The organism is Mycobacterium sp. 4D054, assembly GCF_052245755.1.
In the GTDB taxonomy this organism is placed as follows: domain Bacteria; phylum Actinomycetota; class Actinomycetes; order Mycobacteriales; family Mycobacteriaceae; genus Mycobacterium.
In genome coordinates this window covers 1-56,512 of record NZ_JBQQCF010000027.1, presented here as the reverse complement: position 1 = coordinate 56,512, position 56,512 = coordinate 1, and the positions used below count along the sequence as shown (strand labels likewise).

Sequence of the window (56,512 nt, the reverse complement as noted above, 5' to 3'; positions counted from 1 at the left end):
TCGAGCGTGTCCGGCTCGGGGTAGGCCCGCTCGTCCCAGTTGGCCGGCGCCAGATCCAGGATGATGCCCTCCCCCGCCCGGATGGTCTCCCCGGCGATCTCGATGTCTTCCGTGGCCACCCGGCGTTGGCCGTTCTGAATGATCGACAGGTAGCGCATCAGCTCTTCGACGGCGTTGGCGATGAATTTCGGGTCGTCGGAATCACGAAGAAGCGCAGCTTGTTTCGGGTTCTCCAACAGCGCGCAGATCCCGATCCCGATCATATTGGCGGTGGTCTCGTGGCCGGCGATGAGCAGACCGGTGCCCAGTTGCGCGGCCTCCTTGACGCTGATCTCGCCGGCGGTGACGCGCTCGGCGAGGTCGGAGACCGCGTCCTCGGCGGGGTTGGCCTGCTTCTCCTCAACGAGGTTGATCAGGTACTGGTGCAGGCTCATCGCACCCTTCTGCATGGCGTCCGCGGCCGCGTAGCGGGCGAGCCCGGCATTGGCGTGCTCCTGAAAGAACTCGTGGTCCTCGTAGGGCACGCCGAGCATGTCGCTGATGACCCGGGTGGGCACCGGGAGCGCGAGCTTGGCGACCATGTCGGCCGGCTGCGGGCCGGCCAGGATCTCGTCGATGCATTCGTTGGTGACGTCCTGAATCACCGGGCGCAGCGCCTCGACCCGCCGGAAAGTGAACGGCTTGGACAGCATCCGGCGGAACCGGGTGTGCTCCTCGGCATCCGAGGTGAACACCGAGCGCGGCCGCTTGTACACCGTGGACAACATGTGCTCGTTCCAGTGCGGGAAGCCCTCCCGCCTGTCGTCCACGCTGACCCTGGAGTCGGCGAACAGCGTGCGCGCCACCTCATGGCCGGTGATCAGCCACGGCGTGGCGCCGTTCCAGATCCGCACGCGGGACAGCGGTTTGGCCTTGTTCATCTCGAGCATCTGCGGCGGCGGCGCGAACGGGCAGCCCGCGGCGCGCTCCATCGGATACTCCGGCACCGCCACCGCTTCCTGCGCAAGCGTCTCTGTCATTTCACTCCTCGATGTGGATGGCCAGGGCGGGGCATGCGGCCGCGGCCTTTCGGGTCTCCTCGGCGTGCTCGGGTCCGGGCTCGGGGATCAGCAGTTCGACCACGCCGTCGTCGTCGCGTTGGTCGAACACGACACCGGCATTGAGCACACACTGGCCCGACGAGACGCACCTGTCCTGGTCGACCGTGACCCTCATGTCAAGACAGCTCCGTGACCGGGGCGTGCCACAGCCCGATGATCGCGTCGATCAGCCCGGTGGCCGCGGCCTGCCAGGTGGGCCGCGCGACGGGCGACCCCTGCGCGAGGAGCCGCTCACGGTCGGCACAGCTGTGCATCAATAGGTTGCGGCCCATGATGTTTCGTTCCACTCGGACGTCGACGGGCAGATCGGGCAGACAGCCGTTGATCCCGTCGAGTACCCGGACCAGCGACGGTGACGACAGCGCGTCCTTGACGATCATGTTGTGGTATGCCGGGTCGGTCATCACCTGCGCGGCGAACCGGGCGTACCAGGTCGGATTGCCCAGTTCGGCAAGGTGATCCGTCAACGGGCAGACAAGCGCGGCCACCCAGTCGCGCATGTCGGTCGAATCCCCGATCTCGGCGACCCGGCGCTCACGCAGCTCCTCGATCGGGCCCCGGTGCTTGTGCTCGATGGCACGCACCAGGTCCGCCTTGGTGCCGAAGTGGTAGCCGACTGCGGCGTTGTTGCCCTGGCCGGCGGCTTCGCTGACCTGCCGGTTGGACACCGCGAACACCCCGTGTTCGGCGTAGAGCCGCTCGGCCGCCTTCAGGATCGCCTCTTGGGTGCTGCTTGCACGGTCGGCCCGCACGGTCCTCGCAGTCGTCACGCTCTCAGTGAACCCGGTCACACCTGCTAAGTCAAGCGACTGATTTAAAGCAATCACCCTGCGGTCTGCCCGGTTGCCGGCTTGCGGACGATCACCTTGCCCGCGACGGTGCCGCCGTCGACCGGCAACACGGTGCCGGTGACGTACCGAGACCGGTCCGTGGCCAGGTACAGTGCGGCCTCGGCGACGTCCTCGGCGCTGCCCTCCCGCTTGAGCGGGCGGTCGTCTCGCATCTGCTGCCGGATTCTGGCCTCGAAGCGTTCCAGCCGTTCCCGGTCCTCGTCAGTGGCCGACGAGGCGAGAATCGGCGTCGGTATGTTGCCGGGCGCCAGGCAGTTCACCCGCACCTCGTAATGCGCGAGCTCGATCGCGGCGCATTTGGTGAAGTGGATGATCGCCGCCTTGGAGGCGCGGTAGGTCGAGACGCCGCCACCGGCCTGGATACCGCCGATCGAGCCGAGGTTGACGATGGATCCGCCGCCTCGGTCGGCCATGTGCCGCGCGGCGTCCCGGGTGCCGGCCATGACGCCGAGCAGGTTCACCCGCATGACCCGGTCGAACTCCTCGAAGTCCTCGTGGAACAGGCCTTTGCGCAGCGGACTGGAGATTCCCGCGTTGTTCACCATCACGTTCAGCCCGCCGAAGGTCTCGACCGCCGCTGCCACGAGCTCGCCGACCTGGGTCTGATCGCCGACATCGGTATGCCGGTACACGGTCTTGGCACCGCGTGAATTCAGCTCGGCGGCAAGCTGTTCCCCGAGATCGTCGCGGACGTCGGCGATCACCACGCCGGCCCCTTCGGCGGCGAACCGTTCGGCGATGCCCCGGCCGATCCCCGATGCGCCGCCGGTGACCACGGCGACCTTGCCCACGAGTTCGTTCATCTGTGCTCCTCCAAGAAGTCCAGCAACAGCTGGTTGACAGCGGCGGGCCGCTCGATCTGCGGGCAGTGTCCGGCGCCGTCGACGACGGCCGAGCGCCCCTCGGTAATCTGCCCGGCGATCTCGGCCGCCCAACCCCGGGGCAGCAGTTTGTCGTCGCCCCCTTCGATCACCAGGGCCGGTACGGCGATGCGGCCGTAGGCGCGCGCACTGCTCGGGGCCGGCGGAGGTTCCAGGCCCGGGCGGCGGAACCGCGCCGCGGCCAATGACTCCCACGCGCCGGGGGCGATGCTCGATTCGTAGCGGCGCCGCACGTATGCCTCGTCGGCGGGGTAGGCAGGATCGGCGAACAACGCGGTCACGATGCGGCGCATGCCCTCGACGGAGGCGTCGTAGTCGTAGAGCGCGCTGACGTGCTCGTTGCGCTGGATCTCGCCACCACCGCAGATCGCGACCAGACTGCGCGCCGGCAGCACCGGTGCGTCCGAGGTGGCGTCGACGAGCAGGTTGATCGCGCCCATCGAATTGCCGACGAAGTGGGCGGCCTGCACACCCATCACGTCGCAGAAGCGCGCGATGTGCCGGATGCGCATGCCCCGGCCGTCGGTGAAGTCGACGACCTTGGCGGAGTCTCCGAAGCCGAGCATGTCCGGGGCCAGCACCCGGTACCGCCCGGCCAGCGCGTCGATGGTGTGCTCCCAGCCGACGGCCGCGCAGGCGCCGAATTCCCCGCCGTGCAGCAGGACGACCGGATCCCCTTGTCCCGCTTCGAGGTAACTTGTGCGCAGGCCGTCGATGAGAACAGTCTTCGATCGGAACGCCATGGTGCTAGGTGACCAATGTCCGGCTGGTCTGCGCGAACGCCAGCACCTGGCTCGCCAGCAGCTCGAGCTGATTGGCCACGGCCCTGCCCTGCTCGGTGTCGGCGAGCTCGCCCGACGGATCCCAGATCGGGTCGGCGGAGTTGATCGCCACACCCAGCGGGGTCGGCCATGCCCGCAGCGCGTGCCCGATGCTGCGCAGCTGGGTGAGCGTGCCCACCGCGGCCTGCCACCCGTAGGCGCAACTGATGCAGCCCCACGGGGTGTTGTCGAGGTAGACGCGGGGGTCCTCCCGCAGATCCTCGATGTAGTCGAGAGCGTTCTTGACCAGCCCGGAGATCGCCCCGTGGTATCCGGGCGAGCCCACCACTACGGCGTCGGCGTCCCGAAGGGTCTTGACCAGTTCGAGGGCTTTGGGTGTGCGCTCCAGCTCGTGCGGAGCGTACATCGGCAGGTCGAGGTCCTCCGCACTGAACAGCCGGGTGCGTCCACCCTGCTGCTCCACCGACGTCAGGCAGTAGCGCAGAGCCCGTTCGGTCGACGAGTTGGCCCGCAGTGTGCCGCCGAGACCCACGATGAACGGTTGATTGATACTGGTCACTTCCCCACTCACTTGATCGCGATCGGACTGACAGGTGCCCCGACGGCGCCGACCACCTTCAGTGGCGGTGCGACGAGCTGGAATTCGTAGCTGCCGTCGGCGGCGCAGTCGGCGGCGATCGGACCGAGGTCCCAGTACTCGCCGAGCATGAGGCCCATGTCGCGCAGGCACAGCATGTGCATCGGCAGGAACGTTCCCGTCACGCCGTTGGCGGGGTCGGGGTCCTCGACCATCAAATTGTCGGCGGCCACAGCTGCCACCTCGCGTTCGTGCAGCCAGGCCGCGCAGGTCCAGTGCAGTCCCGAGCCGGCTTCCCCACCATCCCCGGTCTGGAGGAAGCGCGTCCACCACCCGGTGTGCACCACCACGATGTCGCCAGAGCGGATCTCGACCTGCTGGCGGGCGACGATCTCGTCGAGTTCGTCGGGGGTAATCGGGGTCCCTGGCTCGCAGAACGTGTCCGCGCCGCGATGCGCGACGACGTCGAGGAGTACCCCGCGGGAGGCGATGCCCTTCCTGTCGACTTTCTCGATCCCGAGGTGGAAGGCGCCGAAGCTGGTCACCGAGTCAGCCGGAAATCCGTTGTAGAGCTTGTCCTCGTAGTACACGTGTGACATCGCGTCCCACTGCGTGGCGGCCTGCAGCGGCATCACGATGATGTCGTCGTTGAACCGGAACGGGTTGTCGGCGAAGAACGCGCTCATGTCGGCGGCCACCGCGTTGCGCAGCCATTGAGGCCCGTACTCGACGAGCGTGGAGGCGTCACCCCCGTCGACGGTCATCACGTGAACGGGGTTCTGTCGGAACTTGAACGCGCCCTGAGGTCCCCCGGAGCTGAAGTCGCCACCGAGGGAGATCACCTTGCCCTGCGTGACCAGGCCTGCGGCTTCGGCGACCTTCTCGGCAGTGATGAAGTTGAGGGTACCGAGTTCGTCGTCGTCGCCCCACCGTCCCCAGTTGCGGACCTCGTCGGCCATCCTGCGGAAGTCGCTCATGGTGCCGGTCATCGGGAACTCCCTTGTGCGGACTGCGGATCGGTCATCTGGGCGGTGATGCGCTGGGCGAGGATGCCGCCGTCGGTCCACACCACCTGTCCGGTGAGGTAACCGGCGGCCCGGCTGCCGAGGAACACCAGTGTCGCCGCCTGCTCCTCGGGCGTCGACACCCGCCCCAGCGGGGCGGTGAACGAATCGAGGTATTGCTGACCGTAGGCCGATCGCAATTGATCCAGTATCGGGGTTTCGGTGACCCCCGGTGCGGTGCAGTTGATCCTGATGCCGCGGACGCCGAGATCGACGGCCCGCTGCATCCCGTAGAGGATGATCGCCTCCTTGGATTGGCGGTACCCGCCGTCGGCGAGCGCGTCGGGATGCTCGGCGCACCACCGCAGGCCGTCTTCCACCGATGTGGTGGCGAGAAGACCCGCGGTGGTGGCGGCGTGGTCGAGGTAGCCAGAAGCGGCCAGCGAGGACACGTTGGTGATCGACGCCCCGGCCGGCATCCGATCCACCAGCGCTTCGGTGAACTGGCGCATACCGAGAAAGTTGATCCGCATCACCAGCAGCGGATCCCCGATCCCCGACGACACCCCGGCGACGTTGAACACCGCGTCGACGCCGTCACCCACCGCCGCCGTGGCGGCGTCGACGGAGTCCGGGTCGGCCAGATCGACCGGGATGAAGTCCCCCAGGGCAGACCGGTTTTCCGGCGCACGCAGGTCCAGGCCGGTGACCCGCGCGCCGAGCGAAGCGAGCTGATGCGCCACCTGTGCTCCGATCCCGGAGGCGCATCCGGTTACTACCGCGTGCCTGCCGTCGAAGCGCACCAGCTCGTCAAGCGGGGTCACGATCAGCTCGCAGCTTCCTTCGCGGCCTTGGCGTCCTTCTCGGCCTGTGCAGCCTTGACGCGGCCCTCGTTGATCTCGGCCATCGCCTCGGGAATCTCCCCGGCGGTGAACTTGCCGCCGCGGCCGGTGGGCAGACCGCCGAACGCGTAGGTTTCGTCGAACAGCGGTGCGTCCCAGTGCTGCCGGCGCGCCTCGACCTTCTCGATCACCGGCGCCAAACGCTTGGCTTTGTCCTGCACCGCTTTCGCGTCGCGCTCGATGAACTCGGGCAGGATCTCTTTGCCCATGATCTCGATGGACTCCATCGTGCCCTCGTGGCTGCGCGGGTTGAGCAGCAGGATGATCTCGTCGACGCCGCTGGCCTCGTAACCACGCAGGAATTCGCGGACGGTGTCGGGTGATCCGATCGCGCCGCGGCCCGGCCCGTAGGCCAGCGTGGGATCGTCCTTGACCGCCTTTTCGTAGAGCTCCCACACCCCGGTGCGCCCAGGAGTGTGCATGCCCGTCAGGTAGTAGTGCATGATCCCGAACGAGAAGAACCCGCCGCCGATGCCGAGCCGCTTGAGCGCCTCCTCGTCGGTCTTGGCCACCATCATCGACAGGTCGCCGCCGATCGCGAGCAGGTTGGGATTGATCGCCGGGGTGATCGGCGTGCCCTTCTCCTCGAACTCCTTGTAGTAGCCGTCCACCCGGTCTTTGAGCGCCTCGGGTCCGGTGTAGGCGAAACTCAGTGCACCGATGGCTTTCTGGGCGGCCATCTGCACCGACGACGGCCGTGTGCACGCCACCCAGACGGGCGGGTGCGGCTGCTGCAGCGGCTTCGGGATCACGTTGCGAGCCGGCATTTCGACGTGCTCGCCCTTGAAGCCGGTGAACGGCGCCTCGGTCATACACCGGATCGAGACCTCAAGTGCCTCTTCCCACATCGTGCGCTTGTCGGCCGGGTCGATGTTGAAGCCGCCGAGCTCGGCGACCGACGACCCCTCACCGGTGCCGAACTCCACCCGGCCGTTGGACAGGTGGTCGAGCGTGGCCACCCGTTCGGCGATGCGGGCCGGATGGTTGATGGGCGGCGGCAGGTGCATGACGCCGAAGCCGAGTCGGATGTTCTTGGTGCGCTGGCTCGCCGCGGCCAGGAACATCTCCGGCGCGGTGGAGTGGCAGTACTCCTCCAGGAAGTGGTGCTCGGTGAGCCACACCGTGGAGAAGCCGGCCTTGTCGGCGAGCTCCACCTCGTCGAGACCGTGCTGGATGAGCTGGTGCTCGTCGTCGTCAGACCACGGCCGGGGCAACGGGAACTCGTAGAACAAGGAAATCTTCACTGCTGTTTACCTCCTAGAAGATTCGGGGCTTTCGGGGCTTTGGATGGACAGTGGTTCCTGGTCGGTGGTCGCCGACTCCGCGATGTGGCGCGCCGCGACGTAGCCGAACGTCATGGCGGGCCCGATCGTCGCGCCGGCACCGGCGTAACTGCGGCCCATCACCGCCGCCGACGCATTGCCGACCGCATAGAGCCCCTCGATCACCGTGTCGTCGCCGCGCAGCACGCGGGCGTGCTCGTCGGTGCGCAGCCCACCCGAGGTGCCGAGGTCGCCGAGGATGATCTGGAACGCGTAGTACGGCGGCTTGCCGAGCGGGTGCAGATTCGGGTTGGGCAGCGTCGGGTCGCCGTAATAGTTGTCGTAGGCGCTCTCCCCGCGGTTGAAATCGTCGTCGTGGCCTTGGGCGGCCAACTCGTTGAACCGTTCGGCGGTCCGGCGCAGTTGCGCCGGCGGGACCCCGATCCGGCCGGCGAGTTCCTCCCAGGTGGACCCCGTCTTGACGATGCCGGACTCCAGCCAGGCGGCCGGCACCTTCCGGCCAGTCGGGACGGGAGCGAACGGCACCTTGGGAATCGGCAGGTGCCCGGCGACGACGTACCGGTGGAACGACCGGATGTCGGTGATCAGCCAGCACGGGATGTGCGTGACACCGGAGCGCTCACCGTCGATCATCGCGTGGGCGAAGTCCATGTAGGGCGCGGCTTCGTTGATGAACCGCTCGCCCGCGCCGTTGACCACGAACTGGGATGGCATCATCCGTTCGTTGAGCATGAACTGCAACCGTCCGTCCGGCCAGCAGATCGCCGGGAACCACCACGCTTGGTCAAGCAGATCGGTTGCCGCGCCGAGCTTCTCGCCGGCCCGGATACCGTCACCGGTCGCGGCGGGATTGCCGAAGCTCCAGTCCTTGCCGGGTCCGGCGAGTTCAGCGACCCGGTTCAGCTCGGGCAGATGTTGCCGCCGCCAACCCATGTCGTGGTCGAAGCCGCCGCTGGCCAGGATCACCCCCCGCCGGGCCTGCACCCGCAGCACACGGCCGTCTTTCTCGATGACTGCGCCGATCACCCGCGCATCCGGGCCGTCGGTGTCGGTGATCAGCTCGGTCATCGGCGCGTTCAGCCATAGCGGGATGTCCTGCTGTTTCATCGCGAGCCGCAGCCGCGCCGACAGGGACTGACCGATGGCCGCCATACGTTCCCCGAAGGCTCGGGCCCGGAACATCCGCCAGATCAACTTCAGCAGCACGGCCTTACCGCGCCAGTTCTGCCGGACCTGATAGAACAGCCGCAGGTCCTTGGGCGCGAACCAGATTCCCTTGGGCGCCAGCGCCAACGGGGCGAGCAGGTTATGTTCCTCGTCGCCGAGCACGCGCAGGTCAAGCTCGGGCACGTTGATGGTGCTGCCCAGCGCTGACCCGCCGGGAAGCTCGGGATAGTAGTCGGCGTATCCGGGCTTCCACACGAACTCCAGCCAGGGGCTGAGCTTTTCGAGGAAGTCCATCATCTCGGGCGCGGCGTTCACATAGGTGCGCAGCCGGGCGTCGCTGACCAGACCGCCGGTGATCTCCTTGAGGTAGGTGAACACCCGATCAGGGTCCGGCACGTAGCCCTCGCGGCGCTGCGACGGCGCCCCCGGCACCCAAATGCCGCCGCCCGACAACGCGGTGGAGCCGCCGAACCGCGGCGACTTCTCCACCACCAGGGTGTCCAGGCCGGCTGACTTCGCGGCCAGCGCGGCGGTCATCCCGCCGCCACCGGACCCGATCACCAGGACATCGGTGGCTTGGTCGAATCCTTGGCCCGCAGCAGAACTCATTTTGTGGACACCGCCGTTCGAATCGCGAAACCGGCGATGAGTTCCGGTGCGGCACGGTAGAACCGGTCGCCGGTACCGTATCTGCCCTGCGCGGCCAACGCTGAAAAGGCGGCCACCCAGGTTCTGACCTCGTGAGCAGAGTCACCCGCCTGCTCGGCGATCCAGCCGTAGTCCCAGCCGTCCACCTCGGCGAGCCGGCCGGTGTCGAGCAGGTCCAGGAACGCCGTATCCCAGTCCGGGTTCAGCGGAGCGAGCGCCCCGTGGCCGGCCGCGAATTCGCGGGCTGCCTCGATCACCGCCGACTGGCGGGCCAGCCGCTGCTCGGTGGTCATCGGCACGCCTCTGACGATGCGGTCCAGCGCCGCCGGCGGCGCGGTCGCCAGCGTCGGGACGGGAGGGTCGTGCGACAGTCCGCCCGATCCGATGACCAGCACCCGCTTGCCGAGGCCGGCGAGATGCGCGCCCACGGCGGCCCCGAGCGCACGGACTCGGCGCATCGGTCCCAGCGGGGTCGCCACGGAGTTGACGAACACCGGGATGACGGGTTTGGCGGTGGCGTCGCCGAACAGCTTCTGCAGCGGTTGCACTGTGCCGTGGTCGACGTCCATCGCCGCCGAGATCGCGACGTCGACGTCAGCGTCCAGCACCGCCTGGGCACAGTCGGTGGCCAGATCGGCCGGCACGTTCAACGGACCTTGGTAGGTGCCGTAGTCGCCGACGCCCGCGGCCGCGGTGCCGATACAGAACGGCGGCATCGCGCGGTAGAAGAACCCGTTGTAGTGATCGGGCGAGAACGTGACGACGAGCTCCGGGTCGAAGTCGGCGACGAAATCGCGTGCGGCGCCGATGGCGCCCTCGATGTCGTCAAGGAGTTCCTGTGACGGTCCCGGAAGGTTCAGCAGCGGACTGTGCGACATGCAGCACACGGCCATCTGTGTTTTCGCCATGAGAACCGGACCCTCCTTCCCGGGACGGTGGAACGTTCAGATGCAGCGCGCGGAACAGCTCCGCCGACACCTCCGGCGCACGCTGCGCAATGCACGCGGCCGCGATGCAGCGGTCCGGCCGCAGGAACAGCACCGAGTCGGTCGACACGTCGAACCACTTCTTCAGTGCTCCCCCGCGGTCGCCCACGACCACGACATCGGCGTCGTCGTGGCCGGGCCAGCGCAGCTGGGTCATCGGTCGCGCCTCGACGAACCTCGCGCCCAAGGCTTTCCAACTGTCGAACACCTCGTCCCCGAGCACGGCAGGTAGGTTGTTACTCCAGCACAACACCGCGAAACCGGAACCGAGCACCTCGTCGAGAAGCAGGTTCTGAGCGTCGCGGGTGTCCACGCGTGGCTGGATGAACAAGGTGCCGGTCGGCGAGTTCGGCGACGGCTGTGCGTCGTGGTAGACCGCGCCCTGCAGGTAGCGCGGCATCGGCTTGAACCGCATCTCCAGGATGTAGCGCTTCAGGGTGGGTACCACCGACGCGGCGTGGATCACCTTGTCACGCAGCGCTGCCACCCGGCGGTTGGTCGGGGAGATGACCCGGCCGACCATCGTCGACAGGTCGATCATCGCGCGCGCGTGCTTGCGACGCTCGACGTCGTAGGTGTCGAGCAGCGCGTCGCGGGCCTGCCCGCGGATGACCGCGGCCAGCTTCCATCCCAGGTTCGCCGCGTCGCGGATCCCGCTGTTGTATCCCTGGCCCTGCCACACCGGCATCAGGTGGGCGGCGTCGCCGGCCAGCAGCAACCGACCCTTGCGGAACGACCCGGCGATCCGGGAATGGTGGGTGTAGACCCGGTGCCGGATCATGTCGACCCGTTCCGGATACGGGACACGCTGACCGAGCATGCGCCGGACGAACTCCGGGTCGTCGGCCTGTTCGTTGGTTTCGTGCGGATGGATCATGAACTCGAAGCGCCGGATGCCGTGTGCGATCGAGATGGACACGTAGGGACGGGCCGGATCAGCGCCGACCTCGCTGTTCGGATGGCCGAGCGGGTCGTTGGCGACATCGACCACGAGCCAGCGGGTCGACGACGTCGTGCCGTCGAAGGACACGCCCATCAAGCGGCGGGTGGCGCTGCGACCGCCGTCGCACCCCACCACGTATCGGGCACGCACGGACGCCTGGCCACCAGCGAAGCCGACGGTGACGCCGTCGCTTGTCTCGGAGCAGGTCTGCATGCGGTGTCCGAAGCGGACCTCGACATGGTCGAACCGCTCAAGGCCCTTGAACAACTCGGCGTCGACCATCGGCTGGACGAACCCGTTGCGCTTGGGCCAGCCGAATCGGGCATCCGGAGGCGCCATCTCGGCCAGCAACTTCCGGTCGGCATCGAAGAACCGCAGGATCTGGTTGGGCACCGTGTGCGGCAGCACCTGATCGACCAGACCGATCGACTGGAACGTGCGCAGTGCCTCGTCGTCGAGACCGACACCGCGGGGGTAGTCGATGAGGGTGTCGCGTTCATCGACCACGAGCGTCCGAACACCGTGAAGGCCAAGAATATTCGCCAGGGTCAGACCGGAGGGGCCGGCCCCGACGATGATCACGTCGACGTCGACGTCCGGGGCTGTCACCGGACCCCGCTCATCGCCCGACCCTGCAGGAAGTCCAGGTGTAACCGGTCGAAGGTCTTGGGATCCTCGTACTGCGGCCAGTGACCACAGCCCGGCATCACCTCGAAGCGGGCGCCGGGGATCATCGACGCGATACGCCGGCCCTCCTCGACGTCGGCGGTCGGGTCGTCACTGGTCCAGACCACCAGCGTGGGAGCAGTGATCGCGCCGTACTCGTTGGGGCCGAGCAAATTTCGCGCCCGGATCTCCGGATCCTGCAACGCCATGATGTCACGCATCGCGTTGACGAACCCCGGCTGGCGGTACACCCGCTGCCGGCTGGCCACGATGTCGTCGTAATCCTTGCTCTTGTCGGCCATCAGCCATTTGATCCGCGCCTGAACCGTCTCCCAGGTCGGGTCCTCCGCCGCGGCCATCGACAACGTGAAGATCCGCTTCATCACCTCGGGATCGGCCTGCGAGCCACCTGCGGTGTTGAGCACCAGACGATCCACCCGATCCGGCCGGTCCGCGGCGAAGCGTGCGGCCACCCAGCCTCCCAGCGACTCGCCGCTGATGTGCGCGCGCTGCGCGCCGATCGCATCCAGAAATGCGGCGAGATGCTCGACGTAGTGCGGGATTTCAAGCGGATGGCCGGGCTTGTCGGTGTAGCCGTGGCCGAGCATGTCGATCGACCACGTCGAAAAATGCTCGGCGTGCGCCTCTAAGTTGCGGACGTAGGCCTCGGCATGACCGCCGGAACCGTGCAGGAATACCAGCACGGGCTTGCCCGGATCACCGGCGTGCAGGTAACGGGTGCGGACACCGCCGGCGTCGAGGTACCCCTGAGAGAACGGGACGCCCTGCAGGTCGCTCCATACGCTCTCGAACTCCGCCACCCCTGCACTCCTTCCGTGGAGTCCCTGCCCGAGACCTTGACGGCGAGAATCGAATTCTCGTATTTTGTAAGCACTCTGCTCATTTATCGCACATACACGTGCACTATAGTTAGAGCATCACTCTCACGACAGAGATCTGTCAAGGAAGGTCCGCATGAATCGACCGGCCGGTGATCACCCGCCTGACGCGGGTGCACGCGGGACCGCCACTGCGGGCCCGAGCGCGCCCGGCTCCCAGACGCTGGCCCGTGGGCTCAACGCACTCCAACTGGTGGCGAGTTCACCGACCGGGCTGACCGTCGCGCAGGTCGCCGACGACATCGGCGTGCACCGGACCATCGCCTACCGGCTGCTCAGCACCCTCGCGCAGTACCGGTTCGTCGCCAAAGGAGAAGACGGCCGCTACCGCTCGGCGGCCGCGCTCGCCGTGCTCGGCGCGTCGTTCGACAACAACGTCCGGCAATTGTGCGTGCCCACCCTGCGCGCGCTGGCCGACGAACTCGCCACCACGGTGTCGCTGCTCGTCGCCGAAGGTGACCAGCAGGTCGCCGTCGCGGTCATGGTGCCGACAAACGTCTACTACCAGTTGTCATTTCACGAGGGGAGCCGGTACCCGCTCGACCGCGGCGCCGCCGGGATCGCGCTGCTGGCCAGCATGCCGCCGCGCCCCGGCGAGCGTGACCTGGTACAGCAGACGCGCCAGCAGGGCTGGGTGATCACCCACGGTGAGATCGAGCCCAACACCTACGGCCTGGCCGTCCCGGTACGACGCAGATCCCCGGCGCCGCCCACGTGCATCAACCTGATCTCGCACCGCGAGGACGTCGTCCTCGACGGCCGCGAATCGGTCATCCAAGCGGCCCACGATCTGTCGGCCGTCCTCAGCTGAGCCGGACCGGGCAGCAACCATCGGAAGGAGACAGCGATGACCGACTGGGACCATGAGATCGACGTCGTCGTACTGGGCAGCGGCGGCGCGGGACTGACCGCCGCGCTCACCGCCGTCGTCAACGGCGCCACCGTCGAGGTCTACGAAAAGGCGGCCACCGTCGGCGGAACCACCGCGGTGTCCGGTGGAATCGTGTGGATCCCGGCGCACCACAGGTCCGAAGAGGGCGAGCTGACCGTCGAGGACGCGATGGCGTACCTGCGCGCCCAGTCGCTGGGATACATGGACGAAGAACTGGTCGAGACGTTCGTCCGCACAGGCGCGCCGATGCTCGACTTCGTGGAGTCCCACAGCGATCTCGTCTTCGAGGTGGCCACCGGCTTCCCCGATTACAAGCCCGAGCTGCCGGGCGGCAAACCCGGTGGCGGTCGCTCGCTGAACGCCAAACCGTTCGACCTGTCCCGGCTCGGTGAGTGGAGCACGCGGATCACGTCCTTTCCGGCGGACTTCAGCAACGTCGGCATCGACGCCGAGACCCGCGCGCGCATCCACGCATCCGTCGACAGCGAGTCGGGCGACTACTGCGTCGCCGGCACCGCCTTGATCGCCGGCCTGCTGCGCGGCCTGCTCGACCGCGGCGTCACACCACACACCGAGGCACGCGCCGTGGAGCTGATCGCAGACCCGCTGGGGATCACCGGAGTCCGAGTCCAACAGGGCCACAGCGAGTTCCGCGTGCACGCCCGTCGCGGCGTGATCCTGGGCACCGGTGGATTCGAGTGGGACCGCCGCCTGGTCGAGGCGTATCTGCGGGGCCCGATGCGGGGCGCGGTCTCGCCGCCCCACAACACCGGCGACGGACTACGGATGGCGATGGCGCACGGCGCCGACCTGGCGAACATGGGCGAAGCGTGGTGGGTTCCGATCGTGCAGATCCCCGGCGACACCTTCGAGGGGCATCCGCGCAGCCGCAGCGTCAGGTTGGAGCGCACCCGACCACGCAGCATCATCGTCAACCGGGCGGGCAGGCGCTTCCTCAACGAGGCGGGCGAATACAACTCGATGGCCGGGCCGTTCCACTTTCTCGATCCGAAGCTCGGGTATGCCAACGATCCGGCCTGGATCGTCTTCGACTCCATCCATCTCAAGCACTACGGCTTCCTCGGTGTGGACCCCGACGGACCGGTCCCCGACTGGTTCTGCCAGTCGGCCGATCTCGAGGAGCTCGGCGAGAAGACCGGCATCGACCCCGACGGCCTGGCCGCCACGCTCACCGCCTGGAACACCAACGTCGCCGCCGAGCACGATCCTGAGTTCAACCGCGGCGCAAGCGCTTACGACGGTTACTGGGGCGACACCTCGGCAGCCACCACGGCAGGCCAGACGCTGGGTCCGATCGACACGGCGCCGTATTACGCGGTCCCGGTCTCCGTGGGCGCGATGGGCACCAAGGGCGGGCCCCGCACCGACCGCGACGGGCGGGTGCTGCACGTCAACGGCACCGCCATCACCGGGCTCTACGCCGCAGGCAACGCGATGGCCGGCGCCACCGGAAAGGCCTACGGCGGTGCGGGCGGCACCCTCGGCCCCGCCATGGTGTTCGGCTATCGCACCGGATACACCGCCGCCACCGGCACGTCGGTGTCCTGACAGCGCCACACCGCGCATCGGCTCTCGACTACCCTGGCGGGGTGACGGGCACCGGCATCAGATTCAGCGCGATCGCGCGCACCGCCGCGCAGATCCGGGTGCTCGACGCCGCACTCGCCCGGCTGGAGCCGGCGCTGGAGGCCGCCGAGGCCGAGCAGTCCGCGATCCGCGCCCGCGAACTGTTACTCACCCAGGTCATCGACGAGGCAGTCGAACGTCGACACTGCGCGAACTCCTGCGGTACACCAAGCGGCTGATCGAGCTCCCGGAATAGCTCAGCGCATGGTGTCGGTGACGATGAGTTGCGCTGCCGCCGTGTACGGGTCGGTGCGACCGTCGGCCACCGCGTCAGCGAGTGAGCCCAGTCCCTCGTGCTGACGAAGCAGGCTCTGCGCCAGCGAGAGGATCTGGGCACGCGCCCTGGCTGATCGCCGACCGGGATTGTCGGTGCGGTGGTGGGTTTCGATCACCTCGAGCAGCTCGTCGATCCCACGGCCCTGGGCCGCGATGAGTTTGAGGATCGGCACGTCGGTTTCGGCCCGCAGGTCCCGTACCGTCTGGTCGGCGCCCTCACGGTCGGCCTTGTTCACCGCGACGATGTCGGCAACCTCCAGCAGGCCTGCCTTAGCGGCCTGCACAGCGTCCCCGGCTCCCGGGTTGAGGACCACCACGGTGGGATCGGCCACCGCGGCGATCTCGATCTCGGACTGTCCGACGCCGACGGTCTCCAGAATGACGACATCGAAGTGCAGTGCTGACACGAGCGTGATCGCCGCGGGCACCGCGGCGGCCAGACCCCCGAGGTGCCCCCGGGTGGCCACCGATCGGATCAGCACGTCGGGATCGTTGATGTGGGCCGCCATCCGGATGCGATCACCCAGCAGGGCGCCGCCGCTATACGGCGAGGACGGATCGACGGCCAGCACCGCCACTCGCCTACCGTCGGCCCGATAGGCACCGACGAGCGCGCCGACGGTGGTGGACTTGCCCGCGCCCGGTGGACCGGTGATGCCGACGACACGGGCCGGGCGAACCTCCCCGAGTGCGGCGAGCACGTCATCCCGGCGCGGACTCTCCACGTAGCTGAGCAGCCGGCCGGTGGCGCGCGCTGAACCCCCGCGCGCCGCGGCGATGAGGTCGTCGATCGTCACCCCAGACACCTTACGCAGGCGATTTCTCGCTACGCGAGGGACCGTTCCGCTTCCGAGAATGCTATTCTCCTAAGCTGAGAGTGATAGTTCCAGGGAGGATACGCATGGACATCGCGGGGAACTCGGCACTGGTCGTCGGAGGAGCCGGTGGTCTCGGTGAGGCGACGGTGCGGCGCCTGCACGGAGCGGGCGCGAAGGTGGTCGTCGCCGACCTGGCCGACGACAAGGGCAAACAGCTGGAGTCCGAGCTCGGCGTGCGTTACGTGCGCACCGACGCGACCTCCGAGGAGTCGGTGCTTGCCGCGATCGCCGAAGCTGAAGCTCTCGGGCCGCTGCGCATTTCGGTGGACACCCACGGTGGACCCGCCGGCGGCGGACGGCTCGTCGGCAAAGACGGATCCCCGCTGGGCTTGGACGCTTTCGAGACAACCATCAAGTTCTACCTCACCGCCGTGTTCAACATCATGCGGCTCTCGGCGGCGGCGATCGCCAAGACCGAACCGCTCGACGAGGGTGGACGGGGTGTCATCGTCAACACCGCCTCGGTGGCAGGCTACGAGGGACAGATCGGACAGCTGCCGTATTCGGCGGCCAAGGGCGGGGTGATCGGGATGACGCTGGTCGCTGCTCGCGACCTGTCCCCGTTGGGGATTCGCGTGGTGACGATCGCCCCCGGAACCATCAACACCCCGGCCTACGGCAACGCGGCCGATCAGCTCGAGCAGTACTGGGGACCGCAGGTGCCGTTCCCGAAGCGTATGGGCCGGTCCACCGAATACGCGCAGCTGGCGCAGAGCATCGTCGAGAACGACTACCTCAACGGTGAGGTGATTCGGCTCGACGGGGCACTGCGATTCCCCCCGAAATGACGCGGGAAGTGACCGACGGGTGACGCTGCAGGGAAAGGTCGCGTTCGTCGCGGGCGCGAGCCGCGGCATCGGCGCCACCGTGGCCGCCGCGCTGGCGCGGGCGGGTGCGTCGGTGGCAGTGGCCGCCCGCTCGGAGCAGGAGGGAAAGCTGCCGGGAACAATCGGGTCTGTCGCACAGCGGATTTCGGACGACGGCGGGCGGGCGCTGCCGGTACCGTGCGACGTCACCGACGAGGAGTCCGTCAACACCGCGATCACCGCGACGGTGGTCGAGTTCGGCGGAATCGACATCCTGGTCGCCAATGCCGGCGTGCTGTGGCTCGGGCCCATCGAAACCACCCCGCTGAAACGGTGGCAGCTGTGCCTCGACGTCAACACCACCGGCGTCTTCCTGGTCACCAAGGCGGCCATCCCCCACATCCGGGTGCGCGGCCGGGGTTCGCTCATCGCTGTGACGACCACCGGGGTCGCCATGACCGATCACGGTGCGAACGCCTACTGGGTGTCCAAAGCCGCGGTCGAACGGCTGTATCTCGGCCTGGCGGCCGATCTGAAACCGGACAACATCGCAGTGAACTGCCTGAGTCCGTCACGGGTGGTGCTCACCGAAGGCTGGCAGGCCGGCGGGGCGGGAATGCAGATCCCGCCCGAGATGGTCGAACCGCCCGAGGCCATGGCCGATGCCGCGGTTTTTCTTGCCGGACAGGATGCTTCGGGCATCACCGGCACCATCCAGCGCTCCGAAGAGCTCACCCCGTAGCGCGAGCGGGCAAGCGAGCCTGTCTCCGCCCCAGCCCCTCCGCGCGAGCGGGCGTGTCTGCGCCCGACACGCCGCGTCCTGGACGAACTTCGCGCACGCTCGGACCGCACGATCCGCACGCTTGGTTCGCCCACTTCGCGCGCCGGTTGGCCTACTCGCTCGGTTGGCCTACTCGCTCGTTCGGCTACTCACTCGGTTGGGCTGCGCAATCCGCGCGTGCGATCCCGCGAGCGTGCGCACCATGCCCGGCGAGCGTGCGTGAAATCGGTTCGGAGTGCGGCGTGTTGGCCGCAGACACGCACGCTCGCGGCAGGAAGCGCCTACTTTTTGGCGATCAGGCCGTCGACGATCTTGTTGAAGTCCGTCGTGCCGAACGACACGTACTCGGCCAGGTTGGCGTAATCCAACGACGCCATCACCGACTTCTCCAACTGCATGTTCATCAGCCGCTTGGTCGCCTCGACCGCCTGCTGCGGCAGCTCGATCATCTTGTTTGCGCACGTGATCGCCTCGGCGAGCGGATCCTCCACCACGTGATTGGCCAACCCGAGCTCGACCGCGCGCTGAGCCTTGATCCGCACACCGGTCAGCGCGAACTCCTTGGCCTGCAGCAGGCTGATCTGTGAACCCCACACCAGCGGGCCACCGTCGGCGGCCACCAGTCCGATCGACACGTGCGGATCGGCGAAGAACGCGTTCTCGGCGATGTAAACGACGTCGGACAGCGCCGCCAGGCTGCAGCCCAGCCCGACGGCCGGCCCGTTCACCGCGGCGATCACCGGGATGCGGCAGCGCACCATACCGATCACCAGATCACGACCGTGCTTGATCGTCTTCTGACGCAGGGCTTCGTCGTTGCGCAACTCGTCGAGGTAGTTGAAGTCGCCGCCGGCCGAAAACGCCCGTCCCGCACCGGTGATGACGGCCGCACGCGCACCGGCGTCCTCGTTGAGTTCCTCCCAGATCTTGGCCAGGCCGACGTGCAGGTTGTCGTTGACCGCGTTGAGGTCGTCGGGTCGGTTCAGCGTGATGATGCGCAGGGCGCCGTCGGCCTCGACCTTAATTTCGTCTGGCATGGAATACATCAGCTACCTTCTTTCTTCGCGCCGGCGCTCATCAGCCGGAGGCTCCCAGTCCGAGAATGCGTTGCGCGATGATGTTCTTCTGAATCTGCGATGTGCCTCCCATGACACTTTGCGCCCGGCTGTACATGTAGGCCCCGAACAGTTCCTCGTCGGCGGTGCCGACCGTCGCCAGCGCCGCATGCCCGACCGACTGCTCGGTCCACGTCATCAACAACTTGTCCAGCGACCCCTGCGGGCCGTGGGTGATCCCGTCCAGCTGTTCGGAGAGCCGCCGCCGCACGTGCAGACGCAGCATCTCGGTCTGCACCCACGCCCACAGCAGCTCTTCGTTCGGTTCACCGTCGATCCGAGATGCCATCTGCCGCACCGTCTTTCCATAGCGGGCGGAGAAACCGAGCGTCGACGGCTCGCGCTCGTGGCTGACCACCGTCATCGCCAGCTTCCAGCCCTCGCCGGGTGCGCCGACCATGTTCTCGGCGGGCACCCGGGCGCCGTCGAAGCTCACCTGGCCGAATTCCTTGGTGACGCCGCTGATCATCTTCAGCGGCCGCTGCTCGATTCCGGGCTGGTGCATGCTGACGATGAACGCCGAGATGCCGCGATGTTTCGGCACGTCCTTGTCGGTGCGCGCAAGCACCAGGCACCAGTCGGCGACGTCAGAGTAGCTGGTCCAGATCTTGTGCCCGTGGATGACGTACTCGTCACCGTCCCGAACCGCGGTCGTGGTCAGTGACGCCAAGTCCGACCCCGCACCGGGCTCGGAGAAGCCCTGGCACCAGCGCTCGGTGCCGTTGATCATGCCGGGCAGGAACCGCCGGCGCAGTTCCTCGCTGCCATGGTGGCTCAGGCCGACGACGAGATAGCCGAGGCTGGGCCGCGCCGGGGCGCCGGCCTTGGCGATCTCCTCGTCGACGATCACGTCGTACACCGGCGGCAGATCCTGACCGCCGTACGCCTTCGGCCATGATGTGCCGAAGAAGCCGGCCTGGAACAGGGCCTGATGCCACTCGCCCGCCTTCGCCCAGTACGCGTCGCCGGAGGTCGGAAACCTGCCCTTCTGCTCGGCCAGCCAGGCGCTCAGGCGCTCGCGAAACGCGGCCTCGTCGGGGGAATCACGAAAGTCCAATGGTCAGCTCCTCCAGCTTCGCAGGCCAGGCCTCGGTCGCGGCCAGCACACGGCGCAGATAAACGTGCGCCAGGCATTCCCAGGTGTTGCCGATGCCGCCGTGTACCTGGATCGACGTCTCGCACACCGTCATCGCCGCCCGCGCACAGTAGATCTTCGCGACCCGGGCAGCCTCGATCGCTTCCCGCACCGGCAGTTCGTCGACCGCCCACGCGGCATGCCGGGCCACGCTGATCGATCCCTCGATCAGCGCCAGGCTCTCGGCGAGCAGGTGCGCGACGGCCTGGTAGGAACCGATCGTCGCACCGTACTGCGCGCGCACCTTGGCGTACTCGGTGGCCAGCGCGTGGGTGCCCCGCGCCGCCCCCAGGATGTCGGCAGTGGTCGACGCCAACGCGAGCGCATACCACCGGCCCGCATCGCCGTCGGAGAGGTCGGCCAGCTCGGCCGGCGATTCGACCACGCCCGCAAGGCTTTTCGTCAGATCCACGGTCTGCGGCACGGCCTCGGTGGACGCCACCGGCCGGCCCAGTCGGCGCTGCAGGTCGTCGGCCAGCACCGGCCCGAGGTAGGGCACGTCGACCAGCCCCCGGCCGAACTCCTCGGCCACGATCGCGACCTCGATCGCGGAGGCGCCGTCGGAGCGCAGCGTGCGGAAACCGGTGGCGTCGACGGCCTTCTCCAGCCGCGCGATGCGTCCCGAGTCGTCGAGGTCGGCGACCGACCCCGGCCCGAGATCAGCCGCCACCTCCGCGGCGGCATCACGCAGCTGTTGCTGCTCACTGGTCAGACGGACGTCCACAGAATTCTCCGCTCTTCGCGCGGGCGCTCATCGCCCGCTCCCGTAAAACTCGCCGAAGCACCTTGCCCGAAGGCAGGCGCGGGATCTCGTCCACGACGACCACACGGCTCGGTCGCTTGTAGGAGGCCAGCCGCTCGCCGACCAGGGCCGCGAGCTCGCCGGTGTCCACCGGTCCGCGCGCCGTCACGGCGGCGACGATCGCCTCGCCATCGCCTGCCGGGACCCCGAACACCGCGCAGTCGTCGACGGCCGGATGTCCGTGCAGCACGGCCTCGACCTCCGCGGGCGCGACCTGGAAACCGCGGACCTTGATCATCTCCTTGGCGCGATCGGTGATCCGCAGCCAGCCGTCGGCGTCGAGCGTTCCGACGTCACCGGTGCGATACCAGCCGTCGGTGAACGCGTGGCCGGTCCATTCGTCGGGCAGATAACCGGCCATCGCGGAGTCGGACCGCACCTGGATCTCTCCCTCGGCGTCCGGCCCCAACACCTCCCCCGTCTCCAGCGACACAATCCGGAGATCGACGCCGTCCACCGCGCGGCCAACGGTGTCCAGCCGCGGCTGCTGCAGGTCGTTGCAAGAGATCACCGGCAGCTCACTGGCGCCGTAGGCCGTCACCCACGACACCCCGGTGCGTTGCGTGATGGCGTCGGCGACGCTGCTGGTCACCGGGGTGGCGCACCACATGATGTAGCGCAGCGAGGTCAGATCGTGCTTTTCGAGCTCCGGATGTGCCGACAGGGCCAGCGCGATCGGCGCCACCGCCATCTCGACGGTGATGCGGTCGGATTCGATGTGCCTGAGCATGGCGTCGATGTCGAAGCGGCGGTGCAACCGGATCCAGGCGCCGGTGTCGAGCGCCATCAGGATGTTGAGCAGCCCCAGGATGTGCGAGGGCGGCGTCATGACCTGCATGCGGTCCGCGGATGTCAGCCCCAGGCCGGCCCGCCAGTGCCGCACCGCGACAGCCAGCGACGCACGCGTGTGCCGGACCGCCTTGGGCATGCCCGTGGTCCCGGAGCTGAAGACCAGCACCGCGTCGGCGGCCGGGTCGGGCTCGAGCGCCTCATGTTCCGCCGGGGGGATCTCCTGATCGAGAGGCAGCATCGGCATGGCCTCGGCGAGGACGGGGTGATCACCGACCGCGTGCGTCGGTTCGGTGAGCGACAGCGCGTGGTCGACCTCGGTTCGCTTCCAGGCCGGACTCAGCAGCACCGCAGCCCCGCCGAGACGCCAGATCGCGTGCAGGGCCGCCACGAACTCCGGGCGGTTCGACGACATCAGTGCCACCCGTGATCCAGCGACCACCCCGCGCTGCTGCAACTCCGCGGCCATACCGGCAGCCAGGGCGTCGAGATCGGCGCGCGTGTACTGCCGATCCTCGAAGGCGAGCGCCCAGGGCTCACTCACGTCGCGCGCGCCCCTTCCGACACAGTGTTGGATGATGGTTGCGAGAGGATTACCGCTTGTCCAGGAGAATACTATTCTCCTATTATCAGAATGACAATGTCGAAAGAGGGTTCCATGACCGACCCGCAGACACCCGCAGCGGGGTCCGCCGTCACCGATGCAGGCACCATCACCATCACGTTGGACGGCACCACCGCATCGGTGGCGCACCGGCCCGACGAGACGCTGCTGGAGAGCGCGCGTCGCGCCGGCATGGGACCGCCGTTCTCGTGCGAGGCGGGCAACTGCGGAACCTGCATGGCGTTGCTGACCGACGGGACGGCGACGATGCGGGTCAACGACGCGCTGACCGAGGACGAGGTCGCCGAGGGATACGTCCTGACCTGCCAGGCCGTGCCGGACACCCCCGATGTGAGGGTCAGCTACGACGAGTGAGCCGGCACGGCACGATGCTCGTCGAGCCGGGGCGCCGGCCGGTACTGGGGAGCGTACCCGGCGATGTGGATCGGGCTGCCGACTTGGCGGAACTCGCCCGCGGTGACCACCGCGTGCGGCGTGGCGGCCAGCGCCTCGGGCAGCGTGCGCACCGCGGCGACCGGAATACCCAGCGGCTGCAGGCGCTGTTGCCAGTTCACCGCGGAGTCGGTCTGCAACACCGCCCCTACCAGCTCCAACACCTCGTCGCGGCGAGCCGCGCGTTCGGCCATGGTGGAAAAACCTTCGATTCCCGCCTCGCCCGCAAAGGCCGCCCAGAACGCGTCGTGGGTGATGAACAGTGCCAGGTAGCCATCTGCGGTCGGAAACAATTGCGCCGGAACGTAATACGAGTGTGCCCCGTACGGATACCGTTGCGGCTCCACGCCCTCGTTGAGGTACGCCGCGGCGCGGTAGTTCAGCTGCGAGAGCATCACGTCCTGCAAGGACACGTCGACCTGCCCACCCCGACCGGACACGATCTGGGCGAGCAGCCCCAGCGCTGCGGTCAGACCGGTGGAGTTGTCGGCCGACGAATACCCCGGCAGCGTCGGAGGCCCCTGCGGGTCTCCCGTCATCGCAGCCACCCCGGTTGCCGCCTGGATGACATAGTCGAACGCCGGATCGTCCCCGCCGTCGAGGCCGAAGCCGGTCATCGCGACGCACACGATGCGCTCGTTGAACTCCTTGAGCGCCTCATAGGTCAGCCCCAGCCGCCGGATGGCCGACGGCTTCATGTTCACCAGCAGCGCGTGAGCATCCGCCACCAGCTCGCCCAGACGGGCACGCCCCTCGGCCGATCTCAGGTCGAGGACCACGCTCTGCTTGTTGCGGTTCAGGCTCGCGAAATAGCTGTCGCTGACCTGCCGGGAGATCTCGCCGCCGGGCGGCTCGACCTTGATCACCTCGGCACCCAGGTCGGCGAGCATCATCGTCGCGTACGGTCCGGCCAGCATGACGCCGACCTCGATGATCCGAATGCCGGCCAGCGGCGCGCCGCCTACCGGGCCCGGCGGGCCGGCGCTCATCGCACTACCTCGCTTTTCACGCCGGCGATCATCGCACGCGCTTGGCGAGCTCGCCGATCACCTCGCGGGTGCGGTACTTCGACGCGACCAGCTCGTCGCGGGTCTCCCCGATCGGCAGCAACCGAACCGACAGGTCGGTGACCCCCGCATCGGCGAACTGCTTGAACCGCGCCAGGATCGACTCTTCGTCACCGGCCGCGCACAGATCGCCGACGTTGCGGGCGTCGCCACGATCCAGCAACCGCTGGTAGTTCGGCGAGGTCTCCGCCTCGGCGAGGATCCGGTTGGCCCGCTCCTTGGCGGCGTCGACCTCGGAGTTCGCACAAAGGCACACTGGGATGCCGGCGACGATTCGCGGCGCTGGGCGCCCCGCCTCGGCGGCGGCCTTGATGATCTTCGGCGCGATGTGCTCGCCGATTGCCTTCTCGTCGGCCATCCACAGCACGGTGCCGTCGGCGCGCTCCCCCGCGATCTGCAGCATCACCGGTCCCAGCGCGGCCACCAGCACCGGAAGCGGTTGCTCGGCACCGAGAACCGTCGGATTGTGCACGGTGAACGTGTCGTTCTCGACGTCGACATCACCCGGTCCGGCGAGCGCGGCGCTGAGCACCTCGAGGTAGTCACGGGTGTAGGCGGCCGGCTTGTCGTACGGGAGGCCCAGCATGTCGCGCACGATCCAGTGATGCGACGGCCCGACACCGAGGGCAAGCCGCCCGTTCGCCATCGCATGCACCGAAAGCGCCTGCCGGGCAAGGGCGATCGGATGCTGTGCCTGCAGCGGCACGACAGCGGTGCCGAGTTCGATCCGCGAGGTGTGCGCCGCCATCAGGGCGACCATCGTCAGGCAGTCGAAGTCGTTGGGCACCTGCGGCATCCACGCGGTGTCCAGGCCCGCCGACTCGGCCCACTCGATGTCGGACACCAGCTTGCTGACTTTGCGCGCCATGTCGCCGCGCTCGGCCCCGATCATCACTCCGAGTCTCATTGCCCACCCCCGCTTCGCCCGCCCGGCCTGATTGAACGTGCCTCCTCCGGCGAAAGTGCGCTGAGATCGCGATATCTGCCGAAAGGGCGCTCTGTGCGCACCCTCGCTCCACCCGGCCTCATGTGTGCTCCACTCTCTCCGTCAGCGCCCGCACATCACGCACCAGGTCCTCCAGCGGCGTCCCGGTCGGGAACACCGCGGCGGCGCCGGCGTCGAGGAGTTTCTGGACGTCGCCCTGCGGGATGGTGCCACCGACGACGACGGCGATGTCTGCCGCGTCGGCGGCGCGCAGCGCCTCCACCGTGCGAGCGGTCAGCGCGACGTGGGCTCCCGAGAGGATCGAAAGACCAACCAGCGCAACGTCTTCCTGCAATGCGATGGAAACGATGTCCTCGATGCGCTGCCGGATCCCGGTGTAGATCACCTCGAAGCCCGCATCACGCAGCGTGCGGGCGACGATCTTGGCTCCCCTGTCGTGGCCGTCCAGACCGGGCTTGGCTACCAGCACACGTGTTGACATCAGAACACCACCGGCTGCTGGAACTCGCCCCACACCGACTTCAACGTCGACACCATCTCTCCCACCGTGCAATACGCGTTCGCGCAGTCGATCAGCTTGTGCATCAGGTTGTCGTCGCCTTCTGCGGCCCGGGCCAGCGCCGCGAGCGCCTCCTTGACGGCGACGTCGTCGCGGTCGGCCTTGACCTTCGCCAGCCGCCGCAACTGCTTGTCGCGACCCTCGGCGTCCAGCTCGTAGGTGGCCAGGTCCGGCGGCGGCTCGTCGACGACGAATCGGTTCACCCCGACCACGGGCCGCTCACCCGATTCCACCTCCTGGTGGATCTTGAACGCTTCGTCGGCGATCAAGCCTTGCAGGTAGCCGTCCTCGATGCAGCGGACCATGCCGCCGTGTGTCTCGAGGTCGTGCATGATCTCGACGATCTTCTCCTCGGTGGCGTCGGTGAGGGCCTCGACGAAATAGGAGCCGCCCAACGGGTCGGCCACCTTCGTCACGCCGGTCTCGTACGCCAGGATCTGTTGGGTGCGCAGCGCCAGGGTCGCCGACTCCTCCGAGGGCAGGGCGAACGGCTCGTCCCACGCCGCGGTGAACATCGACTGCACACCGCCGAGCACCGCGGCCATCGCCTCGTAGGCCACGCGCACCAGGTTGTTCTGCGCCTGCGGGGCATACAGCGACGCCCCACCGGCCACACAGCCGAACCGGAACATCGACGCCTTGTCCGTGGTGGCCCCGTAACGCTCCCGCACGATCGTCGCCCATCGCCGGCGCCCGGCGCGGTACTTCGCGATCTCCTCGAAGAAGTCACCGTGGGTGTAGAAGAAGAACGAGATCTGCGGGGCGAACTTGTCGATGGTCATCCGGCCACGCTCGACCACGGTGTCGCAGTAGGTGACGCCGTCGGCGAGGGTGAACGCCATCTCCTGCACCGCGTTGGCGCCGGCATCACGGAAGTGCGCACCGGCCACCGAGATCGCGTTGAACCTCGGCACCTCGGCCGCACAGAATTCGATGGTGTCCGCGATCAATCGCAGGGACGGCTCCGGCGGCCAGATCCAGGTGCCGCGCGAGGCGTACTCCTTGAGGATGTCGTTCTGGATCGTGCCGGTGAGCTTCTCCCGCGGCACACCCTTCTTCTCGGCGGCGGCGACGTAGAACGCCAACAGGATGGCCGCCGTGCCGTTGATCGTGAAGCTCGTGCTGATCTTGTCCAGCGGAATCCCGTCGAACAGGATCTCGGCGTCGGCGAGGGTGTCCACGGCCACGCCGACCCGGCCGACCTCCTCGCCGTACTCCTCGTCGTCGGAGTCGTAACCGCACTGCGTGGGCAGATCCAGCGCCACCGAGAGCCCGGTACCGCCCTGATCGAGCAGGTAGCGGTACCTGCGGTTGGACTCCTCGGCGGTGCCGAAACCGGAGTACTGCCGGAAGGTCCAGGTCTTGCCGCGATACCCGGACGCGAAGTTTCCGCGCGTGAATGGATACTGCCCCGGCGGTGGGGGGTCGGCCGCACGATCGCCCGGTCCGTACACGGGTTCCAGCGGGATCCCCGACGGGGTCGCTACCAGAGGGTGGACTTGGTCACTCATCGATCGATAACGTACTTGCAAAAAATGAGAATGCCAATACCGCCTGAGGGAAAGCCGCACGCCGCAGTGCGTGCCGACCCGCCAAAGACCCGCATCAAACCCGGGAACACGGCGATTATGGGATTCGCCTAAAATGAGAACGACGCTATCGGGCGTTGATGAGGAGGCCCCTTTGTCTGGAGAGTCCAACGCGACCGGCGGGACCGGCGACACCACGTTCGCCGACCGGACCGTCGTGGTCTCGGGCGGCAGTCGCGGAATCGGCCTCGCCATCGCCCTCGCTGCAGCGAGGCGCGGCGCCAACGTCGTGCTGCTGGCCAAGACCGCCGAGCCGCACCCCAAGCTTCCGGGAACCGTGCACACCGCCGTCGCCGACGTCGAAGCTGCGGGCGGCAAGGGTGTCGCGGTGGTCGGTGACGTCCGCAAGGAAGAAGACGTGGCGCGTGCGATCGCGACCGCGGTCGAACGCTTCGGCGGGGTCGACATCGTCGTCAACAACGCCAGTGCGATCGCCACCGAACCGACCGAGGCGCTGTCGGCCAAGAAGTTCGACCTGATGATGGACATCAACGTCCGCGGCACGTTTCTGTTGACGAAGGGCGCGCTGCCCCATCTGCGGAAATCGGCGACCGGCGCGCACGTGCTCACCCTGGCGCCGCCGATGAACATGAACCCGCACTGGCTCGGTGCACACCCGTCCTACACGTTGTCCAAGTACGGCATGACCCTGCTGTCGCTGGGCTGGGCCAGCGAGTACGCAGACAGCGGCATCGGTTTCAGCTGCCTGTGGCCCGAGACCTACATCGCGACCTCGGCGGTGAGCAACCTCGCCGACGGTGATGATCTCGTCAAAGCCTCCCGCAGCCCCGACATCATGGCCGACGCCGCCGTACAGATCCTGTCGCGGCCACCGGCGCAGGTGAACGGGCAGTGCTACATCGACGCCGCTGTCCTGGTCGAGTCCGGTGTCGCCGACCTGTCGCGTTACGGCGGCGGCGACGACCCGATCCTCGACATCTTCGTCGACGGGCGAGCCTCATGAGCATCTCGCTGCTGCTGGAGATGGCCACCGACGCCGACCCGGACCGGACCGCCCTCGTCTCCGACGAACTCCGGCTCACCACCGCCGAACTCAGCACCCTCGCCGACGGCGGCGCCGGGGTGATCGCGGGGTCGGGCGCCCAGCATGTCGCCTACATCGGCACCGGCGGCGCGATGCTGCCGCTGCTGTTGTTCGCCTCGGCCCGCGCCGCGACACCCGTGACGCCGCTGAACTACCGGCTGTCGGCCGATGGGTTGCGTGCGCTGCTCGACCGGCTGCCCGATCCCCTTGTCGTCGTTGACGACGAATACCGCGATGCGGTCGGCGACGGCTATCGGACGATCGGTTCGGCGGAGTTCCTCGCCGGAGCTCGGACCGCGGAACCCGCGGCCGAGTTCGCCGACCCCGACGCCGTCGGTGTCGTGCTGTTCACCTCGGGGACGACGTCGAAGCCGAAGGCTGTCGAACTGACCCACACGAACCTCACGAGCTACATCATGGGGACGGTGGAATTCGCGTCGGCCGAGCCGGACGATGCCGCGCTGATCTGCGTCCCGCCCTACCACATCGCCGGTGTCAGTGCCGCGCTGTCGAATCTGTACGCCGGACGGAAGATGGTGTATCTGAGGCACTTCGACGCCGAGACGTGGGTGCGGCTGGTCGCCGACGAGGGCGTCACCTCCGCGACCGTCGTGCCGACGATGCTCGACCGGATCGTCTCGGTGCTGGAGGCGCGGGGCACCTCGCTGCCGACCCTGCGCACCTTGGCCTACGGCGGATCGAAGGTGCCGTTGCCGTTGGTGCGCAAAGCGTTGTCGTTGCTCCCCGGCGTCGGGTTCGTCAACGCCTACGGTCTGACCGAGACCAGCTCGACCATCGCGGTGCTGACCCCCGACGATCACCGCGAGGCCCTGGCGGCCTCCGACGAGGCGGCCACCCGGCGGCTCGGTTCGGTCGGTCGGCCGGTGCCCGGCATCGAGGTGCAGGTCCGCGCCGACGATGGCACGGTACTGGGACCGAACCAGACCGGCGAACTGTTCGTCCGCGGCGAGCAGGTGTCTGGCAGGTACACCGACATCGGTTCGGTGCTCGACGAGCAGGGCTGGTTCCCCACCAAGGACGTGGCCTACCTCGATGAGGAGGGCTACCTGTTCATCGGTGGCCGGTCCGACGACACGATCATCCGCGGCGGCGAGAACATCGCCCCCGCCGAGATCGAAGACGTGCTCGTGGAGCACCCGCACGTGCGAGACTGTGCCGTGGTCGGTGCCGATGACCCCCAGTGGGGCCAGATCATCGTCGCCGTCGTGGTCGCGGAACCGGGGACCGTACCCGACGTCGAGGACCTGCGTGGCCACGTGCGGGCGCAGTTGCGCGGATCCCGCACCCCCGACCGGGTGGTGTTCCGGGACGAACTGCCCACCAACGCGACCGGCAAGGTGCTGCGCCGCGAACTCGTCGACGAACTGAACCAGGACCCATCGCCGGCACAGCCGGCCGCGACACAAGGAGCCCCTGCATGATCAAGAACGGCACCCGACTGCAGAGCCAGGTCTGCGACACCCAGGTGATCGTGGTCCGCAGCAGCGACAGTCTCGACGACCTGCGCGCCGGCGGCGCCCCGATGGTGCCCGTCGGCGACAGTGTCGACGAGAGTCTGTCGCTGGACGGCGAACTGGCCGACGGCAATCTGATGGGCAAGCGCTACGTCGACGACAGCGGCGCCGAGGTGCTCGTGACGAAAGCCGGCAAGGGCACGCTGAGCATCGGCGCGACCCCGTTGGCGCTCAAGGAGGCCAAGCCGCTACCCGCCAGCGACTGACCAGGGAGCCCGGGCGCGTTCGCGGGTGTCACCGCGACGAGGTCGAGCCATGCCATCGCCGCGTATCTGAAGGCGCGCGACTGATACCTTCGGCGGGTGAGGCCACGCCGCCTGCTCACCAGGTACGCCGCGGGGCTCACGTCGGCATACCTGCTGACCGTCGCCGAGGTCCTCGCGATCGTGGTAGCGCTCGCCGGCCGTCGTGTCATCACCACCGGCAACGTGATCACCTTCTCGGTGGTCGGCCTGATCGGCACCGTCACGGTGGCGCTGGGCGCGGTCCTGATCCTCCGTCCGTCCCTGCGCTGGCTGAGCTCCGGCCGCCGGCCCACGCCCGGCGAGATCCGGACCACGGCCAAGATCATGCGCCGTCAGGCGGTCATCACGTTGGCGCCGTGGCTGCTCACCGCGGCCATCCTGGTACCGCTCAACGTGCACGCACCGGCGACGGTGTTCGTGGTGCTCACCACCGCGCTGTTGTTCGGCGCGATCGCCACCGTCACCACCGGCTTCCTGTTCACGTTGCGGACTCTGCGGCCCCTGCTGGCGGCCGTGCCCGCCGACGCCGAACGGCCGGCCGCGCCGGGCGTGCGGGCCCGCCTGCTGCTGATGTGGCTGGCCTGTACCGCACTGCCCGGCTCGGCCATCGCGGTCCTGCTGATCCTGCAGTCCCAGAACTGGTTGCTCAACGCGTCGTCCCCGATCGAGCTAGCGCTGCTGATACTCGCTCTGGTCGCGGTCGTGCTCGGTCTACGCTCGATGATCCTGGTATCGATGTCCATCTCGGATCCGCTCCACGAGGTGGCCGAGGCGATGGCCGACGTCGAGAAAGGCGAACTCGATCGCAGCATCGACGTGTACGAGTGGTCCGAGATCGGGCGGCTGCAGAGCGGGTTCAACCGCATGGTCGCCGGTCTGCGGGAACGCGACAGGCTGCGCGACCTGTTCGGCCGCCACGTCGGCGAGGAAGTCGCCCGGCGGGCGTTCGAGCAGGCCGGCACCCGCAGCGACACATCCACCGGCGACGAGCGCGAGGTCGCGGTGTTGTTCATCGATCTGGTCGGCAGCACGCAGCTGGCCACCGAGCGCAGCCCCCACGAAGTCGCCGACATCCTCAACGATTTCTTCCAGATCGTCGTCGCCGAGGTCGACGGACGGCACGGTCTGGTCAACAAGTTTCAGGGTGACGCCGCGCTGGCGGTGTTCGGCGCCCCGCTGCGCATCGACGACCCGTGCTCGGCTGCGCTGGCGACCGCCCGCGCGTTGGCCGCTCAGTTGCGGCGACTGGCAGTGGATTTCGGTATCGGCGTGTCGGCGGGACCGGTGTTCGCCGGCAATATCGGGGCCAGGAACCGCTACGAGTACACCGTGGTGGGTGACGCCGTCAACGAGGCCGCCCGGCTGGCCGACCATGCCAAGGAATTCGAGCGCCGAACCCTGTCCTCGGGTGCGGCACTGACCCGCGCGAACGAGTCCGAGCAGGCCCGGTGGGTCCCATGTGGGCAGATCACGCTGCGCGGACGCCGCGACCCGACCGAGATCCACACCCCGGGTGGAGGTTAGGTCCGCCTTCGGAGTGGGAATGCACGCGTATGCGATCTGCCGCGGCTCCGCATCCGACGCGTGCCACCGCCGCGCGCGTCCAGATCCGTAGCGGCGCGCACACCGGGCCGACCAGCGGCCTCGCCGACGGCCATGCGCAGGCCAATCTGGTGGTGCTGCCGCAGGATTCGGCGCTGGATTTCCTGCGTTTCTGTGTGCGCAACCCGGTCCCGTGTCCGCTGCTGGAGGTCACCGACACCGGTTCGCCCCGCCCCGCCGCGGTCGCCGCCGACGCCGACCTCCGGAGCGACGTGCCGCGCTACCGCGTGTTGCGCGACGGTGAGTGCGTCGACGAGCCCACCGATATCAGTGAATACTGGCGCGCCGATCTCGTGGCGTTCCTGCTCGGCTGTTCGTTCACGTTCGAATGGGCAATGGCCTCGGCGGGACTACCGCTGCGTCATCAGCAGCAGCACGTCAACGTCCCGATGTACATCACCGACCGCCCCTGTCGGACCGCCGGTCCTTTCGAGGGGCCGCTGGTGGTCTCGATGCGGCCGATCCCCCGAAACGATGTGCCCCGCACCGTCGACATCACCGCCCGCTTCCCCGCGATGCACGGCGCACCCGTGCACATCGGCGATCCGTCGCGGCTGGGCATCGCCGACCTCGATGCACCGGATTTCGGCGATCCGGTGCGCTTCGACGACGATGACATCCCCGTGTTCTGGGGGTGCGGTGTGACGCCACAGGCCGTCGCCCAACGAGCCCGGTTGCCACTGGCGATCTTTCACGCACCAGGCCACATGTTCATCACCGACCGGACGCACAGCCACTATGACAGTGCCTCGCGCGCGCAGATCACCGATCAGCCAGGAGGACTTTGGTGAACGTCGACCAGTTGACCCCGACCGCTGCGGCCGCCCCCGACGCGATCCGAAAGGCTGTCCGCGGAGCCGCGATCGGCAACACAGTGGAGTGGTTCGACTTCGCGATCTACGGGTTCCTGGCCACCTATATCGCCGAGAAGTTCTTCCCGCCCGGCGACGAGACCGCGGCGCTGCTGAACACCTTCGCGATCTTCGCCGCGGCGTTCTTCATGCGCCCCCTCGGCGGCTTCTTCTTCGGCCCTCTCGGAGACCGGATCGGCCGGCAGAAGGTGCTGGCGCTGGTGATCCTGCTGATGTCGGCATCGACTCTGGCCATCGGTCTGGTGCCCAGCTACGACTCCATCGGGGTTTGGGCGCCGATCCTGTTGCTGGTCCTGCGCTGCCTGCAGGGCTTCTCGGCCGGCGGCGAATACGGCAGCGGCGCCTGCTTTCTGGCCGAGTACGCCCCCGACCGGCACCGCGGGTTCGTGGTGTCGTTCCTGGTGTGGTCGGTCGTCGTCGGCTTCCTGCTCGGCGCGGTCACGGTGACCGGACTGGAGACGCTGCTGTCCGAGCCCGCAATGGAAAGCTACGGTTGGCGGATCCCGTTCCTGATCGCCGGCGCGCTGGGGGCGGTCGGGCTCTACATCCGCCTGCGCCTCGGCGACACCCCGCAGTTCGAGTCGCTGCGTGAGGCCGGCGCGGTGTCGTCGTCGCCGCTGAAGGAAGCGGTGACGACGTCGTGGCGACCGATCCTGCAGATCATCGGCCTGGTGGTGGTCCACAACGTCGGCTTCTATCTCGTATACACCTTCCTGCCAAGCTATTTCACCGAGACACTGGGTTTCAGCAAGACCGACGCATTCTTCTCGATCACCGTCGCGAGCATGGTGGGCATCGTCCTGATCCCCCCGCTCGGAGCGTTGTCGGACCGCATCGGCCGCAAACCTCTTCTGCTGACAGGCTCGATCGGCTTCGCGGTGTTCGCCTATCCGCTGTTCCTGCTCTTGAACACCGGCTCGCTCACCGCGGCCATCGCCGCCCACTCAGCCCTGGCCGCGATCGAGGCGGTCTTCGTGTGCGCGTCGCTGGCGGCGGGCGCCGAACTGTTCGCCACGCGGGTGCGCTCCAGCGGTTACTCGATCGGCTACAACGTGTCGGTGGCGCTGTTCGGCGGCACCGCACCCTATGTCGCGACGTGGCTGGTGTCGCGGACGGGTAACGACCTCGCACCCGCGTACTACGTGATCGGGGCGGCCGTTGTCACGCTGCTGACGGTGCTGACCATGCGCGAGACGGCGCGCAAGCCGCTGCGCAGGCTGGTGTCGCACTGATCGCCAACCCTCGCCTGCCGCGTGGGCGATCTCGCCGCGAGTCTCACCGATCGGCCGGCGCGTACCTCAACATCGTCACGTCATGCTCGGGGTAGTCGCAGAAGACCGGTTTGACCCGCATGCCGATCACGATGTCCGTCGGCTCGACATCGACCAGCTCGGTGGAGAACCGGGGCCCTTCGTCCCACTCCACGATGGCGAGCAACTGAGGCACCGCGTCGACGAAGTGAGGGCCGACGGGGCGGCGGGCCACGGTGAACGAGTACAGCGTGCCCATGCCCGAGATCTCGCGCCACTCAAGGTCGTTCGTTAGCGTCCTGGGGGCGCGCACCCGGGGATAGAAGACGTAGGACTGCGACGACGGCGAGTACTGAATCACCACCCGATGCTCGGCGAGGGCATCCCAGAACGGCGCAGTGGTAGGCGTTTTGACCGGCATCGGCCGTTCGAAGGTCGGTGTGCTCATGGTCAGTCCCCCTCCAGCACGAGTGTGGTCTGTTCGGACAGGATGCCGCCGTTGCCCGAGACGAACGCACGGTGGCAATCAGGCACCTGCGCCTCCCCGGCCCGGCCCATGATCTGGCGGGCCGCGTCGCACACATGGTGCATTCCCCCCGCATTGCCCGCCTGCCCGAACCCGAGCTGACCGCCTGCGGTGTTCAGCGGAAAGTCGCCGCGGAAGGTCAGATCGCGCTGGGAGACGAACTCCATGCCCTTGCCCTTCCCACAGAAGCCGGCATCTTCCAGACTCAGCAACACAGTGATCGTGTAGCAGTCGTAGATCGACACCATGTTCATCTGCTCGCGGGTCAGACCCGACATCGCGAACGCCGTCTCTGCGGCCCGGGCGATCGGCGTCTGCAGCAGATCCGCGGCGTAGGTGGGCGTCTTGTAGGGCACCTGCTCGCCGAAACCCTTGATCCACACCGGCCGGTTCTTCGCGCGGGCGGCGACGTCGGCGCTGGCCACCACCACCGCCGCACCACCCAGGCAGGGCATCACGATCTCGAGCATGTGCAGCGGGTCGGCGATGACCGGGCTGGCGAGCACGTCCTCGATCGTTAGCGGTTTGTCCTTCCAGATGGCCCCTTCGGTGTGGTTTGCGTTGAAGCGTTGGTCCACCACGATCTTGGCCATCGCCCGCTCGTCGTAGCCGTACACCGAGGCATAACGCTGGGCGACCTGGCCGTACGGCCCGTTCTGGCCCAGATTTCCGTACGGGATCTCGAATTCGGCCTGCGGAGAACCGAACTGGTTGCTCGACGCTCCGAAGAACATGGCGTCAACCAGCGGTCGGGGCTTCTTCTCCGATGTCGGTGTCAGGTAACGCGCCGGGATCGCACACAGCACCACATCGCAGATCCCGAGCTCGATCGCCGCGGCGGCGCGCCAGACCATGCCCACCGCACTGGCGCCGCCCAGGTCCACCATCTCGGCGAAATTGGCTCGGACGCCCAGGTATTCGGCCACCGTCGATGGAACGAAGATCTCCGACTCGCTCAGGTGTGTGGTGACCAGGCCGTCGACCGACTCACCGGGCAGCCCGGCATCGTCGAGCGCCGCGGCGCCGAGTTCCGCCCACTGCTCCAGGGTGAAAGGCGCCGGGGTGGCATTGTTCAGCCGTTCCGGGGGCAGCTCCACGTAACCGACGATCGCGGCCTCACCGCGCAGACCCATGGGTATCTCCTGTCGCTCCGCAGCCCCGCGTCGCACTCACGCGCGAGGCAGTCCGAGGATCATCTGGGCGATGATGTTGAGCTGGATCTCCTTCGTCCCGCCGCCGATCAGTTCCGCCGGCAGGTGGAAGTAGGGTTCGACGATCGCCGGCTCGGAGTCTTCGACGAGTGCCGCCGGTGCGGCGAGCTCCAGCGTGGCCTTGAAGATGCGTCGCAGCATCACGTTCATGGCGACCTTGGCGATGCTCGATGCCGGTCCGGCGGCCTGCCCGTCGAGCAGGCGCATCACCTCGCGCAGTGCGAGCACCTTGATCGCGTTGGCGTACGCGTCGGCCTCGCCCAGCGCGGCCAGCACCCGGCTGCGGTCGGCGCGCTCCTCGGCGGCCAGTGCGCGAAGGATGCTGGCCCGGTCGAAGTTGACATAGCCGCTGATCGCGACCCGCTCCTGCGCCATCGTCGCGATCGCCAGGTTCCACCCGTCGGTCGGCTCGCCCAGCAGCATTTCGTCCGGGACGAACACGTCGGCGAGGAACACCTCGTTGAAGTGAGACTCACCGGTGGCCTGCCGGATCGGTTGCAGGTCAACGCCTTCGGAATTCATGTCGACGATGAAGTAACCGATTCCCCGGTGCTTGGCGACGTCCGGGTCGGTGCGGGCGAGTAACGCCCCGAAGTCGGCGGTGTGCGCCGACGACGTCCAGATCTTGTGGCCGTTGATCCGCCAGCCGCCGTCGACCTTGGTCGCGCGCGTAGTCAGCGAAGCGAGGTCGGAACCCGCCCCGGGCTCGCTGAACAACTGGCACCAGCCGAGCTCCCCCCGCTGGGTTGGCGGGATGAACCGCTCCTGGATGTGTTCGGGTGCCGAGCTGATCAGTGTCGGCAGGATCCATTCGGAGATCCCCAGTGAGGGCCTTACCAGGTCGGGCCGTTTGGCGAACTCCTCGTCGATGATCAACAGCTGCAGCTGCGTGGCCTCCACCCCCCACGGCCGCGGCCAGTGCGGCGCGATCAGACCCGCTTCGGCCAGCAGTGTCCGCTGGGGTCCGGTCGCGAGGTTCTCATAGTCGCCTTGGCGCCCCGGACGGTCGTTGCGCAGGGTCCTCGCCTCGTCCAGCACCGCTGCCACGCCGCGGCGGAACTCGAGGTCGACGTCGCCGAGCTTCACCGAGACGTCGCGTCCGTGTGTGCGGGTGAGTTCGCCGAGCGACTCGGCGTACCGGCCGGAGGGACCGATCGACGCGGCCAGGCTCGTCGCCTTGCGCCAGTACAGGTGAAGGTCGTGCTCCCAGGTGTATCCGATCGCGCCGAACATCGTCAGGGCGTCGAGGGCCAGTTCGGGTGCCGGCGTGACCGCCATCAGCGCCGAACCCCACGCCGCGATGCGGTGCTGCGCCGGGTCCTCCGATGCCGACCGGACTGCGTCCCACGCCGCCGAACTCGCCAGCTCGCTGTTGACCAACAGCATCGCCGCCTGGTGCTGGAGGGCCTGGAAAGTCCCGATCGGCCTGCCGAACTGCTCCCGGGTGCGCAGATGATCGGTGACGGCCTGCACACACCAGCGGAGTACGCCGGAAGCGGCAGCGGCTGCCAGCGCGACCGTCACACACCGCGCCCGGACGTCGTCGATGCCGCTCAGCGCCGCGTCGTCGGTGCAGCGGTGGCCGTCGAGCCGCACCACCCCCACGTCCACAGTCCGGTCGGTCGCGACGCGGCTCTCGACCGAGACCCCCGGTCCCGCCGGATCGATCGCGAACCACGCGGTGCCCTCACCGGTGTCGGCCGACACCAGAAGGATCCGCGCCGCGCAGGCCCCCGCGATCGGCGTAGAACGGCCGTCGATCCGCCAGCCGTTTGCGCCCGGCACGGCGCGGAAACCGTTGTCGCCGGCCAGGATCACCGCGCCGGACGCACCATCGGCGAGGGCCCCGATCAGGGCCTGCCGTGCCGGTGTGTCGTCGGCCAGCAGCGCGACCGCGCTGGTGGACACCGTGGCCAGCACCGGCCCCGGCAACAGCGCCGCGGCCGCCGCCTCGATCACGCAGGCGGTGTCGGTCAGCGTGCCGCCCTGGCCGCCCACCTCTTCGGGCAGGTGGACGGCGTGGAAACCATTGCCGACGAACTGTTCCCACCACGGTGGCAGCTCCCCGGCGGCGAGCGCCTCGAAGGACTCGCGGGTCTTGTCGACCGGCGCGTGGCGGGCGGCGAACTGGGCGACGGCAGCGCCGAGCTGTTCCTGCTCCGGTGTCAGGCCGATGGTCATCGCGCTCCTTCGGCTACGCGGCGGGGCCGGTCTCGGAAGAAGCGCGCGGCCGCTTCGACGGCTTCCGAGCTGGGCCGCGGCTGCCCGCCGAGCTCCCGGACCGCCTTGAAATGGTCCATCGGGGACATGATGTGCAACAACCGGATGTTCAGCGGCGTGCGCACCGGATGGCCGTCGATCCCGCGGGTGGAACTGGTGGTGCGGATCATCACCCGCACGTCGGGCTCGCCGTCGGCCACCAGTTGCTTGACGACATGGGAGCCGAGGAATCCGCTGGCGCCGATCACCAGCTTGGTTCCCGCCATCGTCCGGCTCCTCCACATCTCCTTAAACGAGACGCAACGTCTCGTCTTGTGGCACACTACGGGCGATGCCACAGTGTGTAAAGCCGGACGGACGCTCCTGATGGCCACCGAGACCGCGGCGCCCCGGCGGCGCAGCGAGAAGTCCCGGGTGGCCATCATGACCGCCACCCGCAAGCTGCTGATGGAACGGGGTTTCGACAAGCTCAGCATCGAGGCGGTGGCCACCCGGGCGGGTGTCGGCAAGCAGACGATCTACCGTTGGTGGTCGAGCAGGCACGCCCTGGTCGCCGACGTCATCCTCGAAGACGCCGACCGGATCCTGCGCCCCATCGGTCGCACCGACGACGTGACCGCCGATGTCTGCGCGTGGTCGACCGCGCTCGCGACGGCGTTGACCACTCAACGCGGCCACGCGATGCTGCGAATCTTGACCGCCGCCGGGATGGAGAACCCCGACACCGCGACACGCCTGCACGCCGGCTTCAGTCGCCCGCTGCACGACACCGTGCGAAACCGATTGACGGAGGCCGGTTTCACGAGCGCTGCGGCCCAGGATGCCACCGACGCGATCGTCGGCGGCATCGTCTACGCGATCCTCGGCGAAGGCCGCGCGTTCTCGCCGGGACGCGCCGAGTCGATCACCCGCACCGTACTCGGCAGCTGACGTTGAGGGCTCAGCGCCACCGCGCCCACACATACGGGACCAGCGAGCGCAGGAACTCCAGGTCGGGTCCCGGCACCGCCGCCGTGAAGGCGTGCTCGAAGTAGTCCTCCGCGACGAGCAGGATGCCCTCGGCGTACTCGCGGGTGTACTCGATGCTGCCGTAGTCGTCCATCAGCCGACGCACCTCGGTCACCATCTCCTGGGTGCGCTGCGTCCGCCCGCGGCGCAGATAGTCGGCCAGCACTTCTCGGTCGGTGCCGGTGGCCGCCGACACCAGGTGCATCAGCGGCAGGGTCCGTTTGCCCTCGTACAGGTCGCCCAGGATCTCCTTGCCGTACGTTCGTTCGTCGCCGACGAGGTTGAGCAGGTCGTCACGAATCTGAAACGCCGCACCGAAGTGAAATCCGAAGCCCACCAACGGAGCCAGGTCCGCGGTTCCCCGCGAGCCAACCAGAGCTCCGACGCGTAGCGGGTGAATCGTGGTGTACCAACAGGTTTTCCGCATGATCAGGTCTAGGTAGTCGGCCGGACCGAGATCCTCGACCCGATCGAGCTGCCAGCCGACTTCGATGGCCTGCCCCTCCAGCGTGCGCATCGCCATGGTGTCGAACTCGTGCCACACCAGATCGGCCAGTTCGTCGTCGAGTTGCCTTGTCGCCCTTCGGAGCACCTGGCTTGCCACCACCGCGAGACCGTCGCCGGCATTGAGCGCCGCGGCGATGCCGTGCACCGCGGCCAGCGTCGGTCTGCCACGGCGCATCTGACTGCCGTCGGCGATGTCGTCGTGCACCAGGAACGCATTGTGCAGCAATTCGATCGCGATCGCGATGTCCAGCACGACATCCGGTCCGGCCCCGAACGCGCGACTCGCCGCCAGACACAGCGCCGGCCGAAGCGCCTTGCCGGGGCGCGACGGATACTCGCGCATCGGCGCATACAGCCACTCCACCGGCTCTCCGTCGGGAATCGCATCGAGCATCCCCCGGCGGACGGTCTTGGCCACGCTACGCAGGTGATCGTCGACCTCACCGACCAATTCGTTCCGATCGACGGTGCCGGTCACGACGCACCCTGCCCGAGCACCAGAACCAGCGGCAGCCACACGCCGGGGTGCCCGTCGACCAGAATCATGCCGCGGTAGGTGCCCGCAGCGGTGTGCCGTGGCAGCTCGAATTGCACGGTGATCCCCCGACTGCTGCGCCCCGGCATCGGTACGATCTCGGGCTCGAACCCCGCCACCTCGGAACCGATGGTCCCACCGTGGTCCGCCAGCAGCCCTCCGCATCGCAGCCTGATCTTTCCCAAATCAACGGAACCGCTGTTACGCAACCACAGCTCTGCGGTTGCTACACCGGTCGGTGCCGCTGTCAGCTGCACGCATCCCGACGCCGTCGCCGTCGCCAGATCGAGCGTGGGTTCGGCCGGGGCGGACGGTTGCTCGCGCTGCTGTACAGGCAGTTTGAGGAACTGGTCGACCATGGCCCACCACGATGCCACGAACGGCTCCAGTCCGGTGGCCCCGAACAGGTCCGTCTGATCGTGACCGCCCGACGGGGTCACCGGTTGGGCCGGTTGACCGTAGGCACCGATGCCGGCTGAGGCCATCCTGACGAACCGGTCGACGAGTTCGCTCGCAGCGCGGAAGCCGTCGGCCTGAATTGCGCTGAGCGCCCGTAGGTTTGCTGCGGAATCAAATACCGCTGCCCACGGGAGTTCGTTGCTGGATCTGCCTCCGCCCCCTGCGTCCATGCGCTTCGCCTCCCTCGAATTTAACGCGCGCCAACGCCTCTATGACGGTATGCTAGCTGCGCATACGACAGCAGGAGGGGGCATGTCGGTACTGCGCGCGATACTCGAATTGCAAGGATCTCTGGACACCGCGACCGTCCGGACCGGCGATCCGCGCGTCGCCGAGATTGCCGACCGATTCCTCCCCGGCAGCTCGTCGACCCCGGAGTGGTACCGGGAACTGCTCGCGTTCATGCTCCCCGGCGCCCCGCAGGTCGACGCCGATCCCACCAACGCGATCCTGGCACTGCAGGAGACGGACTCCACACCGACCGTGCCGGAGCAGGCGCGATTGATCTATGTCCTGGGCGCGGTGATTCACCTGACCAGCAACGTCCCCGACGGTGTCGTGCTGCCGTTCGACGACCCCACCACCGGGCCGGCCAGGAGTGCTCTGATCTCGTTGCTCGGTCCGACGTTTCCCGAACCATCCGGCTCGCAACGTCCGGCCGACCCTCAGGCGCTCCAGCACGAAGGGGACGAACTGCAAACGATCATCGGTCTTTTCGACCAGCAGTTCACCGGATGGCAGGATTGGGACGACGTCGCGCAGCAGCTCGTCGCGCTGGGGGTGCTCTCCGCCGACGCCGCCGCGGTGCCGCTCTGCCGGCCGTCGGTGGTGTCGATCGGCGGGCGGGACGCGATCGTCGTCGACACGGATTTCACCTCCCAGGAGGTATCCCTCAATCAGGTCAAAGGCGTTGCCGATCCGCGGAATTGGGACGAGAACTACCCCGCATTCTTCTGCCACATGGAGTACCGGAATCTGCGTCCCGACGGTTGGCGGCGGGTGCTGGAGACAGTGGGGATCTGTGCGTTCCCGCCGCCGATCGGCATCCAGCTTCACACCATGCTGAAGTTCTTCAAGACCACGGTGGATCTGCCCGGCAGCCACAGCGCGCGTTTGGACTACGACCTCAACGACCCCCTTCCGGATCCGGACAGCGACGGCCGCATCACGATCGACCGCGGCTACATCAACATGTGGGCCCCCCAGGGCAACCCCGACGTGCCGCCGGTGGCGGTGCGCACCCGCAAGGTGGTGCGTATCGAGGGTATGCGCGCCTTCACCCAGGGGCGGTTCGTCTGCATATTCGGATATGCTTACGCCACAATGGAAATGCTTTTCGGGTCGGCGAAGCGTCCGCCGGAAAAGGGCGAGTACCGCTGGCCGTGGCTCGACGCCCCCGAGATCCCCGACAACGCAGCGCAGTCCTCGCCTGCGCAACCCCCGGACAACTCGGCGGCATCGACTGTCATCACGATGGCCGTCCAGTGCGTCGAGGACATGACCACCAGACATCTCGACGTGACCGACAAATGGATGTCGGGTCAGCTCACCCTGGCGGACCTGGCGCAGTACAGCGCCGAGGTCGGCGCGCGCATCGCCAGCGAGCCGTGGCGGATCATGCTGGCCCTGTCGAAGCCGAAGGGAGGCGCGAAATGACCGGCCCGACCAATCCCATCGACGCAAACAGGGCGACGACGCAGAAGCTCATCGAGGACACCAGCCGGCTCTGGAACACCGCCGCCGAACAGAGCGACTCGGCCGAAGGGCTGGGCATCGACGGCCGGATCGGTCTGGTACACGGTCTGATCGACGCGTGGGTCAAGGCATATGTGGCATTTCTGGAGACCCTCATCAAGGGCGGCGCCTGCCTTCCGGTGCCCTCGACGCTGGGCCCACCGCTGCCCTCTGAGGAGATCACCGTCGCACCAAGGACATTCCCGCGCACCCTGGAATTCGTCGGACCGCTGGTCCGGGTCGGCCTGCCCAAGGTCACGGTCCAGCCCCCCGCCGTGGCCTTCGACCCGCCGTTCCTGCCCGCAGGGATCGACAAGTTCCGGATCGTCCTCGTTGACCACAGGTTCATCGGCTCGAACTACGCGGGCACCGTGCGGCTGAGCAGTTCGGCCGGCGCGACGAACCTGTCGCCCCAGGATTTGGTGCCCGACGAGGTGTCGGTCACCGTCGGGCTGTGAGCGACGACGACGTCCACACCCCGATCGACGATCTGTTGACCAGGGCGGTACAGGCGATCAACCGTGGCGACCGGCGGACCGCCGACGCACTCGCCGACCAGGTTCTGGCCGTGGACGGGGATAACCAGGAGGCCGAGGATCTGCTCACCGCACCCGATGAGCAGGGTGAGATGCGCAGGCTGACCATCATGTTCGCCGACCTGGTCGACTCGACGGCGTTGTCCACCCGCGTCGAACCCGAGGTGTACCGCACGGTGATCGGGCGCTACCGCGAGGAGGTCGTCCGCCTCGTCGACCACTACGAAGGCCACATCGCGTCCGTCAAGGGCGATGGTCTGCTCGCACTCTTCGGGCATCCGAAGGCCCACGAGAACGACGCGCATCGCGCGGTGTACGCCGGCCTGGACATTGTCCGTGCGATAGCCGAACTCAGCGAGCGGGTGCGGCGCCGGTTCGGATTCGGCATCAGCGTGCGGGTGGGCATCCACCGCGGGCTGGTGTACCTCGACACCGTGCAGGACGACATCTACGGTCTGGGGGCGAATTTCGCCGCGCGGGTGTGCAGCGTGGCCGATCCCGGCTCGGTCGCGGTGTCCGAGTCGATCGAACTCGTCGTCCGTGACACCTTCCACACGGATGTGCGGGCGGCGCAGGCCGTGAAGGGCGTGCCCGAGCCCATCACGACGTTCCGCGTCACCGGGGAACGCGACGTGCTCGTCGGTACCACAGGGCCGCTGGTCGGCCGCGAGCCCGAACTGGAGCATTTGCGGTCGTGTTGGCAGCAGGCCCGACACCACACGCTCGGCACGCCCGGGGTCGCGTTCCAGGGCGAGGGGGGTGTGGGCAAGACGCGACTGGCCTACGCCGCGGTCGAGATGGCCGCGCGGGACGGCGCGGTGGTGCTCGGGTTGTTCGGATCCCCGTTCCACGCCGATGTCGGTCTGCGACCGGTGCGGCGACTCCTGGAGCGCCGCTGCGGGATCCAGCGCGAAAGCGACCCCGCCCAACGGCTGCGCGCCTTGGAGAACGAGGTGCTGCAGCGGTCGTTGAGCCCCGAGACGGTCGTCCCGCTGCTGGCACCCGTGTTGGGCATCCGGGCCGAGAGCGGGTACCAGGCCGTCCAATCCGAGGGTGCGAAGTTGTCGGCGCGCATCGCCGGTGCCGTCCAGGATTATCTGCGCGCCTGCATCGATTCCGGCCCGGCCCTCGTCCTTGCCGACGACGTGCACTGGTTCGACCCCGACACCGTTGCCGTCCTGAAGACGTTGCTCGGCATCGAGACCGGAAAGCTGATGGTGGTCATCACCGGCCGCACCCTGCCACCACTCGGTGACCGCGTCACCGAGTTCTCGGTGCAACCGCTCGACGAGGCCGAGGCCGACGAACTGGTCGGCAAGCTGCAACCCGAACTGTCCGGCGACGCGCGCCGGGCGGTCCGCGCGCGCTGCGACGGCATCCCGCTCTACATCGAAGAGGTCGTCGCGCGTCTGAAGGATCAGCCCAGGGGCGACATCCGGGCGACTGCGGTTCCCGACACACTCTATGAAGCCCTCTTCGCCCGCCTGCACACCGATCCCGACGCATTGCGCTTCGTGGGCGCTGCCGCGCTGATCGGCAGCAGGTTCGATCGGGGGCTGTTGTCCCGGGTGCTGGGGCTCGACCTCGACGCGATCGAGGCGACTCTGACCGGCCTGGCACAAGCCAGGGTGGTCGAACCTGTCGACAAGGAGAGCTGGCGCTTTCGTCACGAACTGCTGCGCGAGGTGGCGGTCGAGGTGTCTCCCCCGACCGTGCGCCGCCGACTGCACAGCCGCATCGCCGACGCCCTCGTCGCCGGCGCCGATCGCGCCGACCCCGAATGGTCCTTGCTCGCCCAGCATTACGAGTCGGCGGCACGATACGGTGAGGCGGCCACCGCGTACGAGCACGCGTCGACCGACGCCCGCCGGCGCGGCGCGCTGACCGAGGCGCGGGCCCATCTGGCCAAGGCATTGGCCGATGTCGCCATGGACAAACCTGGCCCGGCCCGGGATCACCGTGAGATCGAACTTCGGTTGGAGTCAGGCCATCTCGCGTCCGCGGCACAGGGTCATTCCAGCCCGGAGGCGGTCGCCGAGTTCGAGCGTTGTCTGGAGCTCATCGGTCCGGATCCGTCACCTGAGCTCTACGCCACGTTGAATGCGTTGTGGATCTACTACACGGCCCGGGGGGACCTGCGCCGTAGCACCCAACTCGCCGAGACGCTGCAGGCCAAGGTGGACAAGTCACCGAAAGCCGCACCGGGGATGGCCACCACCATGGGAATCTTGGCCGGTTTCCGTGGCGATTTCCACGGTGCGCGGAACATGCTGGAGAAGGCGGCGGCCTCTGTCCTGGACTCGTCGGCGCAGTCCTCGTTCACCTACTATGGCCCGAACGATCCGATCGGTGGCATGTACTCGTTCCTCGCCTTCGTGCGGTTCGTCCAGGGCGATCTGGACGGCGCCGAGGACGCTTTGAAACTCATGGAAGCGCGCAGCTTGGCGGTCGGATTCCCGAAGGGCGCCTTCAGTTTGTGCTACGGACGATCCATCGAGGCGCTGGTGCGATCTGAGTCCGGCCAGCCCGCTGTCTGCGCCGACCTCGCCTCCGGACTCGTCTCCCTGGCAAAGCAATACGACTTCGACGAATGGGTGATGGTCGGATGGAGCCAACAGAGTTCCGGACTCGCGATGGCCGCGCTCGCCGACGGCCGGACCGATCGCGCCGTCCTGGAACCTCACATCGAGACAATGCGGACGGTCGTCCGGACGTGGCGGGCCTTCGAGGTGATGACATTCCTCGCAATGTCCGATGCCGTGCTCGCCCGGCTGCTGATCGCTGTCGGTGATCTGGACGAGGCCCGTGAATGCCTCGATGTCTCGCTGAAGATGGGGCAGGACACCTGGATTCAGTTCTACGACGCCGAACTGCTGCGGCTTCGCGCGCAGACATTCCCCGACCAGCAGGCACGGCATGAACAGCTGCGCTCCTCGCTTGAGCTGGCCCGTAGACAAGGGTCCCATCTTCTCGGACTACGCTCTGCCATCGACGATTTCGTCCTCACGGGCGATGCCGCCCGGCATGCGCTGCGCGATGCGCTCCAGCGGCTGCCGGAAGATTCGGCACTGCCGGAGGTCTCGCGTGCCCGAACGCTGCTACGGTGACCCGGAAGCGGCAACGGGTCGCCGTCCTCGGCGGCGGCATGGCGGGTCTGACCGCAGCATGGCGGCTCAGCGAACCCGGGTGGCGGGACCGTTTCGAGTCCATCACGGTGTATCAGCGGGGGTGGCGGCTCGGCGGAAAGGCGGCATCGAGCCGCGGTGTGCACGGCCGTATCGAAGAGCACGGCCTGCACGTGTGGCTGGGATGCTATGAGAACGCCTTTGCGGTACTACGGGAGTGCTACGCCGAACTCGACCGCGCCACAACGGATCCAAACTCGCCGATCCAGTCCTGGGACGATGCCTTGGTGCCGGCGCACTCGTTGGGTATCGCCGAGCGGTCGGGCGAGCGCTGGCTGGTGTGGCCCGGCCGGCTCGCCGCCGACAGCGAACTACCTGGCGAACCGGACTCGACCGGCACCGAGTTCACTGCTGTCGACTTCGCGCTGCGCGCCATGGCGCTCGTCGTCGCCTTCGTCGACTCGCTCACCACGTCGGCCGATGCGTCGTCACCCACCGCAGAGCTGACACGACAACTCGAGGCGATCCGCAGCGTGGCGACCGTGGTCCTGACGGGTCTGATCAAGACGCCGGCACCGCTGACCGTGCCCGCCGACATCCTGCTTCGCGCCCAGGACGTGATCGCCGACGCTCTCGACCACGACCAGCCTCTCGAGACCCGTCGGCTGTTACTGCTGGTCTCGATGGAGACCGCCGTGGTGCACGGCATCATCGCCGACGGTCTCGTAACCGACCCGAAGGGATTCCGCACCATCAACGACGAGGATTTCTGCACGTGGATCACCCGGCACGGCGCACACCCGGGTGTCGTCGATTTCCCCCTCGTGCGCGGACTGTACGACATCGTCTTCGGCTACGAGGACGGCGACGTCGGACGGCCCGCACTGGCCGCCGGTGTCGCCGTCCTGCTGACCGGCATCGCGCTGTTCCGGTACAAGGGGGCGTTCTTCTGGAAGATGACCGCCGGTATGGGCGACATCGTCATCGCCCCCATGTACCAGGTGCTGCGGCGTCGCGGAGTGCGGTTCGAGTTTTTCCACCGCGTCGACTCCCTTCACCTGGACGGATCGCGGCAGGCCGTCGAGGCGGTGACGGTGGGGCGGCAGGCCCGGTTGGCCGGGGGTGTCACCGAATACGAACCGCTCACCAGGGTCGGTGGCCTGCCGGTGTTCCCGGCCCGTCCGCTGGCGCGACAGCTCGACGGCGGTGCGCGCGTCGACGATGCCGAGTCCCACTTCTGCGAGCGAGCCGATGTCGAAGTCCGGGTGCTGCGCCGGGGTGTCGAGTTCGACTCGGTCGTGCTTGCCGTCTCACTCGGAATGGTCGAACTCGTGGCGGCCGAGCTCGTCGCGGACAACCCGCAGTGGCGTGACATGACCACGCATGTGCGCACCGTCGCCACGCAGGCATTCCAGCTGTGGCTGCGGCCCGAGGAGGCGGCTCTCGGGTGGGACCTTCCCGGTGTCACCACCAGCGGCTACGTCGCGCCATTCGACACCTGGGCGTCGATGCCGCAGACGCTGTGGGCCGAACAGTGGCCCGACCACGACCGCCCCGGAACCGTGGCCTACTTCTGCGGTGCGCTGAACACTGTGTGGCCCAACACTGTTGAACCGGCAGATTACGTCGCCCAGTGCCGGCGGCAGACCCTCGACGGCGCCGTCGGTTATCTGGACAGCCATGTCGGGTTGTACCTTCCGGGCGCGGCCACCGCCGACGGCTTCGCCTGGCATCTGCTTGCCGGCAATGACGGGCTGTGCGGCATCGAGGCTCTGCAGACCCAGCACGTCAGCGTCAACATCGACCCGTCGGATCGGTATGTGCTGTCTGTCCCCGGTTCCGACAGATATCGGCTCCGTTCCGACGAGAGCGGCTACGACAACCTCGTCCTCGCCGGCGACTGGACCGATACCGGTCTGAACGCCGGATGCATCGAAGCGGCGGTCATCTCGGGCCTGCAAGCCGCCAACGCGCTTCTCGGCCGCGGCCAGCGGCACCGTATCCGCGGGTTCTTCATGCCCTGACGCTCAGTCCAGCCGCGCGACGTCGAACGTCACCCCGGCCGCGCGCAGCCGCGCAGCCAGCACCTCGCCCATCGCCGAGGCCGGCGTCAGCACCCCGGCGCGGTCCGGCAGCCGGTCCCGCTCGAAGGCGAGTGCGAGCGCGCCCTCTCCCAACAGCACTGCAGTGGAGGCATATCCGGGATCGGCGCGCTGGCCCATCCGGGCCACATACCGCCTGCCGTCGCTGGTGACGGCGTACGTCTCGACTCGGTAGTGGCCGGTGCCCGTGTCGTCACGCGAACCGACCGTCGTCCGTGAGGTCATGGCTTCCAGAACGCCGGGAGGGATCATCTGCAAGTACGGGCCGCCGAGTGTGGCCGCGGCGCTGATGGTCGCATTGGTCATCAGCGCCATCACCGGCGCCGCCGCCGAGCAGCCCATGCTGGCGGCCTCGCGGTAGCGGAACCGCCGCCCGTACCTCCAGTTCAGCAAGGCATTGCTGCGGCGCACGCACCGGGTGTTGTAGAGCGCCATCAGATATCCGCTGGTCCACAGTCCCGCCAGTTCGGGCGCGAGCTCCTCCCCCCGCTGCAACGACAGATCGGGCTGCGGGCCCAGATCAGGCTCGGCAGAACGGTTGGGGCTCAGGCTGTACGGATCGTCGAGGAGTTGCCGCATGTCAGGGTCACCGGAGCCCGCGCGCATCAGGGACAGCATGGTTTCCACGCTCCCCCGCGAGAATCCGGCGGCGTAGTTCGCCGACCTCAATACGCACGTGGTGTCGCCCAGCTCGCCGCCGCCGTCGGCGGTCAGCTGACGGTGCAGCGCGTAGACGGTCAAGTCCGACGGGACCGAGTCGAAGCCGCACGAATGCACGATCCGGGCGCCGGTGCCCGCCGCCGCCCGGTGACAGCGGTCGATGCTGGTGCGGACGAACGGGATCTCGCCGGCCACGTCGACGTAGTCGGTGCCTGTCGAGGCGCACGCTTGAACCAGCGGCAGACCGAGACGACCGTACGGGCCGACCGTGCTGACGACCAGCCCCGACCTGACCACGATCTGGGCGAGCCGTGCCGGATCGGTCAGGTCGGTGCGCAGCAGGGGCCAGTCCGCGGCCGGCGCCCCCAGCGCTTCCCGCAACGCGCCCAACCGCTGCTCCGACCGGCCCGCCAGACCGATGCGCGCGTCCGGCCAGGCGGCGGCGAGGTATCGGGCCGTCAGCGTGCCGACGGACCCGGTGGCCCCGAAGAGCACGATGTCGAGGTCGCGGCCGGCCCGCATGGTGGCGAACGCTACCGCAGCGGTGCTGCCGCCGCCGGGGACTCGTGACGCCGAGTTCCGGTGCGTCTTCGCCCATCCGAGGGCGCGACCGACTTGGATGGGCCCATGGCCGACATCAGCCGCCGTCGTTGCGTTCCCTCCGCCCCCGAGGAGGTGTGGGGGTTGCTCGCCGATTTCGGCGCGCTGGCCACATGGGCCGACGACGTCGACCATTGCTGCCTGCTCAACGGCGACGAGGGTTCGGGACCTGTCGGGCTGGCCCGCCGAGTTCAGCGCGGCCGCCAGACCTTCGTCGAGACGATCGTGGAATTCGACGCCCCACATGTCCTCGCCTACCGGGTCGCCGGTGTGCCGAAGGGTTTCTCGGTGACCAACCGCTGGAACGTGGCGCGCGGGCCCGGGGACGCGACTACGGTGACCCTGACGAGCACGATCCGGTCGTCGCATCCCCTGTGGCGTCCCGTCGCCGAACGCGCTTTCGCGGGGTTGATGGCACGGAACTCGAGCAGGCTGCTCGACTCGCTGGTGAACACCGTGGAAGGAACGGCATGACCTCCGAACGGCCCGACATCGTCGTCATCATGACCGACGAAGAGCGTGCGGTCCCGCCGTACGAGCCCGACGACCTCCGTATGTGGCGTGACCGGACGTTGAGCGGCCGAAAATGGTTTCACGACAACGGGGTCAGCTTCACGCGCCACTACACGGGCTCACTGGCCTGCGTGCCGTCCCGGCCTACCATCTTCACCGGCCAGTATCCCGATCTGCACGGCGTGACGCAGACCGACGGCATCGGGAAGGCCCATGATGATTCGCGGCTCAGATGGCTACGCCCCGGTGAAGTGCCCACCCTCGGGCACTGGCTGCGTGCCGCTGGTTATGACACCCACTATGACGGCAAGTGGCACATCTCGCACGCCGACCTCACCGACCCGCAGACCGGCAAGTCGCTGGCCACCAACGACGACGACGGGGCGGTCGACCAGGCCGCGGTGCGCCGCTACCTGGATGCCGATCCGCTGGACGCGTACGGGTTTTCGGGCTGGGTGGGCCCGGAACCGCATGGTGCCAAGCTGTCCAACGCGGGCATCCGCCGTGATCCGTTGATCGCCGACCGGGTGGTGGCCTGGCTCGAAGACCGCTACGCGCGACGCCGCGCGGGTGACCCCGCCGCTCTGCGACCGTTTCTCGTGGTGGCCAGCTTCGTCAATCCGCATGACATCGTCCTCTTTCCGGCCTGGGCACGCCGCAACCCGCTGCCCGCATCGCCGCTGGACCCTCCCCCGGTGCCGGCCGCGCCCACCGCGGACGAGGATCTGTCCGGCAAGCCCGCCGCCCAGATCGCGTTCCGCGAGGCGTACTACTCCGGCTACGGTCCGGCACGGTCCATCGAGCGGACCTACCGACGCAACGCCCAGCGCTACCGGGACCTCTACTACCGGTTGCACGCCGAAGTGGACACCCCGATCGACCGGGTGCGCCGCGCCGTCACCGAGGGCGGGACCGGAGCCGGACCCGACGACACCGTGCTGATTCGTACCGCCGATCACGGTGATCTGCTGGGCGCGCACGGTGGGCTGCACCAGAAGTGGTTCAACCTCTACGACGAGGCGACCCGGGTTCCGTTCGTCATCGCCCGGGTCGGCAGCCGCGCCACCATCGCGCGGAGCATCACCGCGCCGACGTCGCACGTCGATCTCGTTCCGACCGTGCTCTCGGCGGCCGGCGTCGACGTGGAGGCGGCCGCCGCCCTCCTGATGGAGTCGTTCTCCGAGGTTCATCCCCTGCCCGGCCGCGACCTCATGCCCGTCGTCGACGGTGACCGGCCCGACGACCACCGCGCGGTGTATCTGATGACGCGCGACAACATGCTGGAGGGTGACACCGGCGCCTCGGGGCTGGCCCGCGCCTTGAAGCTGACCTCGAATGTCCCTGCGCCGCTGCGTATCCGGATCCCAGCCCATACGGCCGCCAATTTCGAAGGGCTGGTGGTGAGGGTCGAGGAAGAGGCGCCCGCGCCCGAGCGCGGGCATCTGTGGAAACTGGTGCGGTCGTTCGACGACCCGGGCACGTGGACCGAGCCGGGGGTTCGTCATCTCGCCGCCGACGGCATGGGCGGACCCGCCTATCGAACCGACCCGCTCGACGACCAATGGGAGCTCTACAACCTCACCGACGACCCGGTCGAGGAACACAACCGGTGGACCGATCCCGAATTGCACGAGCTGCGCGCCCACCTGCGCGCGCGACTGAAACAGATTCGCGCCGAATCGATTCCGGAGCGCAATGAGCCCTGGCCCTACGTCCGGCGACAGCCGCCGCAACGGGCCCCGTGGACACCGGCGCGCGCGTTGCGACGGCTGCGCCGGTGAATCACGTCCGAGCGAACTGCTTTTCGTTGTAGAGCCGCGCCCACTCGGCCCGCGGCCGGATGGACACGTCGACGTCGGCGGCCTTGGCGCGCAAGGCGCCCGCGGTGGCCTGCTCCTTCGGTGTCAGCTTGAACGGGTCCCAGCCGAAGAATCGGCAGGAGTTCTCCCACGTGATCTTGTTGATGTCGGAATCCGAGGCGCCCGCGGCGTTCAGTTCGGCGAGCACCTGCTCCGGCGCGTCAGGCCAGAAGCAGTCCGAGTGCGGATAGTCGCACTCCCACGCGATGATGTCGATGCCGATCTCGTGACGCAGCTTCAGCGACGTCTTGTCGGTGACGTAGCAGGCCAGTGAATGCTCGCGGAACACCTCGCTGGGCAGCTTGTCGCCGAAGTCCCGGCGCAGCCACTTCTGGTTGGTGTAGTGCCGGTCGCTGCGGTCGAGGTAGAACGGGATCCAGCCGATGCCACCTTCGGAGAAGGCGAACTTCAGGTCCGGGTAGTTGCGCATCGCCGGGCCCCACAACAGGTCCTGTGCGCACATCGCCGAGACCTGGGTGGCCAGGATGATGAGATTGTCGATCGGGGCGTTGGGCGCCATGCTGATGGCTCCGAAGCCGGTGCCGATGTGCAGGCACATCACCACGTTCTCTTCGGAGAGGGTGCGGAACACCGGGCCCCAGTAGTCGTCATCGTGGTAGCTCGGAAGCCCTTCGAGGTGCGGCAGTTCCGGCATGGTCACCGCGCGGCAGCCCTTGGCGGCGACGCGGCGGATCTCGTTGCACATTGCCTCGGGGTTCCACGTGGGCAGGATCGCGATCGGGATGAAGCGATCGGGGTACGAACCGGCCCATTCGTCGATGTGCCAGTCGTTGTAGGCCGAGACCATCACCAGCGTGGCCTCTTCGCGGTGCATGTTCAGGTGGCGCGCGGAGAAGCCCGTGAACGTCGGGAAGCACATCGAGGCGAGGATCCCGTTGCGGTTCATGTCGCGCACCCGTTCGTGCACGTCGTACACGCCGGGACGCATTTCCGCGAACCCGGCCGGGTCACGGCCCCACTCCTCGGCCGGCCATGACACCACAGCGTTGAGGCCGCTGACTCCCTGTGGCCTGCCCTGGTACATCCACTGATCGACGCCCTTCTCGTCGGTGACGACGATCGGCGCCTCCTGCTTGTACTTCTCCGGCACGTGACGCAGAAACATGTCCGGCGGCTCCACCACGTGGTCGTCGATGCTCACCAGTATCAGGTCGTCTTTGTGCACTGTCGCTCCTCACATCTGCGCGTATAGCTCCAGTAGTACCGTCTGAAGGCGTGACCGTCTCTGCGTCTTCGGACAGACTCTTGCCCGAATCGGCCAATGTGGTGCGGCGCCGCGTGATCGATCTCCGTCGTGGCGGCCGGGCACTGGGTGGCAGCTATCTGTACGAGGGCGATGCCCTGATCACCGGGTGGCACTCCCATGACGTGCACCAGATCGAGTACGCGTTGCATGGCGTCGTCGAGGTGGAGACCGACTCGGCGCATTACCTGCTTCCGCCTCAGCAGGCGGCCTGGATCCCGGCCGGGCTGGAGCACCAGGCGGTGATGAACCCCGACGTGAAGACGGTGGCGGTGATGTTCGACCGCACCCTGATCCCTGACGGCGGCGACCGGGCCCGGATCCTGGCGGTGTCGCCGTTGATCCGCGAGATGATGATCTATGGGCTGCGCTGGCCCATCGACAGGCGCGGAGGGGCCGCAGAAGACGAAGCCGTTTCCGACGGCTTCTTCCGGACCCTGGCGGCGTTGGTCGGCGAGGCGCTCGACCACGAGGCGCCACTGAGCCTGCCCACGTCGGACCATCCGATCGTCGCGGCGGCCATGGAGTACACCAAGAACCACCTCGACACCGCGACGAGCGAAGACGTCAGCCGCGCAGTGTCGGTCTCGGAGCGCACCCTGCGTCGGCTGTTCGCAGACTCGCTCGGATTACCTTGGCGCACTTATCTTTTACATGCCCGAATGCTGCGCGCGATGGCTCTGCTGGCCGGGCCGGCGCAGAGCGTGCAGGAGACGGCGACCGCGGTCGGCTTCGACAGCGTCAGCTCCTTCACCCGCGCCTTCACCCAGTTCTGCGGAGAAACGCCGTCGGCATACCGCCGGAGAGTCGCCGACACCTCCTGAAGATCAGTCGGCCTCGGGACGTCGGAACAGTCCTTCGCGCAACAGCGAGTCCACGGCGGCCTGCCACCGCAGAAGCTGGTTCGGCGAGATCAGCGGTTCCGCCAGATGCCGGTCGAGATGTGAGTGGAGGCTGATCGCGCCGAGGGCGAGTACCAGGCCGTTGATCGCCGCCCACGTGACGTCGACATCCGGACGAAGCTCACCGCGATCCTTGCGTTGCTGCCACCGCGCCACGCCGGCGCTGAAGAGTGTGTCGAAGATCTTCGCGCCGACGGGGCTTCCGTCGACGAGGGCACGCCCGAGGTAGGCGGCGACCTCGGGGTTCCCACTGAAGAGCGAGCTGATTCTGCTGCCAATCTCGGCGACGGAGTCCGCGGGCGGCTCCGATAGGGGCCGGCTGAAGGTCTCCCCGATCAGCGCCAGCACGTAATCGTCGACAGCGCTGATCAAGCCGGCTTTCGTGGCGAAATGATGCTGCACCAGGCCCAGCGACACTCCGGCCGCCGCAGCCACACCCCGCATCGTGGTCCCGGCGGCGCCGTTTGCTGCGAGACTGCGCAGCGCCGCGGCGCGGATCTTCTCCACGTTGCGCGGCTCGTCTGCGCCGGTCCGACCCACCTCTGACACCACAGTGTTCACCGTAGACAACACCGTCACCAGCGAACTCGACAATACGGCGGTATTGCTTTTACGGTACAAACGTATTGAGTGAGAACGGAAAGGAAGGGCAGGTGTCCATGAGCTCGATACGAGTCGACGAGGAAGCGTGGACCGCGCCCTGCACGCGCGATCCGGACCGATGGATGGTCACCGCGGACGAAGGGGCCAAGTCGTTGTGCCGCGCTTGCCCGCGACGCTGGCAGTGTGCGCGCGACGCGTGTGTGACGCCGGGGGCCGTGGGCCTGTGGGCGGGGATCGTGCTCCCGGAGGGCGGCCGGAACCGGCAATTCGCCCTCAGACAACTGCGTTCGCTGGCCGAACGCAACGGGTTCTCGGCCACGAAGCGTTGATCAGCGGTTCTGCGTGGCGACGGCCGAGGACTGCCCCGACGACGAGATGAAGTCCTCCAGCAGATCCACCACGTCGGTCGGTTTCTCGACGTGGGGAAAGTGACCGACGCCGGGGAGGACCTCCAGTCGACAGCCCGGCCGCAGCCGGTCGAGCTCATAGCCGTGTTCGACGGGAATGATGTGGTCCTGATCGCCCCAGATCACCATCAGCGGCAGTTCCGAGGTCAGGTGCAGGCGGTTCAACGCGCTCACGGCTTGACCGCGGTAATCCACGACGGACCGCAGCGTGCGCAGGAACGCCTGCCGGGTCTGTGGATCAGACAGAGACGAGTAGGCGCTCCACATCTCAGCTCCCCGGGGTGACTGGATGTTCGCGGCGGAGAACCAGCTACGGACCTTGTTGCCGAGTCGCACCACGGGCGAGGGGGCGATGACCGGCAGGAGCAGTTCGGCGCCCGGCGCCGACAGCAGGCGCAACGTCCAGCCCACGTCCTGGCCGAGGCCGCCGCTGCTGATGAGCACCAGCCGTCGGCAGTAGTCGGGGTGCTGGTAGACGAACTGCATGGCCACCCCGCCGCCAAGTGACTGACCCACGACGGTGACCTGCGTGACGCCGAGTTCGTCGAGCAGGTCCCGAAGCCCCACGGCGAACGCGCCCAAGGAGTAGTCGCTGCGCGGCTTGGCGGACTGACCGTGACCGAGAAGATCCGGAGCGATGACCCGGTACCGCTTCGCGAGCTGGGGCAGGACCGCGCGCCAGGTATCGGAGCTGCCGGCCATGCCGTGCAGCAGCAGCAAGGTCTCCTCGCCGCGACCGACGTCCCGGTACGCGACGCGATCACCGTGCAGATCCAGGTACTTCAAATCGGTCATCAGGCGTATGTCCCCCATCCGTGACGTAATACTCGCCATGGTCGCAGAGGATCCGCGCCGGCACGCCCTGTCGTGCGCATCCCGACCCGCGGCATCAGAAGGTGAGCAGCATCACCAGAGTGGTGGCGGAGCGAAAGAGGTTTCGCGGCCCCGCGGCGGGGTAATTATCGGCCCAGTCGAGCGCGTCGAGGTCGAGAAGGAGAAGTCATGGCCGACAGGGCCGGAGGCACCCCCAGTTCGGACGATCCGTTCAACGAGACCGTCGCCACCACGGGCCTCTTCCTGATCATCACCGCGATCATCTCGCTGGCCTTTGCCGTCGCCAGCTGGGGACTCTCGGAGACCGTGATCGCGGTCTTCGCCGGGGCCATCGCGGTCGTCAGCTTCACCGCGAGCATCCTGTGCTTCAAGAATCAGGCGGGCGACGCCGCGCCGGCCCCGGTTGAAGCGTCTGCCTGATCTTCCTCCGGTCGGCGAACTCTCCGGCCCTTTTGGCGGCTGCGGGCTGCGGGGTGCACCTCCGGCGCACGCGCGTAGCGGCGCGTTTTGGCCATAGACCGGCAGTTGCGCCGGGACGAGGCGATCCCTCGCAGCGTATTTCCGGACCATCGATCACATGCGACGGCCCGTCCTCACCAGTAGGCGGGCCGTTCGTCGTTCTCGACCACGGCGACGTCTCCCCCGATGCTTCATGACGTCCTGGCTTGCGCAACACGCGGGGAGGTGTTCTCGCCGGCGGCCGACAAATTGAGTGCGGGCGGTGGGACTCGAACCCACATGTTCTTTCGAACACGGGCACCTAAAGCCCGCGCGTAAGCCAATTTCGCCACGCCCGCAGTGGTTGCGATGGTACCAACCCGGACGTGTCGGAGTCCGTCCTTAAGTTGGGGTCGGGAATGGGGGTCCGGCATGACGCGATCCAAAGAACAGTTCGATGCAGTGCAACTGCTGATCGCAATGGGCAAGAACGATTGCGAAATAGCACGACAAACCGGAATCCCTCGAAAAACGGTTTGGCAGTGGCGTCGGCGACCGGGAACCGGTTTACGACTACGTGCGGGGAACGCGCCCTGCGGAGTCGAACACGACTTCACCGGCTTACCCGCCGGGCCCTACGCATACCTCCTCGGCATGTATCTCGGCGATGGATGCATCTCGCGCGGAGCCAAAACATACAGACTTCGCATAACCTGCGACAAGCGCTACCTCGGCATCATCCACCGTTGCTGTGCGTCTATCGATGGTCAAGTCCAGGGACGTGGTGTACGACGTCGTCGTGTGATTCTTCGAGGTGATGGTTCAGGTGGTCAGTGCCGCGGGGGTGGCCTCCTGTTCGGTCGGGGTGTCGTTGACGGTGCGTGATTTGCTC

At 67.8% G+C, this 56,512-nt stretch carries 54 protein-coding genes, 1 tRNA gene and 1 pseudogene (1 of these 56 cut by a window edge); 23 read left to right on the top strand and 33 right to left on the bottom strand.

Features of this window, described 5'->3' with window-relative positions; genetic code table 11:
- The 13 genes in view from ACTWP6_RS19270 to ACTWP6_RS19210 are tightly spaced (at most 8 nt apart) and all read right to left on the bottom strand, a layout consistent with a single transcriptional unit that may run on beyond the window.
- On the bottom strand, positions 1-1,019 hold the 5' portion of the coding sequence (locus ACTWP6_RS19270) for a cytochrome P450 (protein WP_260754532.1). The gene continues 211 nt to the left of window position 1, outside the view; 1,019 of the gene's 1,230 nt are visible here — the first part of the coding sequence; its start codon is at positions 1,017-1,019; its stop codon lies beyond the left edge, outside the window.
- Position 1,020: 1 nt separating this feature from the next.
- Positions 1,021-1,215, bottom strand: a complete 195-nt coding sequence (locus ACTWP6_RS19265) for a ferredoxin (RefSeq protein ID WP_260754534.1) — start codon at positions 1,213-1,215, stop codon at positions 1,021-1,023.
- A 1-nt stretch (position 1,216) separates the two neighbouring features.
- On the bottom strand, positions 1,217-1,924 hold the full coding sequence (locus ACTWP6_RS19260) for a TetR/AcrR family transcriptional regulator (protein ID WP_396885548.1): 708 nt from the start codon (positions 1,922-1,924) through the stop codon (positions 1,217-1,219).
- Positions 1,924-2,754 carry an SDR family NAD(P)-dependent oxidoreductase gene (locus ACTWP6_RS19255; RefSeq protein WP_260754536.1) on the bottom strand — a complete coding sequence of 277 codons (831 nt, stop codon included), beginning with the start codon at positions 2,752-2,754 and terminating at the stop codon, positions 1,924-1,926. Before ACTWP6_RS19255 ends, ACTWP6_RS19260 begins: the two co-directional genes overlap by 1 nt.
- The gene (locus ACTWP6_RS19250; protein ID WP_443188523.1) at positions 2,751-3,575 is read right to left on the bottom strand and encodes an alpha/beta fold hydrolase; all 825 of its coding nucleotides are present in this window, start codon (positions 3,573-3,575) and stop codon (positions 2,751-2,753) included. Before ACTWP6_RS19250 ends, ACTWP6_RS19255 begins: the two co-directional genes overlap by 4 nt.
- Before the next feature lie 4 nt (positions 3,576-3,579).
- Entirely contained in the window at positions 3,580-4,173 is a 594-nt protein-coding gene (locus tag ACTWP6_RS19245; protein WP_260754538.1) for an NADPH-dependent FMN reductase, read from the bottom strand.
- Between the two features lie 8 nt (positions 4,174-4,181).
- Entirely contained in the window at positions 4,182-5,180 is a 999-nt protein-coding gene (locus ACTWP6_RS19240; protein ID WP_260754540.1) for a cyclase family protein, read from the bottom strand.
- Complete coding sequence (locus ACTWP6_RS19235; RefSeq protein WP_443188522.1) at positions 5,177-6,019, bottom strand: coniferyl-alcohol dehydrogenase; 843 nt, start codon at positions 6,017-6,019, stop codon at positions 5,177-5,179. Before ACTWP6_RS19235 ends, ACTWP6_RS19240 begins: the two co-directional genes overlap by 4 nt.
- Positions 6,020-6,021: 2 nt before the next feature.
- Positions 6,022-7,341, bottom strand: a complete 1,320-nt coding sequence (locus ACTWP6_RS19230; protein ID WP_443188521.1) for an LLM class flavin-dependent oxidoreductase — start codon at positions 7,339-7,341, stop codon at positions 6,022-6,024.
- A 6-nt stretch (positions 7,342-7,347) separates the two neighbouring features.
- A complete protein-coding gene (locus tag ACTWP6_RS19225) occupies positions 7,348-9,156 on the bottom strand; it encodes an FAD-binding protein (protein WP_443188520.1) in 1,809 nt (602 codons plus the stop codon).
- Positions 9,153-10,073 carry a 3-carboxyethylcatechol 2,3-dioxygenase gene (locus ACTWP6_RS19220; RefSeq protein ID WP_443188519.1) on the bottom strand — a complete coding sequence of 307 codons (921 nt, stop codon included), beginning with the start codon at positions 10,071-10,073 and terminating at the stop codon, positions 9,153-9,155. Before ACTWP6_RS19220 ends, ACTWP6_RS19225 begins: the two co-directional genes overlap by 4 nt.
- Positions 10,021-11,733 (bottom strand): bifunctional 3-(3-hydroxy-phenyl)propionate/3-hydroxycinnamic acid hydroxylase, encoded by a 1,713-nt coding sequence (locus ACTWP6_RS19215; RefSeq protein WP_443188518.1) that lies wholly within the window; start codon positions 11,731-11,733, stop codon positions 10,021-10,023. Before ACTWP6_RS19215 ends, ACTWP6_RS19220 begins: the two co-directional genes overlap by 53 nt.
- The gene (locus ACTWP6_RS19210; protein WP_443188517.1) at positions 11,730-12,611 is read right to left on the bottom strand and encodes an alpha/beta fold hydrolase; all 882 of its coding nucleotides are present in this window, start codon (positions 12,609-12,611) and stop codon (positions 11,730-11,732) included. Before ACTWP6_RS19210 ends, ACTWP6_RS19215 begins: the two co-directional genes overlap by 4 nt.
- Positions 12,612-12,765: 154 nt before the next feature.
- Between ACTWP6_RS19210 and ACTWP6_RS19205 the strand changes: the two genes are divergently transcribed.
- From ACTWP6_RS19205 to ACTWP6_RS19195, 3 genes are read left to right on the top strand one after another with little or no spacing between them, the layout of a single operon-like run.
- Positions 12,766-13,500, top strand: coding sequence for an IclR family transcriptional regulator (locus ACTWP6_RS19205; protein ID WP_443188516.1), 735 nt, complete (start codon positions 12,766-12,768; stop codon positions 13,498-13,500).
- Positions 13,501-13,536: 36 nt separating this feature from the next.
- Entirely contained in the window at positions 13,537-15,150 is a 1,614-nt protein-coding gene (locus ACTWP6_RS19200; protein WP_443188515.1) for an FAD-dependent oxidoreductase, read from the top strand.
- 41 nt (positions 15,151-15,191) lie between these two features.
- Entirely contained in the window at positions 15,192-15,407 is a 216-nt protein-coding gene (locus ACTWP6_RS19195; RefSeq protein WP_443188514.1) for a hypothetical protein, read from the top strand.
- Positions 15,408-15,425: 18 nt separating this feature from the next.
- Here the strand turns inward: ACTWP6_RS19195 and meaB are convergent, their stop codons facing one another.
- On the bottom strand, positions 15,426-16,301 hold the full coding sequence (gene meaB, locus ACTWP6_RS19190) for a methylmalonyl Co-A mutase-associated GTPase MeaB (protein ID WP_443188513.1): 876 nt from the start codon (positions 16,299-16,301) through the stop codon (positions 15,426-15,428).
- Positions 16,302-16,405: 104 nt separating this feature from the next.
- On the opposite strand from meaB, the gene ACTWP6_RS19185 reads away from it, so the two are divergent.
- Positions 16,406-17,170 carry an SDR family NAD(P)-dependent oxidoreductase gene (locus tag ACTWP6_RS19185; RefSeq protein ID WP_260754550.1) on the top strand — a complete coding sequence of 255 codons (765 nt, stop codon included), beginning with the start codon at positions 16,406-16,408 and terminating at the stop codon, positions 17,168-17,170.
- A gap of 19 nt (positions 17,171-17,189) precedes the next feature.
- On the top strand, positions 17,190-17,930 hold the full coding sequence (locus ACTWP6_RS19180; RefSeq protein ID WP_260754551.1) for an SDR family oxidoreductase: 741 nt from the start codon (positions 17,190-17,192) through the stop codon (positions 17,928-17,930).
- A gap of 320 nt (positions 17,931-18,250) precedes the next feature.
- On the opposite strand, the gene ACTWP6_RS19175 is transcribed toward ACTWP6_RS19180, so the two are convergent.
- Genes ACTWP6_RS19175 through ACTWP6_RS19160 form a run of 4 tightly spaced genes read right to left on the bottom strand, consistent with a single transcriptional unit; the run spans position 18,251 to position 22,354 of the window.
- Complete coding sequence (locus ACTWP6_RS19175) at positions 18,251-19,015, bottom strand: enoyl-CoA hydratase/isomerase family protein (RefSeq protein ID WP_260754552.1); 765 nt, start codon at positions 19,013-19,015, stop codon at positions 18,251-18,253.
- Between the two features lie 31 nt (positions 19,016-19,046).
- Positions 19,047-20,141, bottom strand: a complete 1,095-nt coding sequence (locus ACTWP6_RS19170; RefSeq protein WP_443188512.1) for an acyl-CoA dehydrogenase family protein — start codon at positions 20,139-20,141, stop codon at positions 19,047-19,049.
- Positions 20,128-20,943: an acyl-CoA dehydrogenase family protein gene (locus ACTWP6_RS19165; RefSeq protein WP_443188511.1), complete on the bottom strand. Its 816-nt coding sequence runs from the start codon at positions 20,941-20,943 to the stop codon at positions 20,128-20,130. Before ACTWP6_RS19165 ends, ACTWP6_RS19170 begins: the two co-directional genes overlap by 14 nt.
- A complete protein-coding gene (locus tag ACTWP6_RS19160; RefSeq protein WP_443188510.1) occupies positions 20,921-22,354 on the bottom strand; it encodes a class I adenylate-forming enzyme family protein in 1,434 nt (477 codons plus the stop codon). Before ACTWP6_RS19160 ends, ACTWP6_RS19165 begins: the two co-directional genes overlap by 23 nt.
- Before the next feature lie 114 nt (positions 22,355-22,468).
- Between ACTWP6_RS19160 and ACTWP6_RS19155 the strand changes: the two genes are divergently transcribed.
- Positions 22,469-22,789 carry a 2Fe-2S iron-sulfur cluster-binding protein gene (locus ACTWP6_RS19155; RefSeq protein ID WP_260754556.1) on the top strand — a complete coding sequence of 107 codons (321 nt, stop codon included), beginning with the start codon at positions 22,469-22,471 and terminating at the stop codon, positions 22,787-22,789.
- Here the strand turns inward: ACTWP6_RS19155 and ACTWP6_RS19150 are convergent.
- The 4 genes from ACTWP6_RS19150 to ACTWP6_RS19135 form a co-directional block, all read right to left on the bottom strand.
- On the bottom strand, positions 22,777-23,856 hold the full coding sequence (locus ACTWP6_RS19150; RefSeq protein ID WP_260754558.1) for a CaiB/BaiF CoA transferase family protein: 1,080 nt from the start codon (positions 23,854-23,856) through the stop codon (positions 22,777-22,779). The two genes, ACTWP6_RS19155 and ACTWP6_RS19150, sit on opposite strands and share 13 nt — an antisense overlap.
- 28 nt (positions 23,857-23,884) lie before the next feature.
- Positions 23,885-24,841, bottom strand: coding sequence for an LLM class F420-dependent oxidoreductase (locus ACTWP6_RS19145; protein WP_260754559.1), 957 nt, complete (start codon positions 24,839-24,841; stop codon positions 23,885-23,887).
- A 118-nt stretch (positions 24,842-24,959) separates the two neighbouring features.
- A complete protein-coding gene (locus ACTWP6_RS19140) occupies positions 24,960-25,361 on the bottom strand; it encodes a cobalamin B12-binding domain-containing protein (protein ID WP_260754560.1) in 402 nt (133 codons plus the stop codon).
- Complete coding sequence (locus ACTWP6_RS19135; protein ID WP_443188509.1) at positions 25,361-26,950, bottom strand: methylmalonyl-CoA mutase family protein; 1,590 nt, start codon at positions 26,948-26,950, stop codon at positions 25,361-25,363. Before ACTWP6_RS19135 ends, ACTWP6_RS19140 begins: the two co-directional genes overlap by 1 nt.
- Before the next feature lie 172 nt (positions 26,951-27,122).
- On the opposite strand from ACTWP6_RS19135, the gene ACTWP6_RS19130 reads away from it, so the two are divergent.
- The 6 genes from ACTWP6_RS19130 (at position 27,123) to ACTWP6_RS19105 (ending at position 33,559) form a co-directional block, all read left to right on the top strand.
- Positions 27,123-27,992 (top strand): SDR family oxidoreductase, encoded by an 870-nt coding sequence (locus ACTWP6_RS19130; RefSeq protein WP_260754563.1) that lies wholly within the window; start codon positions 27,123-27,125, stop codon positions 27,990-27,992.
- On the top strand, positions 27,989-29,515 hold the full coding sequence (locus ACTWP6_RS19125; protein WP_443188508.1) for a class I adenylate-forming enzyme family protein: 1,527 nt from the start codon (positions 27,989-27,991) through the stop codon (positions 29,513-29,515). Before ACTWP6_RS19130 ends, ACTWP6_RS19125 begins: the two co-directional genes overlap by 4 nt.
- Positions 29,512-29,814, top strand: a complete 303-nt coding sequence (locus ACTWP6_RS19120) for a hypothetical protein (protein ID WP_260754566.1) — start codon at positions 29,512-29,514, stop codon at positions 29,812-29,814. The genes ACTWP6_RS19125 and ACTWP6_RS19120 overlap by 4 nt, the downstream gene beginning before the upstream one ends.
- Before the next feature lie 96 nt (positions 29,815-29,910).
- Positions 29,911-31,377, top strand: coding sequence for an adenylate/guanylate cyclase domain-containing protein (locus ACTWP6_RS19115; RefSeq protein ID WP_443188507.1), 1,467 nt, complete (start codon positions 29,911-29,913; stop codon positions 31,375-31,377).
- 29 nt (positions 31,378-31,406) lie between these two features.
- Positions 31,407-32,246 (top strand): putative hydro-lyase, encoded by an 840-nt coding sequence (locus ACTWP6_RS19110; RefSeq protein ID WP_443188506.1) that lies wholly within the window; start codon positions 31,407-31,409, stop codon positions 32,244-32,246.
- Complete coding sequence (locus ACTWP6_RS19105) at positions 32,243-33,559, top strand: MFS transporter (protein WP_443188505.1); 1,317 nt, start codon at positions 32,243-32,245, stop codon at positions 33,557-33,559. The genes ACTWP6_RS19110 and ACTWP6_RS19105 overlap by 4 nt, the downstream gene beginning before the upstream one ends.
- Positions 33,560-33,602: 43 nt before the next feature.
- Here the strand turns inward: ACTWP6_RS19105 and ACTWP6_RS19100 are convergent, their stop codons facing one another.
- The 4 genes and pseudogenes from ACTWP6_RS19100 to ACTWP6_RS19085 all read right to left on the bottom strand — a co-directional run.
- Positions 33,603-34,025, bottom strand: a complete 423-nt coding sequence (locus ACTWP6_RS19100; RefSeq protein ID WP_443188504.1) for a Zn-ribbon domain-containing OB-fold protein — start codon at positions 34,023-34,025, stop codon at positions 33,603-33,605.
- A gap of 2 nt (positions 34,026-34,027) precedes the next feature.
- Positions 34,028-35,236, bottom strand: a complete 1,209-nt coding sequence (locus ACTWP6_RS19095; protein WP_443188503.1) for a thiolase family protein — start codon at positions 35,234-35,236, stop codon at positions 34,028-34,030.
- Positions 35,237-35,272: 36 nt separating this feature from the next.
- Entirely contained in the window at positions 35,273-37,495 is a 2,223-nt protein-coding gene (locus tag ACTWP6_RS19090) for an acyl-CoA dehydrogenase (protein ID WP_443188502.1), read from the bottom strand.
- A 173-nt stretch (positions 37,496-37,668) separates the two neighbouring features.
- A pseudogene (locus ACTWP6_RS19085) lies at positions 37,669-37,800 on the bottom strand (NAD-dependent epimerase/dehydratase family protein); the annotation flags it as partial.
- A gap of 100 nt (positions 37,801-37,900) precedes the next feature.
- On the opposite strand from ACTWP6_RS19085, the gene ACTWP6_RS19080 reads away from it, so the two are divergent.
- A complete protein-coding gene (locus ACTWP6_RS19080) occupies positions 37,901-38,464 on the top strand; it encodes a TetR/AcrR family transcriptional regulator (RefSeq protein WP_260754572.1) in 564 nt (187 codons plus the stop codon).
- A gap of 10 nt (positions 38,465-38,474) precedes the next feature.
- On the opposite strand, the gene ACTWP6_RS19075 is transcribed toward ACTWP6_RS19080, so the two are convergent.
- Positions 38,475-39,527: a polyprenyl synthetase family protein gene (locus ACTWP6_RS19075; protein ID WP_443188501.1), complete on the bottom strand. Its 1,053-nt coding sequence runs from the start codon at positions 39,525-39,527 to the stop codon at positions 38,475-38,477.
- Positions 39,524-40,213 (bottom strand): hypothetical protein, encoded by a 690-nt coding sequence (locus ACTWP6_RS19070; protein WP_443188500.1) that lies wholly within the window; start codon positions 40,211-40,213, stop codon positions 39,524-39,526. Before ACTWP6_RS19070 ends, ACTWP6_RS19075 begins: the two co-directional genes overlap by 4 nt.
- An 82-nt stretch (positions 40,214-40,295) precedes the next feature.
- Between ACTWP6_RS19070 and ACTWP6_RS19065 the strand changes: the two genes are divergently transcribed.
- From ACTWP6_RS19065 to ACTWP6_RS19050, 4 genes are read left to right on the top strand one after another with little or no spacing between them, the layout of a single operon-like run.
- The gene (locus tag ACTWP6_RS19065; RefSeq protein WP_443188499.1) at positions 40,296-41,699 is read left to right on the top strand and encodes a hypothetical protein; all 1,404 of its coding nucleotides are present in this window, start codon (positions 40,296-40,298) and stop codon (positions 41,697-41,699) included.
- Complete coding sequence (locus ACTWP6_RS19060) at positions 41,696-42,235, top strand: hypothetical protein (protein WP_260754577.1); 540 nt, start codon at positions 41,696-41,698, stop codon at positions 42,233-42,235. Before ACTWP6_RS19065 ends, ACTWP6_RS19060 begins: the two co-directional genes overlap by 4 nt.
- A complete protein-coding gene (locus tag ACTWP6_RS19055; RefSeq protein ID WP_443188498.1) occupies positions 42,232-45,420 on the top strand; it encodes an ATP-binding protein in 3,189 nt (1,062 codons plus the stop codon). The genes ACTWP6_RS19060 and ACTWP6_RS19055 overlap by 4 nt, the downstream gene beginning before the upstream one ends.
- Positions 45,417-47,462 carry an FAD-dependent oxidoreductase gene (locus tag ACTWP6_RS19050; protein ID WP_443188497.1) on the top strand — a complete coding sequence of 682 codons (2,046 nt, stop codon included), beginning with the start codon at positions 45,417-45,419 and terminating at the stop codon, positions 47,460-47,462. Before ACTWP6_RS19055 ends, ACTWP6_RS19050 begins: the two co-directional genes overlap by 4 nt.
- Before the next feature lie 3 nt (positions 47,463-47,465).
- Here ACTWP6_RS19050 and ACTWP6_RS19045 read toward each other — a convergent pair whose 3' ends face one another.
- Positions 47,466-48,722 (bottom strand): saccharopine dehydrogenase family protein, encoded by a 1,257-nt coding sequence (locus ACTWP6_RS19045; protein ID WP_260754581.1) that lies wholly within the window; start codon positions 48,720-48,722, stop codon positions 47,466-47,468.
- Positions 48,723-48,827: 105 nt separating this feature from the next.
- Between ACTWP6_RS19045 and ACTWP6_RS19040 the strand changes: the two genes are divergently transcribed.
- Together ACTWP6_RS19040 and ACTWP6_RS19035 are read left to right on the top strand one after the other, a co-directional pair.
- Complete coding sequence (locus tag ACTWP6_RS19040; RefSeq protein WP_260754582.1) at positions 48,828-49,274, top strand: SRPBCC family protein; 447 nt, start codon at positions 48,828-48,830, stop codon at positions 49,272-49,274.
- Positions 49,271-51,094: a sulfatase-like hydrolase/transferase gene (locus ACTWP6_RS19035; RefSeq protein ID WP_260754583.1), complete on the top strand. Its 1,824-nt coding sequence runs from the start codon at positions 49,271-49,273 to the stop codon at positions 51,092-51,094. Before ACTWP6_RS19040 ends, ACTWP6_RS19035 begins: the two co-directional genes overlap by 4 nt.
- Position 51,095: 1 nt before the next feature.
- On the opposite strand, the gene ACTWP6_RS19030 is transcribed toward ACTWP6_RS19035, so the two are convergent.
- Entirely contained in the window at positions 51,096-52,358 is a 1,263-nt protein-coding gene (locus ACTWP6_RS19030; protein ID WP_260754584.1) for an amidohydrolase family protein, read from the bottom strand.
- A 50-nt stretch (positions 52,359-52,408) separates the two neighbouring features.
- Here ACTWP6_RS19030 and ACTWP6_RS19025 point away from each other — a divergent pair, with 50 nt between their 5' ends.
- Positions 52,409-53,260 carry an AraC family transcriptional regulator gene (locus ACTWP6_RS19025; RefSeq protein ID WP_260754585.1) on the top strand — a complete coding sequence of 284 codons (852 nt, stop codon included), beginning with the start codon at positions 52,409-52,411 and terminating at the stop codon, positions 53,258-53,260.
- A gap of 3 nt (positions 53,261-53,263) precedes the next feature.
- Here ACTWP6_RS19025 and ACTWP6_RS19020 read toward each other — a convergent pair whose 3' ends face one another.
- Complete coding sequence (locus tag ACTWP6_RS19020) at positions 53,264-53,890, bottom strand: TetR/AcrR family transcriptional regulator (RefSeq protein WP_443188536.1); 627 nt, start codon at positions 53,888-53,890, stop codon at positions 53,264-53,266.
- A 107-nt stretch (positions 53,891-53,997) separates the two neighbouring features.
- Between ACTWP6_RS19020 and ACTWP6_RS19015 the strand changes: the two genes are divergently transcribed.
- The gene (locus ACTWP6_RS19015) at positions 53,998-54,270 is read left to right on the top strand and encodes a WhiB family transcriptional regulator (protein ID WP_260754586.1); all 273 of its coding nucleotides are present in this window, start codon (positions 53,998-54,000) and stop codon (positions 54,268-54,270) included.
- On the opposite strand, the gene ACTWP6_RS19010 is transcribed toward ACTWP6_RS19015, so the two are convergent.
- The gene (locus tag ACTWP6_RS19010; protein ID WP_260758210.1) at positions 54,271-55,143 is read right to left on the bottom strand and encodes an alpha/beta fold hydrolase; all 873 of its coding nucleotides are present in this window, start codon (positions 55,141-55,143) and stop codon (positions 54,271-54,273) included.
- Positions 55,144-55,350: 207 nt separating this feature from the next.
- Between ACTWP6_RS19010 and ACTWP6_RS19005 the strand changes: the two genes are divergently transcribed.
- On the top strand, positions 55,351-55,602 hold the full coding sequence (locus ACTWP6_RS19005; RefSeq protein ID WP_443188496.1) for a hypothetical protein: 252 nt from the start codon (positions 55,351-55,353) through the stop codon (positions 55,600-55,602).
- A 293-nt stretch (positions 55,603-55,895) separates the two neighbouring features.
- Here the strand turns inward: ACTWP6_RS19005 and ACTWP6_RS19000 are convergent.
- A tRNA-Leu gene (locus tag ACTWP6_RS19000) sits at positions 55,896-55,979 on the bottom strand.
- A 10-nt stretch (positions 55,980-55,989) separates the two neighbouring features.
- Between ACTWP6_RS19000 and ACTWP6_RS18995 the strand changes: the two genes are divergently transcribed.
- On the top strand, positions 55,990-56,505 hold the full coding sequence (locus ACTWP6_RS18995) for a helix-turn-helix domain-containing protein (RefSeq protein ID WP_443188495.1): 516 nt from the start codon (positions 55,990-55,992) through the stop codon (positions 56,503-56,505).
- Positions 56,506-56,512 lie beyond the last annotated feature (7 nt).

Bases quoted from the DNA above. Each gene is read 5' to 3' on its own strand.
- ACTWP6_RS19265 (WP_260754534.1), bottom strand. From the start codon at position 1,215: ATGAGGGTCACGGTCGACCAGGACAGGTGCGTCTCGTCGGGCCAGTGT.
- ACTWP6_RS19255 (WP_260754536.1), bottom strand. From the start codon at position 2,754: ATGAACGAACTCGTGGGCAAGGTCGCCGTGGTCACCGGCGGCGCATCG.
- ACTWP6_RS19250 (WP_443188523.1), bottom strand. From the start codon at position 3,575: ATGGCGTTCCGATCGAAGACTGTTCTCATCGACGGCCTGCGCACAAGT.
- ACTWP6_RS19240 (WP_260754540.1), bottom strand. From the start codon at position 5,180: ATGACCGGCACCATGAGCGACTTCCGCAGGATGGCCGACGAGGTCCGC.
- ACTWP6_RS19225 (WP_443188520.1), bottom strand. From the start codon at position 9,156: ATGAGTTCTGCTGCGGGCCAAGGATTCGACCAAGCCACCGATGTCCTG.
- ACTWP6_RS19220 (WP_443188519.1), bottom strand. From the start codon at position 10,073: ATGTCGCACAGTCCGCTGCTGAACCTTCCGGGACCGTCACAGGAACTC.
- ACTWP6_RS19205 (WP_443188516.1), top strand. From the start codon at position 12,766: ATGAATCGACCGGCCGGTGATCACCCGCCTGACGCGGGTGCACGCGGG.
- ACTWP6_RS19200 (WP_443188515.1), top strand. From the start codon at position 13,537: ATGACCGACTGGGACCATGAGATCGACGTCGTCGTACTGGGCAGCGGC.
- ACTWP6_RS19185 (WP_260754550.1), top strand. From the start codon at position 16,406: ATGGACATCGCGGGGAACTCGGCACTGGTCGTCGGAGGAGCCGGTGGT.
- ACTWP6_RS19175 (WP_260754552.1), bottom strand. From the start codon at position 19,015: ATGTATTCCATGCCAGACGAAATTAAGGTCGAGGCCGACGGCGCCCTG.
- ACTWP6_RS19155 (WP_260754556.1), top strand. From the start codon at position 22,469: ATGACCGACCCGCAGACACCCGCAGCGGGGTCCGCCGTCACCGATGCA.
- ACTWP6_RS19150 (WP_260754558.1), bottom strand. From the start codon at position 23,856: ATGAGCGCCGGCCCGCCGGGCCCGGTAGGCGGCGCGCCGCTGGCCGGC.
- ACTWP6_RS19145 (WP_260754559.1), bottom strand. From the start codon at position 24,841: ATGAGACTCGGAGTGATGATCGGGGCCGAGCGCGGCGACATGGCGCGC.
- ACTWP6_RS19140 (WP_260754560.1), bottom strand. From the start codon at position 25,361: ATGTCAACACGTGTGCTGGTAGCCAAGCCCGGTCTGGACGGCCACGAC.
- ACTWP6_RS19135 (WP_443188509.1), bottom strand. From the start codon at position 26,950: ATGAGTGACCAAGTCCACCCTCTGGTAGCGACCCCGTCGGGGATCCCG.
- ACTWP6_RS19125 (WP_443188508.1), top strand. From the start codon at position 27,989: ATGAGCATCTCGCTGCTGCTGGAGATGGCCACCGACGCCGACCCGGAC.
- ACTWP6_RS19120 (WP_260754566.1), top strand. From the start codon at position 29,512: ATGATCAAGAACGGCACCCGACTGCAGAGCCAGGTCTGCGACACCCAG.
- ACTWP6_RS19110 (WP_443188506.1), top strand. From the start codon at position 31,407: ATGCGATCTGCCGCGGCTCCGCATCCGACGCGTGCCACCGCCGCGCGC.
- ACTWP6_RS19100 (WP_443188504.1), bottom strand. From the start codon at position 34,025: ATGAGCACACCGACCTTCGAACGGCCGATGCCGGTCAAAACGCCTACC.
- ACTWP6_RS19095 (WP_443188503.1), bottom strand. From the start codon at position 35,236: ATGGGTCTGCGCGGTGAGGCCGCGATCGTCGGTTACGTGGAGCTGCCC.
- ACTWP6_RS19090 (WP_443188502.1), bottom strand. From the start codon at position 37,495: ATGACCATCGGCCTGACACCGGAGCAGGAACAGCTCGGCGCTGCCGTC.
- ACTWP6_RS19080 (WP_260754572.1), top strand. From the start codon at position 37,901: ATGGCCACCGAGACCGCGGCGCCCCGGCGGCGCAGCGAGAAGTCCCGG.
- ACTWP6_RS19070 (WP_443188500.1), bottom strand. From the start codon at position 40,213: ATGGACGCAGGGGGCGGAGGCAGATCCAGCAACGAACTCCCGTGGGCA.
- ACTWP6_RS19065 (WP_443188499.1), top strand. From the start codon at position 40,296: ATGTCGGTACTGCGCGCGATACTCGAATTGCAAGGATCTCTGGACACC.
- ACTWP6_RS19060 (WP_260754577.1), top strand. From the start codon at position 41,696: ATGACCGGCCCGACCAATCCCATCGACGCAAACAGGGCGACGACGCAG.
- ACTWP6_RS19045 (WP_260754581.1), bottom strand. From the start codon at position 48,722: ATGCGGGCCGGCCGCGACCTCGACATCGTGCTCTTCGGGGCCACCGGG.
- ACTWP6_RS19040 (WP_260754582.1), top strand. From the start codon at position 48,828: ATGGCCGACATCAGCCGCCGTCGTTGCGTTCCCTCCGCCCCCGAGGAG.
- ACTWP6_RS19035 (WP_260754583.1), top strand. From the start codon at position 49,271: ATGACCTCCGAACGGCCCGACATCGTCGTCATCATGACCGACGAAGAG.
- ACTWP6_RS19015 (WP_260754586.1), top strand. From the start codon at position 53,998: ATGAGCTCGATACGAGTCGACGAGGAAGCGTGGACCGCGCCCTGCACG.
- ACTWP6_RS19010 (WP_260758210.1), bottom strand. From the start codon at position 55,143: ATGACCGATTTGAAGTACCTGGATCTGCACGGTGATCGCGTCGCGTAC.
- ACTWP6_RS19005 (WP_443188496.1), top strand. From the start codon at position 55,351: ATGGCCGACAGGGCCGGAGGCACCCCCAGTTCGGACGATCCGTTCAAC.
- ACTWP6_RS18995 (WP_443188495.1), top strand. From the start codon at position 55,990: ATGGTACCAACCCGGACGTGTCGGAGTCCGTCCTTAAGTTGGGGTCGG.